The 51,961-nt window shown below is 72.9% G+C and carries 52 protein-coding genes, 1 tRNA gene and 1 pseudogene (1 of these 54 running past the window's edge); 15 read left to right on the top strand and 39 right to left on the bottom strand.

The window, feature by feature from the left end; genetic code table 11:
* The 5 genes and pseudogenes from ACIBEC_RS32795 to ACIBEC_RS32775 all read right to left on the bottom strand — a co-directional run.
* Nucleotides 1-478, bottom strand: a pseudogene (locus ACIBEC_RS32795) (potassium-transporting ATPase subunit B); the annotation flags it as partial.
* Nucleotides 478-2,142, bottom strand: a complete 1,665-nt coding sequence (kdpA, locus tag ACIBEC_RS32790) for a potassium-transporting ATPase subunit KdpA (protein WP_360495434.1) — start codon at nt 2,140-2,142, stop codon at nt 478-480. The gene kdpA and the pseudogene ACIBEC_RS32795, both read right to left, overlap by 1 nt.
* Before the next feature lies 1 nt (nt 2,143).
* Nucleotides 2,144-2,233 carry a K(+)-transporting ATPase subunit F gene (gene kdpF, locus ACIBEC_RS32785; protein ID WP_045693083.1) on the bottom strand — a complete coding sequence of 30 codons (90 nt, stop codon included), beginning with the start codon at nt 2,231-2,233 and terminating at the stop codon, nt 2,144-2,146.
* A 414-nt stretch (nt 2,234-2,647) separates the two neighbouring features.
* Nucleotides 2,648-4,480 (bottom strand): APC family permease, encoded by a 1,833-nt coding sequence (locus tag ACIBEC_RS32780; RefSeq protein WP_360495437.1) that lies wholly within the window; start codon nt 4,478-4,480, stop codon nt 2,648-2,650.
* Nucleotides 4,481-4,837: 357 nt separating this feature from the next.
* Nucleotides 4,838-4,918, bottom strand: a tRNA-Tyr gene (locus tag ACIBEC_RS32775).
* 240 nt (nt 4,919-5,158) lie between these two features.
* Here ACIBEC_RS32775 and ACIBEC_RS32770 point away from each other — a divergent pair.
* The gene (locus ACIBEC_RS32770) at nt 5,159-5,647 is read left to right on the top strand and encodes a YajQ family cyclic di-GMP-binding protein (RefSeq protein WP_360496056.1); all 489 of its coding nucleotides are present in this window, start codon (nt 5,159-5,161) and stop codon (nt 5,645-5,647) included.
* A 102-nt stretch (nt 5,648-5,749) separates the two neighbouring features.
* Here ACIBEC_RS32770 and ACIBEC_RS32765 read toward each other — a convergent pair whose 3' ends face one another.
* Together ACIBEC_RS32765 and ACIBEC_RS32760 are read right to left on the bottom strand one after the other, a co-directional pair.
* Nucleotides 5,750-6,145 carry a hypothetical protein gene (locus ACIBEC_RS32765; protein ID WP_360495440.1) on the bottom strand — a complete coding sequence of 132 codons (396 nt, stop codon included), beginning with the start codon at nt 6,143-6,145 and terminating at the stop codon, nt 5,750-5,752.
* Between the two features lie 107 nt (nt 6,146-6,252).
* On the bottom strand, nt 6,253-6,744 hold the full coding sequence (locus ACIBEC_RS32760; protein ID WP_360495443.1) for a hypothetical protein: 492 nt from the start codon (nt 6,742-6,744) through the stop codon (nt 6,253-6,255).
* A 438-nt stretch (nt 6,745-7,182) separates the two neighbouring features.
* On the opposite strand from ACIBEC_RS32760, the gene ACIBEC_RS32755 reads away from it, so the two are divergent.
* From ACIBEC_RS32755 to mug, 3 genes are all read left to right on the top strand, one after another.
* A complete protein-coding gene (locus tag ACIBEC_RS32755) occupies nt 7,183-8,262 on the top strand; it encodes an aminopeptidase P family protein (protein ID WP_360496059.1) in 1,080 nt (359 codons plus the stop codon).
* Nucleotides 8,263-8,446: 184 nt separating this feature from the next.
* Nucleotides 8,447-9,445: a phosphatase PAP2 family protein gene (locus ACIBEC_RS32750; RefSeq protein ID WP_360495446.1), complete on the top strand. Its 999-nt coding sequence runs from the start codon at nt 8,447-8,449 to the stop codon at nt 9,443-9,445.
* Between the two features lie 14 nt (nt 9,446-9,459).
* The gene (gene mug, locus ACIBEC_RS32745; protein WP_360496062.1) at nt 9,460-10,047 is read left to right on the top strand and encodes a G/U mismatch-specific DNA glycosylase; all 588 of its coding nucleotides are present in this window, start codon (nt 9,460-9,462) and stop codon (nt 10,045-10,047) included.
* Here the strand turns inward: mug and ACIBEC_RS32740 are convergent.
* Nucleotides 9,942-10,976 carry a LysR family transcriptional regulator gene (locus tag ACIBEC_RS32740; RefSeq protein ID WP_360495449.1) on the bottom strand — a complete coding sequence of 345 codons (1,035 nt, stop codon included), beginning with the start codon at nt 10,974-10,976 and terminating at the stop codon, nt 9,942-9,944. The two genes, mug and ACIBEC_RS32740, sit on opposite strands and share 106 nt — an antisense overlap.
* Before the next feature lie 138 nt (nt 10,977-11,114).
* Here ACIBEC_RS32740 and ACIBEC_RS32735 point away from each other — a divergent pair, with 138 nt between their 5' ends.
* Nucleotides 11,115-12,119: an NADP-dependent oxidoreductase gene (locus tag ACIBEC_RS32735; protein ID WP_360495452.1), complete on the top strand. Its 1,005-nt coding sequence runs from the start codon at nt 11,115-11,117 to the stop codon at nt 12,117-12,119.
* A 99-nt stretch (nt 12,120-12,218) separates the two neighbouring features.
* Here ACIBEC_RS32735 and ACIBEC_RS32730 read toward each other — a convergent pair whose 3' ends face one another.
* The gene (locus tag ACIBEC_RS32730) at nt 12,219-13,190 is read right to left on the bottom strand and encodes a sigma-70 family RNA polymerase sigma factor (RefSeq protein WP_360495454.1); all 972 of its coding nucleotides are present in this window, start codon (nt 13,188-13,190) and stop codon (nt 12,219-12,221) included.
* 74 nt (nt 13,191-13,264) lie between these two features.
* Here ACIBEC_RS32730 and ACIBEC_RS32725 point away from each other — a divergent pair, with 74 nt between their 5' ends.
* Nucleotides 13,265-13,954, top strand: a complete 690-nt coding sequence (locus ACIBEC_RS32725) for an NAD(P)H-dependent oxidoreductase (RefSeq protein WP_360495457.1) — start codon at nt 13,265-13,267, stop codon at nt 13,952-13,954.
* Nucleotides 13,955-13,975: 21 nt separating this feature from the next.
* On the opposite strand, the gene ACIBEC_RS32720 is transcribed toward ACIBEC_RS32725, so the two are convergent.
* From ACIBEC_RS32720 to ACIBEC_RS32710, 3 genes are all read right to left on the bottom strand, one after another.
* Nucleotides 13,976-14,932 carry a M48 family metalloprotease gene (locus tag ACIBEC_RS32720; protein ID WP_360495460.1) on the bottom strand — a complete coding sequence of 319 codons (957 nt, stop codon included), beginning with the start codon at nt 14,930-14,932 and terminating at the stop codon, nt 13,976-13,978.
* 3 nt (nt 14,933-14,935) lie between these two features.
* A complete protein-coding gene (locus ACIBEC_RS32715; RefSeq protein ID WP_360495463.1) occupies nt 14,936-15,361 on the bottom strand; it encodes a BlaI/MecI/CopY family transcriptional regulator in 426 nt (141 codons plus the stop codon).
* 181 nt (nt 15,362-15,542) lie between these two features.
* Entirely contained in the window at nt 15,543-16,451 is a 909-nt protein-coding gene (locus ACIBEC_RS32710) for a DMT family transporter (RefSeq protein ID WP_360495466.1), read from the bottom strand.
* Here ACIBEC_RS32710 and ACIBEC_RS32705 point away from each other — a divergent pair.
* Nucleotides 16,450-17,904, top strand: a complete 1,455-nt coding sequence (locus ACIBEC_RS32705; RefSeq protein WP_360495469.1) for a PLP-dependent aminotransferase family protein — start codon at nt 16,450-16,452, stop codon at nt 17,902-17,904. The genes ACIBEC_RS32710 and ACIBEC_RS32705 overlap by 2 nt on opposite strands.
* 74 nt (nt 17,905-17,978) lie before the next feature.
* Here ACIBEC_RS32705 and htpX read toward each other — a convergent pair whose 3' ends face one another.
* The 11 genes from htpX to ACIBEC_RS32650 all read right to left on the bottom strand — a co-directional run bounded on the left by htpX (nt 17,979) and on the right by ACIBEC_RS32650 (nt 29,164).
* On the bottom strand, nt 17,979-18,842 hold the full coding sequence (htpX, locus tag ACIBEC_RS32700; RefSeq protein ID WP_360495472.1) for a zinc metalloprotease HtpX: 864 nt from the start codon (nt 18,840-18,842) through the stop codon (nt 17,979-17,981).
* A gap of 176 nt (nt 18,843-19,018) precedes the next feature.
* On the bottom strand, nt 19,019-20,581 hold the full coding sequence (locus tag ACIBEC_RS32695; RefSeq protein WP_360495475.1) for an NADH-quinone oxidoreductase subunit N: 1,563 nt from the start codon (nt 20,579-20,581) through the stop codon (nt 19,019-19,021).
* A 56-nt stretch (nt 20,582-20,637) separates the two neighbouring features.
* On the bottom strand, nt 20,638-22,218 hold the full coding sequence (locus tag ACIBEC_RS32690) for an NADH-quinone oxidoreductase subunit M (RefSeq protein ID WP_360495477.1): 1,581 nt from the start codon (nt 22,216-22,218) through the stop codon (nt 20,638-20,640).
* 53 nt (nt 22,219-22,271) lie between these two features.
* On the bottom strand, nt 22,272-24,332 hold the full coding sequence (locus tag ACIBEC_RS32685; protein WP_360495480.1) for an NADH-quinone oxidoreductase subunit L: 2,061 nt from the start codon (nt 24,330-24,332) through the stop codon (nt 22,272-22,274).
* A complete protein-coding gene (gene nuoK, locus ACIBEC_RS32680) occupies nt 24,329-24,703 on the bottom strand; it encodes an NADH-quinone oxidoreductase subunit NuoK (RefSeq protein ID WP_360495483.1) in 375 nt (124 codons plus the stop codon). The genes ACIBEC_RS32685 and nuoK overlap by 4 nt, the downstream gene beginning before the upstream one ends.
* Nucleotides 24,703-25,425, bottom strand: coding sequence for an NADH-quinone oxidoreductase subunit J (locus tag ACIBEC_RS32675; RefSeq protein ID WP_360495485.1), 723 nt, complete (start codon nt 25,423-25,425; stop codon nt 24,703-24,705). The genes nuoK and ACIBEC_RS32675 overlap by 1 nt, the downstream gene beginning before the upstream one ends.
* Nucleotides 25,422-25,976: an NADH-quinone oxidoreductase subunit I gene (locus tag ACIBEC_RS32670; RefSeq protein ID WP_360495488.1), complete on the bottom strand. Its 555-nt coding sequence runs from the start codon at nt 25,974-25,976 to the stop codon at nt 25,422-25,424. Before ACIBEC_RS32670 ends, ACIBEC_RS32675 begins: the two co-directional genes overlap by 4 nt.
* Nucleotides 25,973-26,932: an NADH-quinone oxidoreductase subunit NuoH gene (gene nuoH / locus ACIBEC_RS32665; protein WP_396289546.1), complete on the bottom strand. Its 960-nt coding sequence runs from the start codon at nt 26,930-26,932 to the stop codon at nt 25,973-25,975. Before nuoH ends, ACIBEC_RS32670 begins: the two co-directional genes overlap by 4 nt.
* Complete coding sequence (locus ACIBEC_RS32660; RefSeq protein ID WP_360495491.1) at nt 26,929-28,047, bottom strand: NADH-quinone oxidoreductase subunit C; 1,119 nt, start codon at nt 28,045-28,047, stop codon at nt 26,929-26,931. The genes nuoH and ACIBEC_RS32660 overlap by 4 nt, the downstream gene beginning before the upstream one ends.
* Entirely contained in the window at nt 28,044-28,757 is a 714-nt protein-coding gene (locus ACIBEC_RS32655) for an NADH-quinone oxidoreductase subunit B family protein (protein ID WP_360495494.1), read from the bottom strand. The genes ACIBEC_RS32660 and ACIBEC_RS32655 overlap by 4 nt, the downstream gene beginning before the upstream one ends.
* Nucleotides 28,748-29,164 carry an NADH-quinone oxidoreductase subunit A gene (locus tag ACIBEC_RS32650; RefSeq protein ID WP_360495497.1) on the bottom strand — a complete coding sequence of 139 codons (417 nt, stop codon included), beginning with the start codon at nt 29,162-29,164 and terminating at the stop codon, nt 28,748-28,750. Before ACIBEC_RS32650 ends, ACIBEC_RS32655 begins: the two co-directional genes overlap by 10 nt.
* Before the next feature lie 403 nt (nt 29,165-29,567).
* Here ACIBEC_RS32650 and ACIBEC_RS32645 point away from each other — a divergent pair, with 403 nt between their 5' ends.
* The gene (locus ACIBEC_RS32645) at nt 29,568-30,737 is read left to right on the top strand and encodes a sensor domain-containing protein (protein ID WP_360496067.1); all 1,170 of its coding nucleotides are present in this window, start codon (nt 29,568-29,570) and stop codon (nt 30,735-30,737) included.
* 132 nt (nt 30,738-30,869) lie between these two features.
* Here ACIBEC_RS32645 and ACIBEC_RS32640 read toward each other — a convergent pair whose 3' ends face one another.
* Complete coding sequence (locus tag ACIBEC_RS32640; RefSeq protein ID WP_396289544.1) at nt 30,870-32,030, bottom strand: S1C family serine protease; 1,161 nt, start codon at nt 32,028-32,030, stop codon at nt 30,870-30,872.
* Nucleotides 32,031-32,173: 143 nt separating this feature from the next.
* Here ACIBEC_RS32640 and galE point away from each other — a divergent pair, with 143 nt between their 5' ends.
* The gene (gene galE, locus ACIBEC_RS32635) at nt 32,174-33,160 is read left to right on the top strand and encodes a UDP-glucose 4-epimerase GalE (protein WP_360495500.1); all 987 of its coding nucleotides are present in this window, start codon (nt 32,174-32,176) and stop codon (nt 33,158-33,160) included.
* 93 nt (nt 33,161-33,253) lie between these two features.
* On the opposite strand, the gene ACIBEC_RS32630 is transcribed toward galE, so the two are convergent.
* Nucleotides 33,254-35,671: a serine/threonine-protein kinase gene (locus ACIBEC_RS32630; RefSeq protein ID WP_360495503.1), complete on the bottom strand. Its 2,418-nt coding sequence runs from the start codon at nt 35,669-35,671 to the stop codon at nt 33,254-33,256.
* A 423-nt stretch (nt 35,672-36,094) separates the two neighbouring features.
* On the opposite strand from ACIBEC_RS32630, the gene ACIBEC_RS32625 reads away from it, so the two are divergent.
* Nucleotides 36,095-36,742 (top strand): TetR family transcriptional regulator, encoded by a 648-nt coding sequence (locus ACIBEC_RS32625; protein WP_030055725.1) that lies wholly within the window; start codon nt 36,095-36,097, stop codon nt 36,740-36,742.
* 233 nt (nt 36,743-36,975) lie between these two features.
* On the opposite strand, the gene ACIBEC_RS32620 is transcribed toward ACIBEC_RS32625, so the two are convergent.
* The 6 genes from ACIBEC_RS32620 to ACIBEC_RS32595 form a co-directional block, all read right to left on the bottom strand.
* Entirely contained in the window at nt 36,976-37,920 is a 945-nt protein-coding gene (locus tag ACIBEC_RS32620; RefSeq protein ID WP_360495506.1) for a beta-ketoacyl-ACP synthase III, read from the bottom strand.
* A 138-nt stretch (nt 37,921-38,058) separates the two neighbouring features.
* Nucleotides 38,059-39,405 carry a L,D-transpeptidase family protein gene (locus tag ACIBEC_RS32615; protein ID WP_360495509.1) on the bottom strand — a complete coding sequence of 449 codons (1,347 nt, stop codon included), beginning with the start codon at nt 39,403-39,405 and terminating at the stop codon, nt 38,059-38,061.
* Between the two features lie 127 nt (nt 39,406-39,532).
* On the bottom strand, nt 39,533-40,696 hold the full coding sequence (gene mqnE / locus ACIBEC_RS32610) for an aminofutalosine synthase MqnE (protein WP_360495512.1): 1,164 nt from the start codon (nt 40,694-40,696) through the stop codon (nt 39,533-39,535).
* A gap of 51 nt (nt 40,697-40,747) precedes the next feature.
* Nucleotides 40,748-41,710, bottom strand: coding sequence for a threonine/serine dehydratase (locus tag ACIBEC_RS32605; RefSeq protein WP_360495515.1), 963 nt, complete (start codon nt 41,708-41,710; stop codon nt 40,748-40,750).
* Between the two features lie 3 nt (nt 41,711-41,713).
* Complete coding sequence (locus ACIBEC_RS32600) at nt 41,714-42,172, bottom strand: Lrp/AsnC family transcriptional regulator (protein WP_030055719.1); 459 nt, start codon at nt 42,170-42,172, stop codon at nt 41,714-41,716.
* 119 nt (nt 42,173-42,291) lie between these two features.
* Nucleotides 42,292-42,975, bottom strand: coding sequence for a UbiX family flavin prenyltransferase (locus tag ACIBEC_RS32595; RefSeq protein WP_360495518.1), 684 nt, complete (start codon nt 42,973-42,975; stop codon nt 42,292-42,294).
* Nucleotides 42,976-43,041: 66 nt separating this feature from the next.
* On the opposite strand from ACIBEC_RS32595, the gene ACIBEC_RS32590 reads away from it, so the two are divergent.
* Together ACIBEC_RS32590 and ACIBEC_RS32585 are read left to right on the top strand one after the other, a co-directional pair.
* On the top strand, nt 43,042-43,794 hold the full coding sequence (locus tag ACIBEC_RS32590) for a cyclase family protein (RefSeq protein ID WP_360495521.1): 753 nt from the start codon (nt 43,042-43,044) through the stop codon (nt 43,792-43,794).
* 76 nt (nt 43,795-43,870) lie between these two features.
* Complete coding sequence (locus ACIBEC_RS32585) at nt 43,871-44,587, top strand: MOSC domain-containing protein (protein ID WP_360495524.1); 717 nt, start codon at nt 43,871-43,873, stop codon at nt 44,585-44,587.
* Nucleotides 44,588-44,594: 7 nt separating this feature from the next.
* Here the strand turns inward: ACIBEC_RS32585 and ACIBEC_RS32580 are convergent, their stop codons facing one another.
* Together ACIBEC_RS32580 and ACIBEC_RS32575 are read right to left on the bottom strand one after the other, a co-directional pair.
* Entirely contained in the window at nt 44,595-44,978 is a 384-nt protein-coding gene (locus ACIBEC_RS32580; RefSeq protein ID WP_360495527.1) for a VOC family protein, read from the bottom strand.
* Complete coding sequence (locus ACIBEC_RS32575; protein WP_360495530.1) at nt 44,975-45,109, bottom strand: hypothetical protein; 135 nt, start codon at nt 45,107-45,109, stop codon at nt 44,975-44,977. The genes ACIBEC_RS32580 and ACIBEC_RS32575 overlap by 4 nt, the downstream gene beginning before the upstream one ends.
* 3 nt (nt 45,110-45,112) lie before the next feature.
* Here ACIBEC_RS32575 and ACIBEC_RS32570 point away from each other — a divergent pair, with 3 nt between their 5' ends.
* On the top strand, nt 45,113-45,277 hold the full coding sequence (locus tag ACIBEC_RS32570) for a hypothetical protein (protein ID WP_360495533.1): 165 nt from the start codon (nt 45,113-45,115) through the stop codon (nt 45,275-45,277).
* Between the two features lie 30 nt (nt 45,278-45,307).
* Entirely contained in the window at nt 45,308-46,063 is a 756-nt protein-coding gene (locus ACIBEC_RS32565; RefSeq protein ID WP_360495536.1) for an alpha/beta hydrolase, read from the top strand.
* A 57-nt stretch (nt 46,064-46,120) separates the two neighbouring features.
* On the opposite strand, the gene ACIBEC_RS32560 is transcribed toward ACIBEC_RS32565, so the two are convergent.
* The 3 genes from ACIBEC_RS32560 to ACIBEC_RS32550 form a co-directional block, all read right to left on the bottom strand.
* Nucleotides 46,121-46,501: a PIN domain-containing protein gene (locus ACIBEC_RS32560; RefSeq protein ID WP_360495539.1), complete on the bottom strand. Its 381-nt coding sequence runs from the start codon at nt 46,499-46,501 to the stop codon at nt 46,121-46,123.
* Between the two features lie 189 nt (nt 46,502-46,690).
* Nucleotides 46,691-47,155: a helix-turn-helix domain-containing protein gene (locus tag ACIBEC_RS32555; protein WP_360495542.1), complete on the bottom strand. Its 465-nt coding sequence runs from the start codon at nt 47,153-47,155 to the stop codon at nt 46,691-46,693.
* A 158-nt stretch (nt 47,156-47,313) separates the two neighbouring features.
* On the bottom strand, nt 47,314-48,177 hold the full coding sequence (locus tag ACIBEC_RS32550) for a hypothetical protein (RefSeq protein WP_360495545.1): 864 nt from the start codon (nt 48,175-48,177) through the stop codon (nt 47,314-47,316).
* A gap of 244 nt (nt 48,178-48,421) precedes the next feature.
* On the opposite strand from ACIBEC_RS32550, the gene ACIBEC_RS32545 reads away from it, so the two are divergent.
* Nucleotides 48,422-49,216, top strand: coding sequence for a nucleoside-diphosphate sugar epimerase (locus ACIBEC_RS32545; protein ID WP_360495548.1), 795 nt, complete (start codon nt 48,422-48,424; stop codon nt 49,214-49,216).
* 40 nt (nt 49,217-49,256) lie between these two features.
* Here ACIBEC_RS32545 and ACIBEC_RS32540 read toward each other — a convergent pair whose 3' ends face one another.
* The 3 genes in view from ACIBEC_RS32540 to ACIBEC_RS32530 are tightly spaced (at most 3 nt apart) and all read right to left on the bottom strand, a layout consistent with a single transcriptional unit that may run on beyond the window.
* A complete protein-coding gene (locus ACIBEC_RS32540; protein WP_360495551.1) occupies nt 49,257-49,802 on the bottom strand; it encodes a diadenosine tetraphosphate hydrolase in 546 nt (181 codons plus the stop codon).
* A gap of 3 nt (nt 49,803-49,805) precedes the next feature.
* The gene (gene mqnP / locus ACIBEC_RS32535; RefSeq protein ID WP_360495554.1) at nt 49,806-50,702 is read right to left on the bottom strand and encodes a menaquinone biosynthesis prenyltransferase MqnP; all 897 of its coding nucleotides are present in this window, start codon (nt 50,700-50,702) and stop codon (nt 49,806-49,808) included.
* On the bottom strand, nt 50,699-51,961 hold the 3' portion of the coding sequence (locus ACIBEC_RS32530; RefSeq protein ID WP_360495557.1) for a menaquinone biosynthesis decarboxylase. The gene runs 195 nt beyond the window's last position; 1,263 of the gene's 1,458 nt are visible here — the last part of the coding sequence; the start codon falls outside the window, past its right edge — the gene reads right to left on this strand; its stop codon occupies nt 50,699-50,701. Before ACIBEC_RS32530 ends, mqnP begins: the two co-directional genes overlap by 4 nt.

Here is a 51,961-nt window from a genome sequence, read left to right as displayed (position 1 = left end):
CCTCGACGACGTCACCGTCGCCGGGGATGACCTGTCCGGCCTCGACCACCACGTGGTCGCCGAGCTGGAGCGCGGTGCCGGGGACTTCTTCCTCGGCGTCATTGGTCGGCCAGTTGGTGAGCCGGCGGGCGACGCTCTCGGTCTTGGTCTTGCGCAGGGTGTCGGCCTGGGCTTTCCCGCGACCCTCGGCGACGGCTTCCGCCAGGTTGGCGAAGACCGTGGTGAGCCAGAGCCAGACCGTGATGGTCCAGGCGAACACGGACGGGTCGGCGATCGCGGAGATCGTGGTGACGACCGAGCCCACCTCGACCACGAACATCACCGGGTTCTTGACCATCACCCGGGGGTCGAGCTTCCTCACCGCGTCCGGCAGGGACGCGACGATCAGCTTCGGGTCGAGGAGGCCGCTCTGCACTCTGTGCGGCGCGGCGGGCACGGCCTTGTCGGCCGGTACGGGGTTGAGCGTGGGGGTGGACATCAGGAGGTGAGACCTTCCGCGATCGGCCCGAGAGCCAGGGCCGGGAAGTAGGTGAGGCCGACGACGATCAGGATCACGCCCGACAGCAGGCCCACGAACAGCGGCTTGTGGGTGGGCAGGGTGCCCGGGGTGGCCGGGACCGGCTGCTGCTGCGCGAGCGAGCCGGCCAGTGCCAGGACGAAGACGATCGGCAGCAGCCGACCGAAGATCATCGCCAGGCCGAGCGCGGTGTCGTACCAGTCGGTGCTGACGGTGATGCCGCCGAAGGCCGAGCCGTTGTTGTTACTCGCGGAGGTGAACGCGTACAGCACCTCGGAGAAACCGTGCGCACCGGAGTTGAGCATCCCGGCCCGCTCGCCCGGCAGCGCCATCGCCACACCCGTGCCGATCAGCACGATCGTCGGCGTGGTGAGGATGTACAGCGAGGCGAACTTCATCTCCCGGCCGCCGAGCTTCTTGCCCAGGTACTCCGGGGTGCGCCCGACCATCAGGCCCGCGACGAACACCGCCACGATCGCCAGCACGAGCATGCCGTACAGGCCGGAGCCGGTGCCGCCGGGCGCGATCTCGCCCAGCATCATGTCGAAGACCGTCAACCCGCCGCCGAACGGCGTGTACGAGTCGTGGAAGGAGTTCACCGCACCGGTCGAGGTCAGCGTGGTCGACGCGGCGAACAGCGAGCTGGCGGCGATACCGAACCGCTGCTCCTTGCCCTCCATCGCACCGCCCGCGGCCTGTAGGGCGCTGCCCTGGTGCTGCGACTCTGCGAGGGTCAGTAGGGCGGTCGAGGCCACCCAGAAGAGACCCATCACCGCGACGATCGCGTAGCCCTGGCGGTTGTCGCCGACCATCCGGCCGAAGGTCCGCGGCAGCGCGAACGGGATCACCAGCAGCAGGAAGACCTCGACCAGGTTGGAGAAGCCGTTGGGGTTCTCGAACGGGTGCGCCGAGTTGGCGTTGAAGAAACCGCCACCGTTGGTGCCGAGCAGCTTGATGGCCTCCTGGGAGGCCACCGGGCCGCCGGGGATCTTCTGCACCTCGCCGCTGAGCGTGGTCACCTCGTGGAAGCCGTGGAAGTTCTGGATCACCCCGGAGGCGGCCAGGACCAGGGCGAACACGATCGAGATCGGCAGCAGCAGCCGCAGGTTGATCCGGACCAGGTCCACCCAGAAGTTGCCGACCCGGTCGGTGCGGTTGCGGGTGAAGCCCCGGATCAGCGCCGCCACGATCGCGATGCCGACGGCCGCCGAAACGAAGTTCTGCACCGCCAGGCCCGCCATCTGCACCAGGTGGCCCATCGCGGACTCACCCGCGTAGGACTGCCAGTTGGTGTTGGTGACGAAGGAGATCGCGGTGTTCCAGGCCTGGTGGCCCTCCATCTGCGGCACGCCCAGGCTCAGCAGCAGGTGGCCCTGCAGCCGGATCAGGCCGTACAGGAAGAGGACGGAGACGGCCGAGAAGGCCAGCACCGAACGCAGGTACACCGGCCACCGCTGATCGGCGTCACCGTCGACCCCGATCACCCTGTAGATGCCACGCTCGACTCCGAGGTGCTTGGAGGTGGTGAGCAGTTTGGCGATGTAGTCGCCCAGGGGGCGGTAGCACAGGGCCAGCGCGCCGACGAGGGCGAGGGCCTGCAGCCAGCCCGCGAGAGTGGATCCCATGTCAGAACTTCTCCGGGAAGATCAGCGCCACGACGAGATAGCCGACGAGCGCGACAGCCACGACCAGACCAGCGATGTTCTCGGCACTCACAGCTTCTCCACCCCCCGCGCGATCAGGGCGATGACGGCGAACACGGCGACCGTGACACCGACGTAGATGAGATCGGACATGGGCTCCACCAGCGTGGTTCGGGAGATGCCGCGACCTGGCCGTACGGCTCGCGCGACGCCGGCGGACGACCGGCAGATGCAGCAAACCAGCCGTCAGAGGCGCGTTATCGAGCCCTGACGCCCTCCATACGGGTGACCGCGCCACGTTGACGGGACCTTGACGCGAACAGGTGGTGGGACGGCGAACGGGTGGTGGGACGGCAAACGGGTGGAGGGGCGGTGTGCAGGTGGTGGGACGGCGAACAGGTGGTGGGACGGCGAACAGGTGGTGGGACGGCGAACGGCCCCGGGCGGCAGCCTGCCGTCCGGGGCCGTTCACGCGGGTCTCCCCCGGTCACATCCGCATGCGCAGCCGGCAGACCACCGCGTCGGTGTGCCGGCGCAGGGCACGGTCGATCACGGCACCGCGCCGGTTCTGCAGCGCCCGCTGGAACCAGCGGGCGGGCTCGACCTCGGGGATCAGCACGGTCAGCCGGTCGTAGACGTGCTCCGCCCCGAGCTCGTTGACGAAGTCGGCGATCGGCCGGCCCAGCCGCCGGCGGCCGTCCGGGATCTCCACCAGCGGCACGCCCGGCTGCCACAGCTCCCAGTCCCGGCGCAGCGCCTCGGCCGCGGTCGGCTCGTGCACGACGGTCACCGCCATCACCTCGTCGCCGAGCGAGAGCGCCGCCGACAGGCCGTCCCGGGTGAGCCGGGTGATCGCGGTCACCGGGACGATGACCAGGCTGCGCTGTCGGGTCACCGGGCCGGGTACGCGGCCCAGCTCCAGCCGTTCGCCGATCCGCGCATAGCTGCGGTGGATCGCCTCGAACAGCACCACCAGCAGCGGCAGGGCCACCACGATGCCCCAGGCGCCCTCGGTGAACTTGGTGCCGGTGACGACCAGGGCGGCGACGCCGGTGAGCAGCGCGCCGAAGCCGTTGAGCGCGGCCTTGCCCCGCCAGCCCGCCGGGCGGTGCAGCAGCCAGTGCCGGACCATGCCGACCTGGCAGACGGTGAAGCCGACGAACACGCCGATCGAGAACAGCGGCACCAGGCTGTTGACGTCCCCGCCGGAGCCGACCAGCAGCGCCGCCGACACCGCGGCCAGGAACAGCACGCCGTACCGGTACACCTGGCGGTCGGCGCGCAGCGCGAACACGTGCGGCAGGTGGTTGTCCCGGGCCAGCAGGTCCATCAGCACCGGCAGCCCGCCGAAGGAGGTGTTGGCGGCCAGCCCGAGCAGGACCACGGTGGCGAACTGGACGACGTAGAAGCCGGCGCCGTGGCCGAGCGAGGCGTCGGCGAGTTGGGCGAGCACGGTGACGCCCTCGACCGGCTGGAGGTGGAAGCGCCCGATCAGCACGGCCAGGCCGATCAGCATCACGCCGAGCAGGGCGCCGAGCACGACCTCGGTGTGCTGCGCCCGCTTCACTCGCGGGGCGCGGAAGGAGGGGACGGCGTTGGCCACCGCCTCCACTCCGGTCAGCGCCGAACAGCCCGCCGCGAAGGCCTTGAGCAGCAGCAGCGCACCGACCGTGGTGGCGTTCCCGGCCAGCGCCGAGGCGTGCCCGGCGGCCGCCGCGGTGCTCGCCGGGCCGTCCCGGAACAGACCGACCACGATGATCGCCAGGATCGCGAGGACGAAGACCGCCGTCGGCGCCATGAACCAGCGCGCCGACTCGGCGATCCCCCGCAGGTTCACCGCGGTCACCAGGGCCAGCACACCCAGACAGAGCCAGACCCGCTGGCCGTACAGGCCCGGTACGGCCGAGGTCAGTGCGGCCACGCCCGCGGTCACCGAGACCGCGACGTTCAGGATGTAGTCGATCACCAGCGAGGCGGCCGCGGTCAGCGCCGTCCGGCGGCCCAGGTGCGCCTTGGCCACCGCGTAGGAGCCGCCGCCGTCCGGGAACGCCGCGATCACCTGCCGGTAGGAGGCGACCAGCACCGCCAGCAGGACGGCGATCGCCGCGGTGACCGGCAGCGTGAAGCCCAGCCCGTACGCGCCGGCGGCCGCCAGCACCAGCACGATCGACTCCGGCCCGTACGCCACCGAGGCCATCGCGTCCAACGAGAGCGCCGCCAGTCCGCCGAGCGCGCTGAGCCGGTGCCGCTCGTCGCCCGCGCCGGTATCCGGCGGCTCGGGTTCGGCCGTGACGGCCGGGGTGGTGGTGGCGCTGGACATCGGACGGAACCTCCGCGGTCGGCAGTTGCTCCGATCCTGCGATCCATGCCGCCCGGCGCTCCCCCGGCCCTACGTGTTCCTGACGCGGCCACGAGCAGCTTTGACGGGCCCTTGACGCACGCCTGCCGTCCTGCGTGGTGGGGCTGTTGGCGGGGGTGGGCGAGCCGTTTGTCCCGGCGGGCGCCGGTTGGGAAGACGATCAGCTCAGTCGAAGGACTCCCACCCCCGGGCCCCCACTCTGCTGCCTGATGCACGTAATTGCAAGCAATGTGCAAGAGCTGGGCCCGTCGGCATCCGGGCACGACAAAACAGCCCCTGATCTGCGTTTCCGCAGATCAGGGGCTGTTCTCTATCCTGTGGCTGGTGCAGGGTTCGAACCTGCGTAGCTTACGCGGCAGATTTACAGTCTGCTCCCTTTGGCCGCTCGGGCAACCAGCCAGGATTTTGCCTTCCGGGGTGTTCGCCCCGTTCGACTTGGTAAACCATACCCGATGCCAGGGGGTGGTTCGCCACTCGATAGGCCTCGCGATGAGGCACGCGATGAGGCACGTGATGATCAAGGATCGCCACGTGCTCGCCGCGGGCGAGGGCGGGGCGGCGCTGGATAGGCTGGGGCGGCGGGCGTCCGGTGGGGCAGCCCTTGTCAGTGCAGCCAGAGCATCAAGGAGACCAACACCCATGGCCGACTCCAGTTTCGACATCGTCTCGAAGGTCGAGTGGCAGGAGGTCGACAACGCGATCAACCAGACCTCCCGTGAGATCGCGACGCGCTTCGACTTCAAGGGCGTGGGCGGCGAGATCAGCCGCTCCGGCGAAAAGATCGAGATGAAGGCCAACGGCGAGGAGCGCGTGCGCGCCATCCTCGACGTGCTGCAGACGAAGTTCGTCAAGCGTGGCCTGTCGCTGAAGGCTCTGGACGCCGCCGAGCCTCAGCTCTCCGGCAAGGAGTACAAGATCTTCGCCAACATCAAGGAAGGCATCACCACGGAGGACGCGAAGAAGGTCGCGAAGATCATCCGTGACGAAGGCCCGAAGGGCGTCAAGGCGCAGGTTCAGGGCGACGAACTGCGCGTCAGCTCGAAGAGCCGCGACGACCTCCAGGCCGTGCAGAACCTGCTCAAGAGCAAGGACCTGGACTTCGCGATCCAGTACGTGAACTACCGCTGATCGCGGACCGCCGCCAGCCACTGGCCTCCGGTCGGCGGGACGAACGGCACGGCCCCGCTCCCCGGTTCTTGGGAGCGGGGCCGTTCGTGTCGTCGGGAGGGGTCAGCCGGTGGCGGGGTGGGTGCGGGCCGCCGCTGTCAGGGCGTGGACCCGGACGCGGAGGGCGTCGAGCTGTTGTTGCGGGGTGGCGGCAGCGGTTGAGGTCGCGGTGCCGGGGAGTTTGGGCGGCGCCGGGGTGGTCACCGGGGGAAGGGCCGGGAGCTGCCCGATCAGCCCCTGCAGGACGGCCTGTAGGCAGGCGATGAGCTGTTGGAGGGCCCCGAGGTCGGGGACGGCGGAGGTCACCGTCGGGAGCAGGCCGGTGACCGGCTTGACGATGTCGTCGACGGCGGTACGGGAGGCCGCGGCTTCTCGGCCGGCGGCGGTGGCGGACGCCGTGGCGACCGTGGTCAGCGCGAACGCTGCGGTCAGCACGACGGCCATCCGGGTGGCACCCATAGGTACTGCTTCCTCTCGCTTTGGATCAGGCGAGATCGGCTGCCTCACACGGTCGGGCAGTCGCCCGAATGCAGCCACCGCACGTACGCCGAACCGCGCGCGCCGGCTCAGTCGGCCCCGGCCCAGCTCCCGGTGCTGCGGTGCGCGCCCAGGCCGACCGAGTCGAACTCGTCGACCCGGCCCTCGTCGGTGCGCGCGCCGATCCGCCGCAGGGCTCGGGAGATCGGGAGGCCCTCGGGCGGCTCGGGCTCGAACTCGCCGACTGTGAGCGGGCCGAGGACGATCCGGCCGTTCTCCCAGACCGCGGCGCACTGGGTGCCGCTGCCGCCGAAGTACTCGGCCTCGACGCAGGCGATCGGGCCGGCCTTCGACCAGGCGGCGAGCCGGAGTTCGAAGCCGTCCGCGTACCGGCCGAACCCGGCCCAGCCGGCGGGCTTCCGCACGCTGCCGTCGCCCTGGAGCGCGGCGAGGACGGCGGAGGTGACCGGGATCAGGGCCAGCCCCTGTGCCAACGGCACCACCCGGGCCGCCGGGACCTCCGCCGCCGCCACCCTCAGCAGCTCCAATGTTCCTATCAGCGCTTGGAGTTCGTAGGCCATGCCGGCCATGGTGTCCCACCGCACTGACAGTCGGCCCGGAATTTATGATTCCGTGCCCGGTCGGAGACCGTAGAGCAGACTGAGCACCGTCAAGCACCGGGCCTCGGCCGCGAACACCCCGGCGCCGGCGGCCGGTCACCCACTCGGGTGCGTGCCGCATGCGGCGGCCCCGGCACCCGGGTGGACTGGCCGGGTACGGCCCGCCCCGGGGCCCTCCCCGACTCCCGCGCCGCCGGCCGGCACCGGGTGCCGGATGCCCGCCGAGCGGGTCGCGGTCGCCTTCGCCGCGGCCGGCCTGCGCGACGTCCGCCTGGAGCTTCGCCAACTCGGGGAGGTCCTGAGGGAATTCGAGGAGTATGGAGTTCCGGTAGAGCCCGTCCGCCCCCAGAGGGAGAATCCGTGCCCCGACCCTTCACCGTCGAGGACTACACCGCCCGGATGGCTCGGGCCGGCGCCGAGGCGACCGCCGCCGGGCTGGCCGGCCTGGTCGTCGCCGCCGGCCCCGACCTGGCCTACCTGTGCGGCTACACGCCGACCGCGATCACCGAGCGGCTGACCACCCTCGTCCTCACCGTCGGGCGCGAACCCACCCTGGTCGTCCCCACGTTGGAGCGCCCGGACGCCGAGAAGGCGGTCGGCGCCAAGGCCGTCCGGCTGCTTGACTGGTCCGACGGCGAGGACCCGTTCGCCACCGCCGGTCCACTGCTCGACCCGGCCGGGCGCTACGGCGTCTCCGACAACGCCTGGGCCATGCACCTGCTCGGCTTCCAGGCCGCGCTGCCCGGCGCCTCGTTCACCTCGCTCACCGAGACCCTGCCGATGCTGCGCGCGGTCAAGGACACCGAGGAGCTGGAGCGCCTGGCTTCGGCCGGCGGCGCGGCGGACGCCGCCTACCGCAGGATCCTGGAGGCCGCCTTCGCCGGCCGCCGGGAGACCGACGTGGCCGCCGACCTCGGCGCGCTGCTCATCCAGTACGGGCACAGCCAGGTCGACTTCACGGTGGTCGGCTCCGGCCCCAACGGCGCCGATCCGCACCACGAGGCCGGCGACCGGGTCATCCGAACGGGTGACACCGTGGTGTTGGACTTCGGCGGCCTCAAGGACGGCTACGGCTCCGACACCACTCGGACGGTGCACGTCGGCACGGACGTCCCGGCGGAGGTGCGGAAGGTCCACGACCTGGTCCGGCTCGCCCAGCAGACCGCCTTCGAGGCGGTCCGCCCCGGGGTGAGCTGCCAGGAGATCGACCGGATCGCCCGCCGGGTGATCACCGACGGCGGCTACGGCGAGTACTTCATCCACCGCACCGGCCACGGCATCGGTACGACCACGCACGAACCGCCGTACCTGGTCGAAGGCGAGGAGCAGCCGCTGGTGCCCGGGATGTGCTTCTCGATCGAGCCCGGGGTCTACCTGCCCGGCCGGTTCGGGGTGCGGATCGAGGACATCGTCACCGTCACCCCGACCGGCGGCCGGCGTTTCAACAACACCCCGCACGAGCTGGGCATCGTGGCATGAGCGCGATGCCCGGCACGGCGCCGACCGCGAGGTGGGCCGCGGTATCGACCGCGGCACCGACCGCGAGCTCGGCAGCGAGGCGGGCGGCGAGGCCGGTGGCGGCGCTGACCGGATCCGACGTTCTTACGATCCGGTCATACTTCATCCAGAGTCCTCCAAGTTTCGATTGCTAGTTTCGGTGCGCATGACCAAGACCCTCCGCCCCGCCCCGCCCCCCGTGCGGGCCGAACAACCGCGCCCGGTGCCTCCACCCCGCCCCCGCGTGACGGGCTGGTCGAGACTCCGGTTCCTGGCGTGGCCGCTCTACCTGACCGGCCTCCTCTGGTTCCTGAGCGCCGAGGGCATCCCGGCCGCCAACGACGTGCTGTTCCTCTGGCTGATCGGCGCCCTGCTGACCGCCGCCGTGCACAGCGGGCACGGCTCCCGCGGCTTCCTCCTGGTGCTGCGCGACTGGGTGCCGGTGATGGCCGTGGTCTGGGCGTACTCGCTGCTGCGCGGCTACGGCGCGCACACCCCGTGGGCCCCGCACTGGCTGCCACAACTGCGCTTCGACGAGGCCCTCGGCTTCGGCGAGACCTGGACGGTCCGGCTCCAGCACGCCCTCTACACCCCCGGTTCGCCGCACTGGTACGACTACGCGGCGGTCGGCGTCTACCTCTCGCACTTCTTCGTCGTCTTCCTGCTGCTCGCCGCGCTCTGGCGACGCGCGCACCACCGGTTCCGACAGCTGCTCGCCTGCTACCTGACGCTCACCTTCGCGGGCTTCGCCACCTACCTGCTCTTCCCGGCCGACCCGCCGTGGCTGGTCGCCCAGGACGGCAACCTGCCGCACGTGACCCGGGTGGTCTGGGAGGTCATCTCGGTGAGCGGGCTGCCGCAGGCCGACTCGCTGCTGGAGAACGGCAGCCAGTTCGCCAACGACGTCGCCGCGATGCCCTCGCTGCACTCCGCCTACCCGGCGATGCTGCTGTTCTTCTTCTGGCCCACCGTCCGGCCCTGGCTGCGGGGGGTGCTGGTCGCCTATCCGCTCGCGATGACGTTCACCCTGGTCTACGGCGCGGAGCACTTCATCATCGACGTCTTCGTCGGCTGGGCGTACGCGGCCGCGGTGGTCTTCGGCCTGCGGTGGCTGCGCTGCCGCCGTACGGCGCCGGCGGAGGGCCCGGCACACTTGGCCGGGTGAAGCCGCACACGCCGATGAAGCCCACCGCCGAACAGCTGCTGGCCGCCAAGGACACCACCATCCCGGACATCACCGGGCCGGGGCTGCGGGTGCTGTTCTGCGGCATCAACCCGGGCCTGTGGTCCGGCGCCACCGGACACCACTTCGCCCGGCCCGGCAACCGCTTCTGGCCCGCCCTGCACCGCTCCGGCTTCACCGAGCGCCAGTACCGGCCGGACGAGCAGGAGCAGCTGCTCGCGCTCGGCCTGGGGATCACCAACGTCGCCCCGCGCACCACCGCCAAGGCGGACGAGCTGACCGCCGAGGAACTGCGCGAGGGCGGTGCCGCGCTCCGCGACCGGGTGCTGCGGCTGCGCCCGCGGGCCCTGGCCGTCCTCGGCATCGGCGCCTACCGGACGGCCTTCGGGCAGCGACGGGCCGCGATCGGCCGCCAGTCGGAGGGCATCGGCGACACCGAGGTGTGGGTACTGCCCAACCCCAGCGGCCTCAACGCGCACTACACCCTGGACGCGTTGGCCGGGGAGTTCCGCAAGCTCAGGGAGGCCGTCGAGGCCATCGAGGGCGGCGGGGGCGAAGGGGACGCGGCAGCCGTCGCGGGCTGAGCCGCCGTCGCGGGCTGGGCGGCTGCCGAGGGCTGGGCGGAGGTGAGGCCCGCCGGCAGCGGGACCTCGCGCAGCTCGCGGATCAGCGCCCGGACGGCGGCCGTCCCGGCCAGCTCGGGCGTGGTGACATACCCGACGAAGCGGCTGGGCGGGCGCGGCCCGAGGTCGGTCACGGCGAGGCCGGCCGGGGCGCCGAGCAGCGCCGTCCGGGGCATGATCGCCATGCCGATGCCCTGGGCGACCAGCGAGAGGGCGACCGTGTCGTCCTCCACGTCAACGGTCGCGGGCGGGATCCAGTCCTGCCGCTGCCACCAGTCCCGGGTGTAAGAGCCGCAGTTCTCGTCCCAGTCGACCAGCGGGAGCTCGCGCGGCGCCGGGTGGCCCTGTGGATGCGCGAGCGCGTACGTCTCCTCGTACAGGCGCGCCGCGACCAGGCCCGGGACGGGCGGCGGGCCGCTTGCGTCCAGGGTGGCGAGCCCGAGGTCGGCGCGGCCGTCGGCGACCTCCCCGGCGGTGCCGCGGCCGATCTCCCGGACGATCCGGACGTGCGTGCCGAGCCCGGGGTGGCGCTCGGCGAGCCGGGCCAGGACGGGCGGCAGCAGGTGGGCGGCGGCGCTGCGGAAGGCGGCGATCCGCAGCGTGCCGGTCAGCGGCCCCTCCGTTCCGGCACCGCGCACCTCGGGACCCATGGCGTCCAGCAGCCGCAGGATCCGGCGGGCGTACGCCAGGGCCCGGAGGCCGGCGTCGGTGGGGCGCGCGCCGTGGCGGCCGCGGTCGAACAGCACCGCGCCGAGCTTCCGCTCGCAGGCCCGCACGGCGTGCGAGACGGCGGACTGGGTGGTGTCCAGGCGGCCGGCGGCCGCCGTGAAGCTCCGCTCCTCGTCGACGGCGACGAGGGTCCGCAGCTCGTGCGGGGCGAGATCGGTCATGCGCCCGAATCTAGTCCCCGATCCATCGATCCCGTTCATGGAAGCCGCCGTTCCATCGACGTGAGCCCCTGCCCGGCCGCTCCCCCGCTTCCTACGGTGATCACGTCCCGCCCGTCCTCACCCGTCCGGAGCGCCCCGATGTCCCGCCCCACCGCCCACGCCGTCCATCTGGTCTCCCGCCCCGACGGCGCGCCGACCGCCGAGAACTTCGCCTTCGTCGAGGAGGCCGTCCCGGCGCTCGCGGCGGGCGAGGCCCTCGTCGAGAACCTCTACCAGTCCGTCGACCCGTACATGCGGGAGGAGATGAACGAGGGCGGCTGGGAGCTGCACGCCCCGCTGGAGGGCCGCACCCTCGGCCGGGTGGTGGAGTCCCGGGCCGACGCCCTGCCCGTCGGGGCGCTCGTCCACCACCGCCAGGCCTGGCGCACCCACTCGGTGGTCACCGCCGAGCGGGCGAGCCTGCTGCCCGGCTTCCCCGGGGTCCCGCTCAGCGCCCACCTGTCGGTGCTCGGCGGCACCGGCCTGTCCGCCTGGGTCGGCCTGACCCGGATCGCCCGGCTCCAGCCCGGCGAGACGGTGTTCGTCTCGGCGGCCGCCGGCGGCGTCGGCACCGCCGCCGGACAGCTCGCCCGCCTGCTCGGTGCCGGACGGATCGTCGGCAGCACCGGCTCCGCCGCCAAGGCCGCCCGCCTCACCGCGCACCTCGGCTTCGACGCCGCCTTCGACTACCACGACGGCCCGATCGCGGAGCGCCTGCGCGAGGCCGCCCCCGAGGGGCTGCACGTCTACCTGGACAACGTCGGCGGCGACCACCTGGAAGCCGCCATCGGCGCCCTGCGCGACCACGGCCGGATCGCCTGGTGCGGCGCCGTCGCCCAGTACGACCGCCCGCAGGACCCGCCGGCCGCGCCGCGCAACCTCTACGACGTGGTCGGCAAGAGCCTGCGGCTGGAGGGCTTCCTGGTCCGTAACCACCTCGACGCCCGGCCCGAGCTGTACGACTTCCTCGTCCCGCACCTGCGGTCGGGCGCCGTCGTCCCGGACGAGACGATCGTGGACGGCTTCGACCGCGTGGTGGACGCCTTCCTCGGCATGCTGCGCGGCGCCAACACCGGCAAGATGCTGGTCCGGATCGCCGACTGAGCCCTTCCCCGGCTGAGTCCTTCGGCCGGCGCGGCGGGCAGGCGGCAGGGCGGAGCGGCCAGGCGGCGGGGCGGACGGGCGGCGGGGCGGGCCTCGGAATCACCCCGGCAGTACGGCCAGCTCGAGGGCGGCGAGCCGGGCCGGGTCGGCGACCACCTCGTAGCCGGCCACCCGGCCGTCCGCGACCGCCACCCGCAGCACCAGCCGCAGCCGCCCGGCCGGCGCGATCAGGATGCCCGGCACCCCGTCCACCAGGGCCACCGCGCCGTGGCGGGCCCGGCGGCCGAAGACCGTGGTCTCCCGGGCGACCGTCGCCGCGCCGCGGGCCACCAGGGCGCGGCCGGGCGGCAGCGCGGCCGGGTCGGCCCGGCGCACCACGTCCGGGGCCAGGACGGCCAGCAGCCCGGCCAGGTCCCCGTCCCGGGCGGCGGCCAGGAAGGCCTCCACCACCCGCCGGTGCCCGGCCAGCGGCTCCGGGGGCAGCGCGGCCGTGCCCCGCACCCGCTGCCGGGCTCGGCTGGCCAGCTTCTTGGCGGCCACCGGGGTCCGTCCGACGATCGGCGCGATCTCCTCGAAGGGCACCGCGAAGCCGTCGTGCAGCACGAAGGCGACCCGCTCGGCCGGGCCCAGCCGGTCCAGCACCACGAGCAGCGCCCGGCCCACCGACTCGACCAGCAACGCCTCCCGCTCCGGGTCCGCGCCACCGCCCGCCGCGTCCGGCAGCGCCTCGCCGGTCGACTCCTCGCGGCGCGCGGCCCGGGCCCGCAGCAGGTCCAGGCAGATCCGGGAGACCACGGTGGTCAGCCAGCCGGGCAGGTTGTCGATCTCCGCCGGGTCGGTCCGGGCCAGCCGCAGCCAGGCCTCCTGCACGGCGTCCTCGGCCTCGCCGGTCGACCCGAGCATCCGCTGGGCGATCGCCCGCAGCCGCCCGCGCTCGGCCTCGAACCGCGCCGCCGCGCCTGCGGCCGCCGCTCCGCCGGTGATCGCGTCCCCGGCCGGCGCTCCGCTGGTAATCGCGTCCCCGGCCGGCGCTCCCTCGGTGATCGCTCCCGAAATCCCGTCCCGGTCCATCGGTCACCTTTCCTCGGCCCGGCTCGTCACCGCTATGACGATCCGTCCTCCCCCGAGGTGACCAGGAGACCACCATGACCTCCACCACGCTGCTCCACCTGGACTCCAGCATCAGCCCGGCGGGCTCGGTCAGCCGCGCCCTGACCGGCCGCTTTGCCGCCGCATGGCGCGCCCGGCACGGCAGCGCCGCCCGGCACCGCTACCGCGACCTCGCCGCCGACCCGGTGCCCGCGGTGCGCGTCGGTTACGACAGTCTCGGCCGACGGACCGAACGCAAGGGCCCGCTCCCGCCGGCGGACGTCGCCGCGCTGGTCGAGAACCCGGACGAGGCGCGCGAGTGGGCGCTCAGCCGGCCGCTGATCGAGGAGCTGCGGGCCGCCGGCACCCTGCTGCTCGGCAGCCCGATGTACAACTTCACCGTCTCGACCGGCCTCAAGGCGTGGATCGACCGGGTCTCCTTCCCCGGCGCCTTCCTCGACCCGGACACCGGCGAGCGGCTGCTGCGCGGCACCCGCGTGGTGGTCGTCGCGGTCCGCGGCGGCGGCTACGGGCCGGGCACCCCGCGCGAGCACTTCGACTTCCAGCTCCCGTACCTGCGGGCGTACTTCGGCAACCTCGGAATCGCCGAGGAGAACCTGCACGTCGTCACCGCCGAGCTCACCCGGGCCGCGGACGTTCCCGCGCTGAACGGCCTGGAGCCGCTCGCCGCCGAGTCGCTGGCGGCGGCCGAGGCCGCCGTCGACGAACTGGCCGCGACGCTCTGAGCCCGGCGGCAGGTTCGTCCACTACAGCGGGGTGACGGCCTTCAGCACCAGCAGCAGGGCCACGGCGGCGTTGAGCGCGCACAGCGCCGACGCCGCCGTCCCGATCGCGGCGACCATCGCCGCCAGGCCCGCCGGAGTCTTGGCCGGCGGCCAGTTGCGGGAGGTCGGCACCGGGCCGAGCAGCGCGGCGACCCGGCGCGGCACCGGACCGGCCGCCGCGGTCGGGGCGGCGAAGGCCGCGAAGCCGGGCGCCGGGGCGGCGTGCGAGACCAGGGCCGCCCGGGCCACCGCCCGCGCGGTGATCCGGCGGTCCCCCACGGCCTGTGCCGAGTCCTCGTCCGCCCACCGCTCCGCGCTGTACGCCACCGCGTCCTGCAGTGGCCGCAGGAAGGGGTTGACGCAGGCGGCGAGCTGGGTGGTCAGCAGGTACCGGTGGTGACGGTGGCGCAGGTGTGCCCGCTCGTGGGCGAGCAGGGCCTCCCGCTCGTCCGCCGCCAGGCCGTCCAGCATCCCGGTGGACACCACCACCCGCCCGGGCGAGCCGGGCAGCGCGTAGGCGTACGGGCTGCGGTCCGGCAGCACCGCGAGGTCACCGGTCGGCCCCGGCCGCGCGGGCAGTCCGGACAGCGCCCGCCGGGCCCGGGCGCGCACCCGCAGGTGCCGGACGAGCGTCCGGGCGCAGGCGAGGCCCACCAGCGCCAGCAGCCACATCGCGGCCGTGCCGACCGTCTCGTGGTACGGCAGCGCGGCCCGCACCTCCGGGTCTGACCAGCTGTCCGGCAGCGGGTTGCCGGGGATCTGCGCGGTGCCCACCACGCCGATCAGCCCGAGGCAGAGCACGCTGCACACCGCCATCACCGCGCTGATCACGGTCATCAGCCGGGCCGCGCCGCGCGGGTGCAGGTGCTGCTCGGTCAGGCGCGCGATCGGAACCGCGGTGAGCGGCAGGATGAGCGGGAGGAAGACGAAGAAGCCCACGGGTCAGCTCTCGCGGTCGGTCGCCGCCGGATCGGCGGAGGCGGCGTCGAGCAGCGCCCGCAGCAGTTCCTCGTCGTGCGGCAGCAGCGCAGTGACGAAACTGGCCAGGACGGCGTCCCGGTCGGCCTCCCCGTCGAGCATCCGGCGCATCCGCAGCGCCGCCAGCCCGGCGGCGTCGGAGGAGGCCAGCCACAGGTAGGAGCGGCCGGAGCGGGACCGGGAGACGGCGTTCTTGGCGTGCAGCCGGGACAGGATGGTCATCACCGTGGTGTACGCCAGGTCGCCCTCCAGGCGTTCCTGGACCCACCCCGCGCTGGCCGGGCCGGGCGCCTGCTGGAGCACCGCCAGCACCTGCGCCTCCAGCTCGCCCTGGCCGCGTCGTCGGGCCGGCGCTTCCCCGGCCGCCGGGGCGTGCCTCTCGTCTGCCATGACGGCCCACTCCCTCCGGATGCCGCGCCCGGACCGACGGGCACGGCTTCATCCTAACGAGCGGAGGGCTGCTCCGAAGCGGTCAGTGCGCGGCTCCGGGGCCGTACGGGCGGCGGCGTTCGCGGCGGCGTTCGCGGCGGCGTCAGCTGTGGCGTTCGGCGTCCCCCGCGCCGCTGCCCGCTCAGGTCCGGGCCCGCTGGGTCACCGCGATGCAGACCAGCACCACCACCGCCGTGACCGCCGCGGCGGCCGGCAGGTGCTCGCCGAGCAGGAGCACCGACCAGACCAGCGTCAGCAGCGGCTGCCCGAGCTGCAGCTGACTGGCCCTCGGCACGCCGATCCCGGCCATCCCCCGGTACCAGAGCACGAACCCGCCGAACTGCGACACCGCCGCGACGTACGCCAGCCCGGCCAGCGCCTTCGGCCCGAGCTGCACCGGCTCGGTGGCCAGCCCGAACGCCGAGGTCAGCAGCGTCACCGGCAGTGCGGCCAGCACCGCCCAGGCGATCACCTGGGCGCCCGGGAGGTCCCGGGAGAGCCGCCCGCCCTCCGCGTACCCGGCCGCGCAGATCACCAGCCCGACGAACAGGTAGAGGTCGGCGACGGTCGGCCGGCCGTGGCTCTGCAGCAGGGTGAAGGCCAGGACGGCCACCGCCCCCGCCAGCGCGGCCGCCCAGAACGCCCGGGACGGCCGGCGGCCGGTGCGCAGCGCCGCGACCACCGCGGTGGCCAGCGGCAGGACGCCGATCACCACCGCCGAATGGGCGGTCGAGGAGGTGCGCAGGGCGAGCGTGGTCAGCAGCGGGAAGCCGAGGACGCAGCCGACCGAGACCACCAGCAGGGCGGGCCAGTGCCGCCGCTGCGGCAGCGGGGCGGCGGCGGCCGACAGGTAGAGCGCGGCCAGCGCCGCGGCCAGGACCCCGCGCAGGCCGGTCGAGGTCCACGGGCCGAAGCCGGTCAGGGACCACGCGGTGGCCGGGAAGCTGAGCGAGAAGGAGGCCACCCCGAGGGCGGCGAGAGCGGTGCCGGAGGCCGCGCCGCGCTGCGGTGCTATCGCCCCGAGCTGGGTAGCGCTATCCTGTGCCGTCATGAACGAGCGTAGCAGTGTGACCGAACTCGCCGACACCCTGCGGCGGGAGGTCGAGCGCTACCCGGAAGGACGGAAGCTGCCCGCCAGCCGGGCGCTGATGGAACGCCACCAGGTCAGCCCGGTGACGGTTTCCCGGGCCATCGCGGTCCTCGTCGCCGAGGGACTGGTGGTCTCCAGGCCCGGCGCCGGGGTCTTCCGGGCGGCGGCCTTCGCCGCGGCCCCGACCGCCCCCGCCGCACCGCCCGGCCGCACCGGCGACCTCTCCTGGCAGGAGATCGCGCTCAGCGCCGACTCCGGCCCCCGCGACCTGATCGCCGCCCCGGTCCTCGCCACCCTCCGGGTGCCGCCGCCCCACGTCATCGACCTCAACAGCGGCTACCCGCACGCCTCACTGCTGCCCGAACGCCTGCTGGCCACCGCCCTCGCCCGGGCCGGCCGCCGCCCCGGCGCCTGGGACCGCCCACCCGTCGACGGCCTCACCGAGCTGCGCGGCTGGTTCGCCCGCGACATCGGCGGCCACGGCGGGCCGATCGGCGCCGGAGACGTCCTGATCACCTCCGGCGGGCAGGGCGGCCTCACCGTCGCCATGCGCTCGCTGGCCGCGCCCGGCGCGCCGGTCCTGGTGGAATCGCCGACGTACCCGGGCATCCTGGCGGTCATCCGGGCCGCCGGGCTGCGGCCCGTCCCCGTCCCGATCGACGCCGACGGCGTCCGCACCGACCTGCTGGCGGACGCGTTCGCGGCCACCCGGGCCCGGGTCTTCGTCTGCCAGCCGCTGTTCCAGAACCCCACCGGCGCGGTGCTCTCACTCTCTCGGCGGGAGGAGGTCCTGCGGATCGCCCGGGCGGCCGGGGCCTTCGTCGTCGAGGACGACTTCGCCCGGCTCCTGGTCCACGCGGACGCCCCCGCGCTGCCGCGCCCGCTCGCCGCCGACGACCGGGACGGGGTCGTGGTGCACCTGCGCTCGCTCACCAAGGCCGCCTCCCCCAACCTGCGGATCGGCGCCCTCACCGCCCGCGGCCCCGCCCTGGCCCGGCTGCGGGCCACCCAGGTGGTGGACAGCTTCTTCGTGCCCCGGCCGCTCCAGGAAGCGACGCTGGAACTGGTCGCCGACCCCGCCTGGGCCCGCCACCTGCGCACCCTCGGCACCGAACTGCGCGACCGCCGCACCGCCGCCGTCGCCGCCCTGCATCGCGAGCTGCCCGGCCTCCTCACCATCCACCGCCCCGGCGGCTACCACCTGTGGCTGCGCCTCCCGGACGGCACCGACGACGGCGCCCTCACCGCCGCCGCCCTGCGCGCCGGCGTCCAGGTCACCCCCGGCCGCCCCTACCACCCCGCCGAACCCCAGGCGCCCCACGTCCGCCTCAGTTACGCCGCCGCGGAGAGCCCCGCCCGGGTGGCCGAGGGCATCCACCGCCTCCGACTGGCCTACGAGGAGACCGCCGGCTGACCCGGGTTGGCGCCGGGGGCCCGCCCAGGCCTCGCCGCGCCCCCTTGACCACCGCAACCGCGGGTGGCGGTCGGCTACCGCCCGAACCCCGCCATCCGCTCCAGGCGGGCGATGCGCTGCGCCATCGGAGGGTGGGTGGAGAAGAGCCTGGCGCCGGCCTCGCCGGGGCGGAAGGGGCTGGCGATCATCATGTGGCTCGCCGTCTGGAGCTGCGGCTCGGGCGGCAGGGGGAGCCGGCGGGTGCCCTCGTCGAGCTTCCGGAGGGCGCCGGCGAGGGCGAGCGGGTCGCCGGTGATCCGGGCGCCGTCGGCGTCGGCCTGGTACTCGCGGGAGCGGCTGACCGCCATCTGGATCAGTCCGGCCGCGAGCGGTCCGAGGATCATGATGGCGAGCACCCCGAACAGCCCGGGCCCGTCGTCGTCCTCGTCGCGCCCGAACGGGATCAGCCAGGCGAAGTTCACCAGGAACATCACCACCGAGGCGAGCGCCCCGGCGACCGAGGAGATCAGGATGTCCCGGTTGTAGACGTGGCTCAGCTCGTGCCCGAGTACGCCCCGCAGCTCGCGCTCGTCCAGGAGCCGCAGGATGCCCTCCGTGCAGCAGACCGCCGCGTTGCGCGGGTTGCGGCCGGTGGCGAAGGCGTTGGGGGCCGGGGTCGGGGAGATGTAGAGGCGGGGCATCGGCTGGCGGGCGGCCGTGGAGAGCTCGCGCACGATCCGGTACAGCTGCGGCGCCTCGAACTCGCTGACCGGCCGGGCCCGCATGGCGCGCAGCGCGATCCTGTCGCTGTTCCAGTAGGCGTAGGCGTTGGTCCCGAGGGCGATCAGCAGGGCGATCACGAAGCCGGTGCGGCCGAAGAAGCTTCCGATCACCAGGATCAGCGCGGAGAGGCCACCGAGCAGGACGGCGGTCCTCAGTCCGTTGTGCCGGCGGTGCACGTCAGGCCCTCCATTGGTGCGGTGGGGAAGCCCTTGCCTCGTCCCTCTTGCCCGGTCAACGGGCGGGGCCTGGGACCTTGTTCCCTTGTGACCGACGCGACACCGCCGCACCGGCCCGTCGCACCGTCGTACCGCCGCACCGGAACGGGCACCGCACCGCCGGGGCGGGCACCGGCTCAGAACAGCGAGCCGCCCGCGACCTGCAGGACCAGCTGGGGCGCCACCGACAGGACCACCGCGACCGAGGCGGTGAGCCCCAGGGTCGCGGTCAGGCTCGCCGGCAGGCGCTGCTCGGCCTCGACCTCGGCCTCGACCACGGCGCCGCCCGCCGGCCGGTCCGCCGCCGGGGCGAACAGCCGGGCCGTCCACAGCAGGTAGTAGTACAGGGCGACGACCACGTTGGCGGCCATCACCACGGCCAGCCAGCCCAGCCCTGCGTCGACGGCCGCGCGGAACACCACGACCTTGCCGAACAGGCCGATCACGCCCGGCGGCAGTCCGGCCAGGCAGAGCAGGAAGAAGGCGAGTGCCAGCGCCGTCCAGCGGCGGCGGGCGAACAGGCCGCGGAAGTCGTCCACGCTGGTCCCGGCCCGGCGGCCGACCGCCGCGACCACCGCGAAGGCGCCGAGGTTCACCACGCCGTAGATCAGCGCGTACGCGGCGGTGGCGCCGAGCTGGTCGCTCCCGGTGGGCGCGTAGCCGGCCGCAGCGAGCGGCACCAGCAGGTACCCGGCCTGGCCGACCGAGGACCAGGCCAGCAGCCGCACCGCGCTGTACCGGGTGTCGAAGCGCTGCCGCAGCGCGCCGACGTTGCCCACGGTCATGGTGACGGCGGCCAGCACCGCGAGCGCCGCCCCCCAGGTGTGCGCGTACGGCCGGAAGGCGATGGTGGTGGCGAGGGCGAGCCCGGAGAGCCCGGCCGCCTTGCCGACCACCGACAGGTAGCCGGCCACCGGCAGCGGCGCGCCGGTGTAGGTGTCGGGCACCCAGAAGTGGAACGGGACGGCGGCGACCTTGAACGCGAAGCCGACCAGGGTCAGCACCGCGCCCGCCTCGGCCAGCGGCTTGAGCTGCGCGGGGGCGTGCTCCAGGCCTTGGGCGACGGCGGCGAGGTGCAGGCTGCCGCTCGCCGCGTAGACGAAGCCGATGCCGAGCAGCATCACGGCGGTCGCGGTCACGGAGGAGACGAAGAACTTGAGCGCGGCCTCCGCGCCCCGGCCGTCCCGGCGCAGCGCGACCAGGGCGAAGGCGGGCAGCGAGGCGACCTCCAGGGCGATCACCAGGGTGGCGAGGTCGCGGGAGGCGGGCAGCAGGGCGGCGCCGGTGGCGCTGGAGAGCAGCAGGAACCAGTACTCGCCGCGGGGCAGCTTCTCGTTCTCGACGGTGTGGGCCGAGAGCAGCGCCGCGATCAGCGCGCCGCCGAGGACGAGCAGCTGGAACACCAAGGCGAAATGGTCGGCGACGTAGGAGCAGCCGGCGTTGTCAGTGGCGCCTGCTACGTTCTGCACACAGAAGGTCGCTCGGGGTGACCCACCGGTGAGGGGAAGGAGCGCGATGAGGGCGAGGGCGAGTCCGGCCACGGTGAGGCGGCCGAGCCACTTCTTGTGCCGCTCGGGCAGGAACAGGTCCGTGACCAGCACGGCGAGGGCGGCCACGGCGGCGATCAGCGGGGGCGCGATCGCCACCCAGTCCACGGACTGGATCAGGCTGCCCGGGTTGGCTACGGCGAGGGAGGTCACAGTGTGCTGCCCCGTGGAGTGAGGTCCGAGTGCGGCGGTCTGGGCTGCGAGCACGGTCAGCCACCCCCGAGGAGGTGCTTGACGGCGGGGTTCGAGAGGCCGAGCAGCAGCGCGGGCCAGAGGCCGGCGAGCAGGGTGAGCGCGGCCAGCGGCGTCCAGCTGACGGCCTCGTACGGGCGCAGGTCGGCCACCTCGGCCACCGGCGCGGGCTGCTCGGGGTCACCCATGCAGACGCGCTTGACGACGATCAGCAGGTAGGCGGCGGTGAGGAGGGTGCCGAGGCCGGCCAGGACCATGTAGGTGACGAAGGCGGGGCGCGACAGGGCGTCGGCCGGGTCGAACGCGCCGAACATGGCGAGCAGCTCGCCCCAGAAGCCGGCCAGGCCGGGCAGGCCGAGGCTGGCGACGGCGGCGAAGGCGAGCAGCGCGCCGAGTCGCGGCGCCCGGCCGTACAGGGCGGCGCCGGTGGCGCCGGAGAGGGTGTCGAGGTCGGCAGTGCCGTAGCGGTCCTTGAGCGCGCCGACGACGAAGAACAGCAGGCCGGTGATCAGGCCGTGGGCGATGTTGGCGAACAGTGCGCCGTTGACGCCCACCGGGGTGAGGGAGGCGATGCCGAGCAGCACGAAGCCCATGTGGCCGACGGAGGAGTACGCGATCAGGCGCTTGAGGTCGCCCTTGGATCCGGGGCGGGCCAGCGCCAGGCAGGCGAGTGATCCGTAGACGATGCCGACGGCCGCGAAGGCGCCCAGGTAGGGGGCGAGCGTGGCGGTGCCGTCCGGCACGACCGGGAGGAGGACGCGGACCAGACCGTACGTGCCCATCTTCAGCAGCACGCCGGCGAGCAGCACCGAGCCCACCGTCGGGGCGGCGGTGTGCGCGTCGGGGAGCCAGCTGTGCAGCGGCCAGGCGGGGGCCTTGACGGCGAGCCCGACCAGGATCGCCAGCGCGGCGATCACCTGGGTGGTGTGGCTCAGTCCGCTGCCGTGCGCGGCGGCCAGGGCCTGCATGTCGAAGGTGCCGGCCTTGCTGCCGATCAGCAGGAAGCCGAGCAGCATCACGGCCGAGCCGAGCAGCGTGTAGAGGATGAACCGGTTGGCGGCCGGGGCCTTCGCGCCGCTCCCCCAGCGGGCGATCAGGAAGTACATCGGGATCAGCACGATCTCGAAGGCCAGGAAGAAGAGCAGGAGGTCCAGCACCGCGAAGGTGGCGAGCATGCCGACTTCGAGGAGGAGGAACAGCCCGACGAAGGCCTGCGCGGACGGACGGGGCTCATCGGGGACTCCGCCCCGGGCCTCCCCGTTCGGCAGCCGCTTCTCCGAGTACAGCGCGCAGAGGAAGGTGAGCAGCGCGGTCAGCACGATCAGCGGCAGCGAGATGCCGTCCACGCCGAGGTGGAGGCGCACGTGCAGGGCCGGGATCCAGGACACGTCGGTGGTGGCCTGCATCCGGGCGGGTTCGTCGTGGTCGAAGCCGGCCGCGAGAGCGACGGTGAGCAGGAGCACCGCGCCGGTGACGACAGTGTTCAGCCGCAGCGCCCGCCGGTCGGCGGCGGCCCGGTCCGGCCCGAACACCGGCGCCAGGGTGAGCGCGGCGCCGAGCAGCGGCAGCACCAGGAGGGCGATGAGGACTGCGTTCATCGGGGGCTCCTACGTGCGGCGGTCGAGGGGACGGAGGTGAAGGACAGCACCGGCTACACCGCCACCAGGACGGCCAGCAGGACGACGGCGGCCAGCAGGGCGCTGAGGTAGGTCTGCGCGTTGCCGGTCTGCGCGAGCCGGACGGCCCGGCCGAGCAGGTTGGCGCCGATCCCGCTGCCCTGCACGTAGCCCTCGACGACCTCGCGGTCGAGGAAGCGGACCAGCCGGGCGGCGGCGACCACCGGTCGGACGAACAGCGCCTGGTACAGCCGGTCGACGCCGAAGCCGTGCCGGGCCGGGCCGAACAGCGGGCCGAGCAGGGTGCGCCCGGGGTCGGCGACGATCACCTCGGCGGCCGGCGCTCCGGCCTGGCCGGGCACCCGGCCGGCGGCGGCCGGAGCCGGCCTGCCGGTGCCCAGCCGGGCGGTCGCCGAGCGCCAGGCGCCGTACGCCGCGAGCACGCCGACCACGGCGAGCCCGGTGCCGGTGACGGCGGTGACCCCGGTGGGTCGCAGCGAGCCGCCGTCCAGCAGCGCGGGCAGCCAGTCCGAGCGCAGGCCGGCGATGCCGAAGCCCATGGTCGGGACGGCGAGCACCCAGAGCGGCCAGCGCATTGCGGGCGGCTCGGTGCTGCCCGGGTCGGCCTCGTCCAGCTCGGGCGAGTACGGCGCGTCGGCCTCGTGGTCGGCCACGACAGTGGCCCGGTCGGCGGCGGGCAGCACCTGCGGTGCGGCAGCGGCGGCACCGGCCGGGCTGTGGAACGCCACCAGGAAGAGCCGGGTCGCGTACGCGGCGGTGAGCAGCGCGGTGAGCGCGGCGGAGATCAGCACGATCCACCCGGCGGCCTGCGGCACCGCCGAGGCCGGGCCGAGCCCGTTGGTGAGCGCCTCGCCCTTGGCGGCGTGCTCGGCGGCGGTCAGCACCGCCTCCTTGCTGAAGAAGCCGGAGAACGGCGGCAGCCCGATCAGGGCGATCAGCGCGATCCCCATCGTCCAGTAGGCGTCCGGGACGCGCTTGCGCAGCCCCGGGATCCGGGACATCGCGGAGATCGAGTTGGTGTGCGCGGCGTGGATCACCACACCGGCGGCCAGGAACAGCAGTGCCTTGAACGCGCCGTGGCTGACCAGGTGGAAGACGGAGGCCTCGCGGTCGCCGCTGGCCAGCGCGCCGGCCATGTAGCCGAGCTGGCCGACGGTGGAGTAGGCGAGCACCCGCTTGAGGTCGTCCTGGGCGAGCGCGCACAGCGCCGAGCCGATCATCGTCACGGCGGCCATCACCGCGAGCACGACCAGCGCCGCGCCGGACAGCAGGAAGACCGGCATCAGCCGGGCGACCAGGTAGATGCCGGCCGCGACCATGGTGGCGGCGTGGATCAGCGCGGAGACCGGCGTCGGGCCGGCCATGGCGTCCGGGAGCCAGGTGTGCAGCGGGAACTGCGCGCTCTTGCCGGCGACCCCGGCGAGCAGCAGCAGCGCGATCAGCGTCGGATGCCCGAGCTTGCCCTCGCCCGCGGCAGCCAGCACGTCCGTGATCCGGAAGCTGCCGGCGTCCGCGCCCAGCAGGAAGATCCCGAACAGGAAGGGCACGTCGCCGAGCTTGGTGACCAGGAAGGCCTTGAGCGAGGCCGAGCGGGCGTCCGCGCTCTCCCAGTGGTGGCCGATCAGGAAGTACGAGCAGAGGCCCATGACCTCCCAGCCGACCAGCAGCACGATCAGGTCGCCCGAGTAGACCACCAGGAACATCGCCGCGGTGAACAGCGAGACCAGCGCCGCGTACGAGGGGTAGCGCGGGTCCTGCTTCAGGTACGCGGTCGAGTAGACCTGGACGCAGGTGGCGACCAGGCCGACGAGCACCGAGATCAGCGAGCTGAAGCCGTCCAGGTGGAGGGCGAGCGTGATGTCCGGGCCGCCGGTCGGGGTGAGCCGGGTGGCCGCGTCGAGGGTCTGGCCGGTGCCGAGCTGGAGGGCGACCACCAGGGCGAGCACGGCCGAGACGGCGACCGGGACGATCGCCAGCGGCCGGGCCAGCCCGGGCGCCTTCTTGCCGGTGGCCAGGGTCGCGGCCGCGCCGAGCGCGGGCAGCACGGGGACGAGTACGGGCAGGGCGAGGTTCATGCGGCGGCCTGGCCCTTCAGCGCCTCGGCTCCGGTCGGCGTCTCCTCGGCGGCGAGCGACTCGGCCGGGTCGCCGAGCGCGGTGGCCCGGTCGATGTCCGCCGTGCCCCGGGCCCGGAACAGCAGCAGGACGATGGCGAGCCCCAGCCCGATCTCGGCGGCGGCGACGGTGATGGTGAACAGGGTGAGCGCCTGTCCGGCGTGCAGCGAGTCGCGCAGCCAGGCGTCGAAGGCGACCAGGTTGAGGTTGACGGCGTTGAGCATCAGCTCGACCGACATCAGTACCAGGACGGCGTTGCGCCGGGCGAGCACGCCGTACACGCCGACGCTGAACAGCAGCGCGGCGAGGACGACGGGGTAGGCGAGGTGCATCAGCTCTTCTCCTCCGGCTCGGCGGAGGCCGACTCGGCGGCGGCCGGCTCGGCGGCGGCCGGCGCGGCCGGCTTGGGCGCGGTCGCGGCGACCGTCCCGTTGGACCCGACCGGCCGTCCGGCGCGCAGCTTGCCCGCCCGGGGCACCGGCACCCGCCGCTTGTCCCCGCGCGACAGCACGATCGCGCCGACCAGCGCCGCCAGCAGCAGGACGGACAGTGCCTCGAAGGGCAGCACCCAGTTCCGGAACAGGCTCGCCCCGGTGACGGCGGCGGAGCCGCCGCCCGCGCCGAGGTCGATCCAGGAGGTCCGGAAGGCGTCGACGACCAGCGTGACCAGCGTCCCGGCCGAGGCCAGCGCCACGACCAGGGCCACCCAGCGGTTCTTGGAGTCGGCGTCCGGCGAGCGCCCGATCGGCGCCTTGGTGAGCATCAGCCCGAACAGCACCAGGACGACCACCGAGCCGAGGTAGATCAGCACCTGCACCCAGGCGATGAACTCGGCCGTGAGCAGCAGGAACTCCACCGCCAGCCCGCCGAGCGCGACGACCAGCCAGAGCGCGGCGTGCACCAGCTGCTTGGTGGTGACGGCGACCACGGCCGAGCCGAGCACGGCGATGCCGACCAGCAGGAAGACGATCTCCTGCCCGGTCGGGGACAGGAACGAACGGGCGGCCGGCTCCAACGAGCCGGTCGCCGCGAGAAGCGTGGCGGCGGCACTCATACGTCGTCACCCTTCTCTTCCAGCACCGCGGCGGCTGCGGCCAGCTTGTCCGCGGCCTTGCGCGCGGTGGCGATCTCCTTGGGGTCCTCGGCCGCCGGGTCCAGCGCCGGCGGCGCCGGGACGGTCCACATCCACTCGCGGAGCTTGTCCCGCTCGTGGGTCAGCTCGTGGATGTCCGTCTCGGCGTACTCGAACTCCGGCGACCAGAACAGCGCGTCGAAGGGGCAGACCTCGATGCAGATCCCGCAGTACATGCAGAGCGAGAAGTCGATGGCGAACCGGTCCAGCACGTTGCGGGTGCGGGCCCGGGCGTTCGGCTCGGCGGCCGGCAGCGTCTCCTTGTGGGAGTCGATGTAGATGCACCAGTCCGGGCACTCGCGCGCGCAGAGCATGCACACCGTGCAGTTCTCCTCCAGCAGCGCGATGACGCCGCGCGAACGCGGCGGCAGCACCGGCTGCACGTCGGGGTACTGCGCGGTGACGCTCTTCTTCGTCATCGTCCGCAGCGTCACGGCCAGCCCCTTGGCGAGGCCGACACCGGGAAAACTCATGAGATCGCCACCTTGATGATGCCGGTGAGGGCCAGCTGGACCAGGGCGAGCGGGATCAGCACCGTCCACGCGAAGCGCATCAGCTGGTCCTCGCGCAGCCGCGGGTAGGTGACCCGCAGCCAGATGACCACGAAGGCCAGCGCGAAGGTCTTGAGGACCATCCAGAGCCAGCCGAGCTGGTCCGCCATCGGCCCGTGCCAGCCGCCCAGGAAGAGCACCGCGGTCAGCGCGGACACCACGAGGATGCCCACGTACTCGGACAGCAGGAACAGCGCGAACCGCAGACCGGTGTACTCGGTGTACGCGCCGAAGATGATCTCCGAGTCGGCGACCGGCATGTCGAACGGCGGGCGCTGCAGCTCGGCCAGACCGGCCGTGAAGAACACGAACGCGCCGATGACCTGCCAGGGCAGCCAGTACCACTGCCAGGAGTCCACGATCCCGGGCAGCGAGAGGGTGCCCGCGGCCATCGCCACCGAGGCCGCCGCCAGCACCATCGGCAGCTCGTACGACATCAGCTGCGCGGCCGTGCGCAGACCGCCGAGCAGCGAGAACTTGTTCGCCGAGGCCCAGCCGGCCATCAGCTTGCCGATCACGCCGACGCCCATCACGGCCAGCACGAAGAACAGCCCGGCGTCGATCGCCTGGCCGACGAAGCCGTTCGGGCCGACCGGGATCGCCAGGAGTACGAAGAGGTACGGCAGCAGCGAGACGGCGGGCGCCAGCTGGAAGATCCGGCGGTCCGCCCCGGCCGGGACGATGTCCTCCTTCTGCGCGAACTTCACGCCGTCCGCGACGAGCTGTGCCCAGCCGTGGAAGCCACCCGCGTACATCGGGCCGAGCCGGCCCTGCATGTGCGCCATGACCTTGTGCTCGGTCTGGCCGATGACCAGCGGGATGACCAGGAAGACCACGAGGGTGGCGACGCAGCGCAGCACGGTGTCGAGCAGGTTCACGCGCCGTCTCCGTCCCGGTCGGCCGGGGCGGCCGCCGTCTCGTCCTTCTGCTCCGGCTCGCCGGGCTGCTCCGCGGGCTCGTCGCCCGACGGCGCCGGGGGCCGGTCGCCCGACGGCTTCTCATCGTGGGCCGGCACCGGGTTGTGCCAGGGCGCGTCGGAGGACGAGGATCGCGCGGGGGCCGGACGCTCCGGCGCGGCCTCGTCGGCGGTTTGGCTGACCGACCCGTCGGAGACCGACCGGGCTCGCCGCGGCCGGTCCGCCCGCACCGCGGGCGTCTCCTCGGCGGGAGCGGCGGGAGCACCGGAAGCGGGAGCAGGAGCACCGGAAGCAGCGGGAGCGGCGTCGGAAGCGGCCTGGCTCGCCGAGCCCTCCGCCACCGAGCGCGTCCGCCGCGGCCGGTCGGCCCGTACGGGCGCGCCCTCGGCGGCGCCACCGGCGGCACCGGCAGCAGGGGCGGCGCCACCGGCGGCAGCGGCCGCCCGGGGCGTGCGCGCCGCCGCGCCCGCCGCCCGCGCACCGCGCGCAGGCCGCTCGGCGACCGGCGGCAGGGTGCCCTTGAGCGGCCCCCACTCGTTCGGGTCCGGCACACCGGCCGGCTGCATCTTGCGCCGGGCCGGGCCGCCGCCGTGGTCCGACTCGCCCGGTTCCTTGGCGCCCGGCCAGTCCTTGGCGACCCGGGCGGCGAGCACGAACTCCTTGCGCAGTGGGTGCCCCTCGAAGCCGTCCGGCAGCAGCAGGGTGGCCAGGTAGGGGTGCCCGGGGAAGTCGATGCCGAACATCTCGTGCGTCTCGCGCTCGTGCCAGCCGGCACCGGCGTAGACGGAGACGGCGGTCGGCAGTGCCGCCTTGTCGCGCGGCACCTTGGTGCGCAGCGCGAGGTGCCGCACGCCCGGTGCCTCGACGGCGGCCAGGTGCGCGACCACGGAGAAGCCCTCGGCGAGTTCGTCGACGGCGCTCAGCCAGTCGAAGAAGCCCAGGCCCAGGACGTCCCGGGCGTTGGTGAGCGCCTCGATCCAGTTCTCGGCCGGGACGTCGACGGTGATCAGCCCGTACGCCTCGGCGCCGGTCGCCCACTCCCCGACCGACGCCGCGTACTGCTCGGCCGTGGTCACGAGGCCCCTCCCTCACTCGAAGGCCCGGCCTCGCTCGAAGACCCGGCCGAAGACCCGGCCTCGGAACCGTTCCCGGCCTCGGAACCGGCCGCAGCCGTGGGCCCCGCCACCAGCGGGCGGCGCAGCGCCGCCGCGGGCGCGGTGTACCGCTCGGGCAGGGACTCCTCGGCGATCTTCTCCTGCAGCTTGAGGATGCCCTGGAGCAGCGCCTCGGGCCGGGGCGGGCAGCCGGGCACGTAGACGTCGACCGGGATGATCTGGTCCACGCCCTTGGTGACCGAGTACGAGTCCCAGTAGGGCCCGCCGGAGTTGGAGCAGGCGCCGAAGGAGATGACGTACTTCGGCTCGGGCATCTGCTCGTAGAGCCGCTTGACGGCCGGGGCCATCTTGTCGGTGACCGTCCCCGAGACGATCATCAGGTCCGCCTGACGGGGACCCGGCGCGAACGGGATGACGCCCATCCGGATGAAGTCGTGCTTGGCCATGGACGCGGCGATGAACTCGATCGCGCAGCAGGCCAGGCCGAAGTTGAAGCACCAGAGGCTGTAGCGGCGGCCCCAGTTGAGCACCACCTTGACCGGGTCCGGCGCGAGCCGGGCCAGCGGTCCGATGCCGCGGCGCTCGACGGCGCCGGGGCGGGCGGGGTCCGGCAGTCCGAGCGGGACGGGACCGCCCTGGGCGCCGTGCGAGTGGGAGTGCGTCACGTCCATTCCAGAACGCCCTTCTTCCAGGCGTAGAGCAGCCCGACTGCGAGGAAGCCGATGAAGAGGAACATCTCGATCAGCGTTCCGGCGCCGTACCCGGCGGTGGCGAAGACGGTCGCCCACGGGAACAGGTAGATCGCGTCGACCGCGAAGATCACGTACAGGAAGGCGTACACGTAGTAGCGGATCTGGGTGTGCGCCCAGTCCTCGCCCACCGGGTCCACGCCGCACTCGTAGGCGAGGAGCTTCTCGGGCGAGTAGACCACCGGCCGCAGCAGGCGGTTGGCGGTGAACGCCACGGCGACGAACAGCACCCCGACGACGGCCAGCAGGCCCATCGCGGCGTACGCGTCGAAGTAGCCGCTGCCGACCGCCGGGTCGGCCGCGACGACAGCCGCGTGCTGCCCCTCCATGCCTTCGCCTCCACCTCGGCCGTGAATCCGCCCCTCAAGGCAGTTCTACGACGTTTCCTCGCACGGTCATAACCACGGTCACCACCACGGTCGTCACCGCGGTCCTGACCACGGTCTCAACCGGGATCACAACCATGGCCAATGCGTGAGTCTAAGGGGACGGCTCGGCTCCACCCGAACCCTGCCCGTTCCGCAAGACGGCCCATGGACACCCCGGTGAACGCCCGGCGTCCGGGACGGGGGGTGGGGATAACCCCCGGCCGGGAAGATGTATCACCCCCATGGCACCCACCGCCCCCGGTTGGAGAAGCTTGGTCCAGTCGCACGATCAAGAGGACGGTAGATCCGGATGAAGCCGCTGCACCGCCGCGCCGAGGACACCATCGATGAGCAGGACGCTCGGATGGAGCGCCCATCGCTGTACGGCGCACGGATGTGGCGCCAGGCGGGGCACCTGCTGCTCAACCTGCCGCTGGGCATCGTCGGCTTCGTCCTCGCCGTGGTCACGCTCTCGGTCGGCCTGGGGCTGTCCGTCACCGTGGTCGGCCTGCCGCTGCTGGCCGCCGGGCTGGCCGCCCAGCGTTCCCTGGGCGCCCTGGGCCGGCGCCGGGCGCGGACGGCGTACGGCTCCGCGATCGACGAGCCGGAGCCGGTGCAGCCGCGCCGCCCGGGCGTGGTCGGCTACACCATCGCGCACGTCACCGACCTGCTGAACTGGCGCACCGCGCTCTACAACGTGCTGATGCTGCCCTGGGGCATCCTCAGCTTCACCCTGACCCTGGTCTCGGTCCTGGTGCTGTGGCCGGTGCTGCCCTGGGTGATCCGCGGCATGGCCGCGATCGACCGGATCCTGATCGAGTCGCTGCTCTTCCCGGGCGCCCTGGCCGAGCGGGTGCGCGAGCTGGAGGACGACCGCGGCACAGTGGTCGACACCGCCGCCGCCGACCTGCGCCGGATCGAGCGCGACCTGCACGACGGGGCCCAGGCCCGGCTGGTGGCGCTGGCGATGGATCTCGGCATGGCCAAGGAGCGGCTGCGCGAGGTGGAGTCCGAGGAGGACGTGGTGGCCGCCACGCGGATGGTCGACAACGCGCACGGCGAGGTGAAGCTGGCCTTGCAGGAGCTGCGGGACCTGGCCCGCGGCATCCACCCGGCGGTGCTCACCGACCGCGGTCTGGACGCCGCGCTGTCCGCGGTCGCGGCCCGCTGCACCGTCCCCGGCGGGGTCAAGGTGAACGTCGACCTGACCGGCCGGGACGGTGAGCCGGAGCGCCCGGACTCGGCGGTCGAGGGCATCGCCTACTTCACCGTCAGCGAGCTGCTGACCAATGTCTCCAAGCACGCCGGAGCCCGCACCGCCTCGGTCGACGTCTGGCGCTCGGACCACCAGCTGATGGTGCTGGTCCAGGACGACGGCAAGGGCGGCGCGGCCCCGTACCCGGGCAGCGGTCTGGCGGGGCTGGCCGAGCGGGTCCGCGCGGTGGACGGGGTCTTCCTGGTGGAGAGCCCGAAGGACGGCCCGACCTCCGTCACCGTCGAGCTGCCCTGGCACACCCGCACTGCCCGCCGCTGACCCCACCGCTGACTGTCCGGACAAGCGCCGGGCCCCCGTCGAGGCAGTGACGGGGGCCCGGCGCCGGTCCGGTACGGCGGGCGGGCCGCGGAACCCTTGCGCGGCGTGCGGCCCGGCGGCGCCGTACCGGGGTTACGGGGTTGCCAGCTGGCCGAGGGTGACGTCGGCGGTCTGGGTGTTGCCGTCCCGGGTGTAGGTGACGGTGACCTTGCTGCCGGGGGTGAGCGAGGCGAGTGTGGTGGTGAGCGCGTTCAGGGAGTCGACCGGGGTGTCGCCGATCTTGGTGATGACGTCCCCGGCCTGCAGCCCCGCCGAGGCGGCCGCGCCGCCCGGGCTGACCGCAACGATCACCGCGCCGGCCGGCTGGAACTGCTGGTTGAAGCTGGTCCGGGCGGTGATGCCGAGCGCGGCCCGGCCGGAGTTGGTGACCTTGCCCTGCTTGATCAGCTGGTCGGTGATGTTGGTGATGGTGGACGCCGGGATGGCGAAGCCGATGCCGGGGGCGGCCGCGCCGTTGGCCTCGGGTTCGGTCGCGGCGAGCGTGTTGATGCCGATCACCTGGCTGTCCAGGTTGACCAGCGCGCCGCCGCTGTTGCCCGGGTTGATCGCGGCCGAGGTCTGCACCATGTTGCCGATGGTGGCGCCCGGCGAGCTGCCCCCCTGGGGCTCGGAGACGGTCCGTCCGGTGGCCGAGACGATGCCCTGGGTGACGCTGCTGGAGAGCCCGAGCGGGCTGCCCATGGCGAGGGTGATCTGGCCGAGCTCGACCTTGCCGGAGTCGCCGAAGGTCGCGGGCTTGAGGCCGCTCGGCGGGCTGGCCAGCCGGATCACCGCGAGGTCGGAGTCGGGGTAGCTGGCGACCAGGCTCGCGTCCAGCGACTTGCTGGTGTTGGCGAGAGTCACGGTGAAGGTGGTCGCGGTACCGACCACGTGGGCGTTGGTGACGATGTCGCCCTTGTTGTCGTAGACGATCCCGGAGCCGAGGCTGTCGCCGGTGGTGATCTGCACCACCGAGGGCAGCACGTCGGCGATCACCTTCTGGTACGCGTCCTGCAGCTGGTTCCCGCTCGACGTGGGGGGCGAGGAGGCCTGCTTGGTGCCGGATCCGGACGCGCCGGACGCGGGCGAGGACGACGAGGAGGAGGCGGAGGAGGACGAGCCGCTGCTACACCCGGCCAGGGCCAGCGCGGCGGTCACCGCGACCGGTGCCAGCAGCCGCGCCTGCGCCGTCCTGGGCCCGGTGGGCCGGGGCCCGGTCGGCCGGGGGCGGGTGTGTTCCTGCTTACGGCTCACCTGGCTGCCTCCGATTCGTCACCACGCCGAGGGCGCGGGCATGAGAGCACGGAAATCTTTGTCAGCATTTCACCGGTTTATCCGGTTCACTGGCCGGACTCGCCCGGAAAGCCGACCTAAACCGAACACCTAGGATTCGCCGCATGACTTGGTTGATCACCGGCGGTGCCGGATACATCGGCGGGCACGTCGTCCGCCAGCTGCTCGACGCCGGTGAGCGCGTCGTGGTCCTGGACGACCTGAGCACCGGCGACGCGTCCCGCCTCCCGGCCGGGGTCCCCCTGGTCGAGGGCTCCACCCTGGACCGCGCCGTCCTTGACGCCGCGATCCGCGAGCACGGCGTCCAGGGCGTCCTGCACTTCGCCGCCAAGAAGCAGGTCGGCGAGTCGGTCGAGCAGCCGTTCCTGTACTACCGCGAGAACGTGATCGGCCTGCAGACCGTCCTGGAGGCCGCCGCCGAGGGCGGGGTCAAGCGCTTCCTGTTCTCCTCCTCCGCCGCGGTCTACGGCATGCCGGACGTCGACCTGGTCACCGAGTCCACCCCCTGCGCCCCGATGAGCCCGTACGGCGAGACCAAGCTCGCCGGCGAGTGGCTGGTCGCCGCGGCCGGGAAGGCCCACGGCATGTCCACCGTGGCCCTGCGCTACTTCAACGTGGCCGGCGCCGCCTCCCCCGAGCTCTCCGACGCCGGGGTGTTCAACCTGATCCCGATGGTCTTCGAGCGGCTCACCGCCGGCGAGGCCCCGCGGATCTTCGGCGCCGACTACCCGACGCCGGACGGCACCTGCGTGCGCGACTTCATCCACGTCTCCGACATCGCCTCGGCCCACGTGGCGGCCGCCAAGCGGCTGGCCGCGGACCCGGCCGGGACCACCACGCTGGTGCTCAACATCGGCCGCGGCGAGGGCGTCAGCGTCCAGGAGATGCTGGCGGTGATCGGCGAGGTCACCGGCTACGACACCACCGCCGAGGTGACGCCGCGCCGCCCCGGCGACCCCGCCCGGGTGGTGGCCTCCGCCGACCTGATCCACCGCGAGCTGGGCTGGAGCGCGCGCCACGGCGTGGCGGAGATGGTCGCCTCCGCGTGGGACGGCTGGTGCGGCCGCCACCCCGAGGCGCGCAAGGCCTGACGGCACCCGGGTCCGACGGCCCGGTGGGGCGGCGGGGCCGGTGCCCCGCCGCCGGCCCGCCCCAGCCGGCCCACCCCAGCGGGCGGGCACGGCTCAGCGGGCAGGCACCGCCGTGCCGTAGAAGGCGTCCAGCGCGTACACGCAGCGGTCCTTGGAGCCGACGAAGACCCGGCCGCCGACCGCCACCGGTGAGCCGGTGAGCTCGCCCTTGGTGCCGAGTTCCCAGCGCAGCTGACCGCTCGCCAGGTCCAGGGTGTGCAGCGAGTGGTCCCGGCTGCCCAGGTGCACCAGCCCGTCGGCCACCGCCGGGGAGCCGACGATCTCGCCGCGCGCGGTGTAGCGCCAGCGCTCCCGGCCGGTCGCCGCCTCGAAGGCGTACAGCACCTCGCCGCTGCCGACCAGCACCATGCCGTCCCCGACGACCACCGGCTCGGCGCCCTGGCGGCTGCCGGTGACCCCGCGCCAGCGGTCCAGGCCGGTGGCCGCGTCCAGCGCGTAGACGGTGCCCAGGTAGTCGGCCACGTAGACGGCGTCGGCGTCCAGGGCGGGCGGGGTGAACAGCACCACCGGGGCCTCGAAGCGCCAGCGCTCGACCCCGCTGGCCGCGTCCAGCGCGTACACCCGGGTGCCGGCCGTGACGTACAGCACGCCGCCGCGCTCGACCGGGTGCGAGGGCACGTCCTCGCCGACCTGGAAGGACCAGCGCAGGCCCGCGCCGCGCGGGTCGACGCAGCGCAGCCGTCCGGCGCCGTAGTAGTAGGCCGCGCCGCCCAGCAGGACCGGGCCGGACTGCGGGTTCTCGTAGTCCTGCTGGGCGTCGTCGGCGCGCCACAGTTCGGCGCCGTTGGCCGCCGAGCGCAGCTGGACGCCGCCGCCCCTGATGCCGCAGCAGAGCACGCCGTCGGCGGCGGAGAGCGAGTAGACCCAGCCGTCCAGCGAGGTGCGCCAGCGCTCGGTGCCGTCCGCGGCGTCCACGGTGTACAGGTGCGGGCCGTCCGCGGCGTGCGCCCGGCCGGCGTCCACCGCGAGCGCCCAGGCGACGTCGCGGGTCTTGTAGCGGCGCTCGCCGGAGCCAATGTCCAGCGCGTGCACCTCGAAGCTGGAGACGAAGAGCATGCCGTCGGCGACCACCGGGGTACCCCAGACGTCGTTGGACATCCGGAACCGCCAGGGGCGCCAGCGGGCGGCCGGGGCCGGCGGGGTGGGGGCCTGGACCGGCTGCGGCGGCGCGGTGGGGGCCGCCCGGCGGACCCAGTCGGTCGCGGCCGGGGCGGTGTTCGGACCGGGCTGCTCGTGCTCGGCCCGCGGCCCCGGGCCTATCCGTACCGAGGCGCCGGACAGCTGCACCTCGACGGCGCCGCCGCCGGTCGGCGCGCGGTGCTTGTTCGGGGAGGCGATCTTCGCGGTCGGGATCTCGGCGTCGGAGGCCTGGCCCGGCCGCGGCGCGGTGTGCACCGGCCCGGCCGGCGGCTGCCCGTGCCGGACGCCCGGGTCGGTGCGCGGGTCGGCGGCCCCGTGGGACTGCGGCGGGAGCAGCGGCGGCGGGGGCGTGTACGACGGCGCAGGCGCCTGCGGCGCCTGCGGCGGCTCGGCCTGGACCGGCCGGGGCGGGGCCGGCTGGCGACGGCCGCGCTTGCGCTCGATCAGCTCCAGCGCGTTGGCCGGCAGCCAGTCCCCGGCCTCGCCGGAGGCGTCGTCCCGGGAGAAGAGGTGCGGGGCCAGTTCGGCCTGGATCTGCGCCGGCGTGGGCCGGTGCTCGGCCGCCTGCTGCATGCAGGCCCGGACCAGGTCCATCAGCTCGGGCGGCATGCCGGTCAGGTCCGGCTCCTCGCGCAGCAGCTGGAACACCGTCTCGACCGGGTTGGAGCCGCGGAAGGGCGGGTGCCCGGTGGCGCAGAAGACCATCAGCGAGCCGAGCGAGAAGACGTCGCTGGCGCCCCGGACGGTCCGGCTGTCCCGGGCCTGCTCGGGGGACATGTAGGCGGGGGTGCCCACCGCGACGTTGGTCATGGTGAGCCGGGTGCTGGAGACCCCGGCCGCGATGCCGAAGTCGATCACCTTCGGGCCGTCCTCGACCACCAGGACGTTGGAGGGCTTGAGGTCGCGGTGGATCAGCCCGGCCGCGTGGATGGACTGCAGGGCCTCCGCGATGCCGGCGACCAGCCAGCGGGTCGCGTCCACCGGCAGCGGGCCGCAGTCCTCGACCAGGTCCTCGAGCGAGGGCGCCGGGATGTACGCCGTGGCGAGCCAGGGCACCCGGGCGTCCGCGTCGGCGTCCACCACGGCCGCCGTGTAGAAACCGCCGACCGTCTTGGCGGCCGCGATCTCCCGCGCGAAGCGAACCCGGAACAGCTCGTCCTCGGCCAGCTCCCCCCGGACGGTCTTGATGGCCACTCGTCGCCCGGACGCGGACCGCGCCAGGTAGACCAGCCCCATCCCACCCGCGCCGAGCCGCCCCAGCACCTCGAAGGGCCCGATCCTCCTCGGATCGTGCGCCGTCAGCTGGTCCACTCCGCTGCCACCTCCCCGTTGTCCGCACCCGCCGCGTGGTGCCGGACCCGATTCTCCAACGCCGCCCGGCGCATCTCCAACCTCCCCCGCCCGGAGAGCACCGCCGGGCACCCCCGCCGCCGGGAACGGAACGGCTGGATTCTGACGCCCGCTCCGGCTGCGGCTTGCACCCGGAGCTCCGGACCGTCCACTTCGGGACGACTCCGGACCCCCCACCAATCGTCACTTTCTGTCACCCGACCACCCCTCAGCGGACTCGCCGTCACGCTGTGAGATCAAAAGCACACGGGGGGGCTTCAACAGGGGCTTCGAGGCCCCGTGAATATCCGTCCGAAGTGGTTGATGCCGCTATACCAACCCCCGTGCGGAGTAATAGTCGCATCACCGAATCGCGCCAAGATCGTGCCACGGTAAGCTGACGGCATGACAGGACAAGTTCGCACCGTCGACGGTCGCGTCGCCGGGCGACGCGGACAGGAGACGCGGCAGAAGCTGCTCGACTGCCTCCGCGAGATGCTCAGCACGTCGCCCTATCGGGACGTCAAGGTCATCGACGTCGCCCGTATGGCGGGTACCTCCCCCGCGACCTTCTACCAGTACTTCCCGGATGTCGAGGGCGCAGTCCTCGAAATCGCCGAGGAAATGGCCAAGGACGCCGACACCCTCAAAGAGCTGGTGGCCGGAAAGTCCTGGGCAGGGAAGTCCGGACCGACCACTTCGGAAGAACTGGTCGACGGATTCCTCGCCTTCTGGCGCAAGAACGACGCCATTCTCCGAGTGGTCACGCTCGGTGCCGCCGAAGGGGACAAGCGGTTCTTCAAGATCCGCATGACCGTCCTCAACGCGGTCGCCAAGCCGCTCGCAGAGGCCGTCAAGGAACTCCAGGCGAAGGGTCAGGCCGACAAGTCGCTCGACCCGAACGCCGTCGCCGGGGCCCTGGTCTCGCTGCTCGCTTCGGCGGCCGAGCACCAGAAGGCCTTCACCTCCTGGGGCGTCAAGGTCAAGGACCTCAAGCCCAACCTCGCTCCCCTGGTGTACCTGGGCGTCACCGGCAAGAAGCCGCCCAAGTAGACCGACCAACCGACCCACCATCCGCTCCGCGCGCAGCCCCGGCCTCCTGTCCGGGGAACGACGGACGGCGGCCGTGTCCTCGGGGGAGGTCCGCCGACGTACCGCACGCGCGCCAGACATGCCGGTGGGCGGGCACCCCCTCGTACGGGGTGCCCGCCCACCGGCATTCGTCGTTCGGGCAGCTTTCAGGCCCTCAGCGGAGCCTTCACGCCCTCAGTGGAGCTTTCGGGCCCTCACGGGCAGCGCACGACCTGGCCGGCGTACGCCAGGCCGCCGCCGAAGCCGAAGAGCAGGACCGGGTCGCCGGGCGAGAGCTCGCCGCGCTCGACCAGCTTGGAGAAGGCCAGCGGGATGGAGGCGGCCGAGGTGTTCCCGGAGTCGACCACGTCCCGGGCCACCACCGCGTCGCCGAGGCCCAGCTTGCGGGCGATGGCGTCGATGATCCGCAGGTTGGCCTGGTGCGGGACGAAGCCCTTCAGCTCGGCCGGGTCGATCCCGGCCCGCTCGCAGGCCTGCCGGGCGAGCGGGGCGAGCTGGGTGGTGGCCCAGCGGAAGACCGACTGGCCTTGCTGGCTGATCACCGGGTCCCAGCCGGTGATCACCACGGCGTCGCCCTTCTCCGGCTCGGAGCCCCAGACCACCGGCCCGATACCGGGCTCGGCGCCCTCCTCCTGGGCCTCGACCACCGCGGCACCCGCGCCGTCGCCGAAGATCACGCAGGTGGAGCGGTCGGTCCAGTCGAGCGTGTCGGACATCCGCTCGGCGCCGATCACCAGCGCGCGGCGGGACGCGCCGGCCCGGATCGCGTGGTCGGCGGTGGCCAGGGCGTACGAGAAGCCGGAGCAGACCGTGTTGATGTCGTACGCGGCGGGCGAGCGCACGCCCAGCCGGGCGGCCACCGCGGCGGCGGTGTTGGGACTGCGCTCGATCGCGGTGCAGGTGGCGACGACGACGAGGTCGATCTCCTCAGCCGTCCGGCCGCTGTTGGCGAGCGCCTTCTGGGCGGCCTCGGCGGCGAGGTCGACCAGGGTCTCGCCTTCGGCGATGTGCCGGGTGCGGATGCCCACCCGGCTGCGGATCCACTCGTCGTCGGTGGCGACGAGCGCCGCCAGGTCGTCGTTGGTGAGGACCTTGGGGGGCTGGTAGTGCCCGAGTGCCACAATGCGAGAACCGCTCATGCTGCCATGGAACCGGGTTACCCGCTGGTCAGCGGGGCACGACCGGCGACAGGATCCGCACCGGCGATCTGTAGGGGATCAACAACGGCCGTTGGGGCGCTTGGGGTCGCGCGTGTGCCGAGGTCGCGCGTGCCGAGGTCAGGCGGCCAGCGTCGCCGTGTCCCCCATCACGATGACCGGGTGGGCGGCGGGGTCCAGGGTTCGTATCAGCTCGGCCATCTTGTCCTCGGGGATCGACACGCAGCCGTGGGTGGGGCCGTCGTGGTCCACGTGGAGCCAGATGCCGCCGCCCTTCTTGGAGCCCATCGGGCGGCGCATGTCGAGCGGAGTGCTGCCGGCGACGCGGTTGTAGTTGATCGCGACCACGTAGTCGAAGGAGCCGGCCAGCTGGTCGCCGAAGAAGCCCGTGCCGGAGACCACGAAGCTCGGGTCCTTGTCGTACGGGATCTTGCTGCCCGGGTCGTCCTTGCGGCCGCCCGCGTCGGTGAGGCTGAAGACGCCGATCGGGCTGCGCAGGTCGCCCTCGTTGTGGTCGGCGGTCCAGCCGTTCTTGCCGTTGTGGCCCTGCCAGGTATCGCCGGCCAGCCAGCGGCCCTCGGGGGTGCGGGTCCAGAGGACGACGGTGTTCTTGTCGGTGTTCTTGTCCGTGCCGGAGGCGACCAGGACCTGGGCGGTCTCGGGGGGGATCTTCGCGGTGAACGTGGCACCGAGGCCGGGTATCGCGGCCACCGAGGCGTCCGGGCGGGCCTGGCTGCGGCCGGCGGCCTGGGGGGCGGCCTGCCGGTCGGAGGCGGCCTGGACGGCCGCGGGGGCCGGGGCGGGCTGGTCGGGCTTGCTGACGCCGTCGGGGCCGGGGCCGTCGGCGGCGGTGAGGCCGGGCTTGGCCTCGTCCTGGCCGACGGTGTACCAGCCGGCGGCGGCCGCGACCAGCAGGGCGGTGCCGGCCATCACGGCCTTGCCGTGACGTTTCTGCTTCGCCTTGCGCCGTCGGCCCCGGTTGGCCGCCCGGCCGCCCGCGACGGGCGTGGCCGCGACGGGGGTGGCAGCGGGCACGACGGGGGCGAGGGGCTCGGGGGTCGGCTCGTAGGCGGCGGGCTCCGACGCGGGGACGGCCGGTTCCGGCGCGGGCTCGTACGACGGGAACGGCTGGTCGTACGCCTCGAAGTACCCGTCAGGGGCCGGCTCGTACGACTGCTCGTACGACTGCTGGTGCGGCTGGTCGTAGGGCTGCTGGTCGTAGGGCTGCTGGTCGTAGGGCTGCTGACAAGGCTGCTCGTACGGCTGGTACACGCCGTAGCCGTACTCCTGCCCGGCGGGCTCCTGGTACGGCTGCTGCGCCGGCTCCTGGTAGGGCTGCTGAACCGGCTGCGCGTACGGCTGGTACGTGCCGTACGGCGCCTCGTGCGACTGCTGCGGCACCCCGTACACCGGCTCTTGCATCGGCTCGTACGGTGGGTACTCGGTGGCGCGATGGGAACCGGACATGCGGTCGATCCTGCCAAACGTCCTACCCGTTGGTAAACCCGGGTCGCGTGCGGAGGCCGTGAAGGCACCGCCGCCCGGGCCGGAGTGCGGCCCGGGCGGCGGGAGAGTGCGCTGGTCGGAGGGCAGGTCAGAGGCGCATCGCCTGCGGGGTCTCACGGCGCGTCAGGTCCGGGCCCTCGTACTCGCGGATGATCTCGTAGCGGGTGTTGCGCTCGACCGGGCGGAAGCCGGCGTCGCGGATCAGGCCGAGCAGGTCGTCGCGGCCGAGCTTGTTCGGGGTGCCGAAGTTGTCCGCGTCGTGGGTGATCTTGTACTCGACGACCGAGCCGTCCATGTCGTCCGCGCCGTGGCTGAGCGCCAGCTGGGCGGTGGTGACGCCGTGCATCACCCAGAAGACCTTGACGTGCGGGACGTTGTCGAAGAGCAGCCGGGAGACCGCGAAGGTCTTCAGCGCCTCGGCGCCGGTGGCCATCTCGGTGCGGGCCATCAGCTTGTTGCGCACGACGCCGTCCTTGGAGTCGTGGAAGTCGTGCTGGTAGCGCAGCGGGATGAAGACCTGGAAGCCGCCGGTCTCGTCCTGCAGCTCGCGCAGCCGCAGCACGTGGTCCACCCGGTGACGGGGCTCCTCGATGTGGCCGTACAGCATGGTGGCCGGCGTCTTGAGGCCCTTGCTGTGCGCGAGGCGGTGGATCCGAGACCAGTCCTCCCAGTGGGTGTCGTGGTCGACGATGTGCTGGCGGACCTCCCAGTCGAAGATCTCCGCGCCGCCGCCGGTCAGCGACTCCAGGCCGGCGTCGATCAGCTCGTCCAGGATCTCGTCGGCGGACAGGCCGCTGATCTTCTCGAACCAGTGGATCTCGGTGGCGGTGAAGGCCTTCAGCGAGACGGTCGGCAGGGCCGCCTTCAGCTCCCGCAGCGAGCGCGGGTAGTAGCGCCACGGCAGGGTCGGGTGCAGACCGTTGACGATGTGCAGCTCGGTGAGGGAGTCGACCTCCATCGCCTTGGCGAGGCGGACGGCCTCCTCGATGCGCATCGTGTAGGCGTCCTTCTCGCCCGGCTTGCGCTGGAACGAGCAGTACGCGCAGGACGCGTTGCACACGTTGGTCATGTTGAGGTGGCGGTTGACGTTGAAGTGGACGACGTCGCCGTTCTTCCGCGTCCGCACGTGGTGGGCCAGACCACCCAGCCAGGCCAGGTCGTCGCTCTCGTAGAGCGCGATCCCGTCCTCGCGGGTCAGCCGCTCACCCGCGTAGACCTTCGCCTCCAGCTCGCGCTTGAGCCCTGCGTCCATGCGGTGACCCGCCTCCTCCGACTTCGATTCCTTGCCGGAACGAGCGTACGCCTATGCGGAGAGCAGCTCGGCGAGCAGTGCGGGTTCGATGTTCCCGCCGCTGACCACGGCCGCCACCGACTGGCCCCCGGTCTCGGCGGCGCGGTGGAAGTACGCGGCCGGGGCGACCGCCCCGGAGGGCTCGGCGACCAGCCGGCCGCGGCGGGCCAGCAGGGCGACGGTGGCCCGGATCTCGTCCTCGGTGACGGTGACGATGTCGTCCACGTAGGCGGTGATGTGCTCGTACGGCAGCACGCCGACGGACGGGGTGCGCAGGCCGTCCGCGATGGTGCGGTAGGTGTCGGCGACCGGCCAGGAGAGCCGGCGCCCGGCCCGCAGGCTGGCCTGGGCGTCGGCCGCCAGCTCGGGCTCCACGCCGATCACCCGGATGCCCGGGCGGGTGAGCTTGAGCGCGGCCGCCGTCCCGCCGATCAGCCCGCCGCCGCTGACCGGCACCAGGACGGTGTCCAGCTCCGCCGGGGCGTCCTCGGCGATCTCCAGACCGACCGTGCCCTGGCCCGCGATGATGAACGGGTCGTCGTACGGCGGCACCCAGACGTAGCCGTGCTTCTCGGCGAGCTCGCCGGGCAGGGTGTCCCGGTCCGCCGGGGACACCAGCACCACCTCGGCGCCGAACCCCCGGGTGGCCTCCACCTTCACCGCCGGCGACGTGTCCGGCATCACGATCACGGCCTTGATGCCGAGCAGCTGCGCCGCGTACGCCACCGCCTGCGCGTGGTTGCCGCTGGACTGGGCGACCACGCCGCGGGCCCGCTCGTCCGCCGTCAGCGCGGCCAGCCGGTTGTAGGCGCCGCGGGTCTTGAAGGCCCCGGTCGGCTGGAGGTTCTCCGGCTTCAGCCAGAGCCGCCGCTCCCCCTCGGCCGCCCAAGGGGCGGGAACCAGCGGGGTGCGCACGGCGACCCCCGCGATCCGCTGCCGAGCTGCGCGCAGCTCCTCCAGACCGACCAGTGCCATGCGTCACTCTCCTACAGGAGGAAGTTCACTCACCCGGTTTTCCCACTTCGTGGAGAGTACGACGGTGGTGCGGGTCCGGGCCACGCCCTTGGTGCCCGAGATCCGCTTCACCACCGACTCCAGGCCGGCCACGTCGGCCACCCGGACCTTGAGCATGTAGGAGTCGTCGCCGGCGATGAACCAGCAGTCCTCGACCTCGTTGAGGTCCTTCAGCCGGAACGCCACGTCCTCGTGGTCCGCCGCGTCCGTGAGCTGAAGGCCGATCAGGGCCGTGACGCCGAAACCGAGCGAGGCCGGGTTGACCGTCGCGCGGTACCCCGTGATGACCCCGGCCTGCTCCAGGCGGTTGATCCGGTCCGTGACGCTCGGGCCGGAGAGTCCGACCAACCGGCCCAGCTCGGCGTAGGACGCACGGCCGTTCTCCCGGAGCGCCTGGATGAGCTGTCTGTCCACCGTGTCCATATACCGTCCGCGTCCTTCCGAACCTCTCCAGACCCACAGATCATTATCCGGATTCAAAGGCGCCGTGCGCCGACCGACCCGGATATCGCAGAGAAGATACTCTCCCGCCCTCGGTCTCCTTACTCCCCCTCAGCCGAAGCGCCCCCATTCCCGTCCGCTCGGCGGGCGGCCGCGCCCAACTCGCCCTCCCAGCGCAGGTACAGGGAATGCGGCACGCCGACGGCGTCCAACACCCGTCCGGCCACGAAATCCACGAGTTCGCGCACGGTGGAGCCGCCGGCGTAAAAACCGGGCGAAGCGGGCAGGACGACCGCGCCCTGCGCGTCGAGCTCCACCAGGTGCTTCAACGTCACCCCGTTGAGTGGCGTCTCGCGCAGGCACACGACGAGCGGGCGGCGCTCCTTGAGGGTGACACTGGCGACCCGCTGCAGCAGGTCCTTGCTCAGGCCCAGCGCGATCCCGGCGACCGCGCCGGTGGTCGCGGGCACCACCAGCATGCCCTTGGCCGGGTACGAGCCGCTGGACGGGCCGGCCGCGAAGTCCCCGGCGGGCCAGTAGCGGACGTCGTCCAGGCCGTCCTCGGGGCCCTCCACGCCCAGCCAGGCGGCCAGGTCGGCGCGCCAGTGGGCGTCCCGGAAGGAGATGCCGGTCTCGTCCAGGATCGTCAGCCGGGCGGCCCGGCTGACGATCAGGTCCACCGCCTCACCGGCCGCCAGCAACCCCCGGATCACCGAGGCCGCGTACGGCGTCCCCGACGCGCCCGAGACCCCGACCACCCACGGCTGACGCTTCGCATGTCCCATGGGGCATTTCTATCCGGCTTCACCCGGCGGAGCCGCATCCGCGGTCGCCCCTGGAAGGATGGGGGCATGGCAGCGACCCTCGTCGACCTCACCCATCAGGTGACCACCGCGATGCCGGTCTACCCCGGCGATCCGGCCGTCCTGCTGGAGCCCGCACTCACCACCGCCACCGCCGGGGTGAACGTGCTGGCCCTGCACCTCGGCTCGCAGTCCGGGACCCACGTGGACGCGCCGTACCACGTGGACGTCACCTGGCCGACCCTGGACGGCCTGCCGCTGGAGCGGTTCACCGGGCCCGCCGTACTCGCCGACCTGCGCGGGCTGGAGCCCCGGACGGCCGTCACCCCCGACCTGCTGGCGCCCGCGCTGGAACGGGCCGCGGACTCCGGCGAGGGCACCGTCCTGCTGCTGGCCACCGGCTGGGCCCGGCACTGGGGCACCGACGCCTACCTCGCCCACCCCAGCCTGACCCCGGCCGCCGCCGAGGCGATCGTGGCCGCCGGGGTGCGGACGGTCGGGGTGGACGCGCTCAGCGTCGACCCGACGCCCGACCCGGGCCCCGGGGACCCCGCGGTGGCCGCCCTGCTGGCCGACCTCACCGACGAGCACGACCAGGACACCGCCGCCGAACCGTCGCTCGCCGCGCACCGGGTGCTGCTGGGGGCGCCCGGCGGCGGGGTGATCGCCGAGAACCTGACCGACCTGCGGGCGCTGCTGGAGGCGCAGGAGGCCGGCCGGCCGGTGGCGGTCTCGCTGTTCCCGCTGCGGCTGGTCGCGGCGGACGGCGCCCCGGTTCGGGCGGTGGCCCGGCTGGGCTGAGCCGCAGCCGGTCGCCGCCGCGTGCACCTCACTTGGTCTAGACCATCTCCCGGGGGCGCCGGTACGCTGTCCGCCCATGGCTGAGATCATCGGAGTGATCGAGCGACTCTGGCGCTACCCCGTGAAATCCACCGGCGGCGAGCGGCTCGACTCCGTCCAGGTGGACGAGCGCGGCCTGGCCGGCGACCGCCTCTACGCCGTCCGCGACGCGACCGGGAAGCTCGGCTCCGGCAAGAACACCCGCCGCTTCCGCCGAATGGACGGCCTGCTCCGCCTCTCCGCCCGCCTCGGCCATCGGATCGACGGGCCCGAACTGTTCGACCCGCTCGGCCGCCCGGTCGACCGGCCGACCGCCTTCCTGCGCGCCTACCTCCAACGCGAGGACGTCGAACTCGCCCGCGAGGACGCCGTCTCGCACTTCGACCGGCTGCCGGTCAGCATGCTCAGCACCGCCACCCTGGACTGGGTGCGCGAGACCGTCCCCTTCGCCGCCGTCGACGAACGCCGCTTCCGGCCCAACATCGTGCTGCGCACCCCGCCCGGCACCCCGCCCTTCGTCGAGGACGCCTGGCTCGGCCGCCAGGCCCACGGCGGGGCCCCGGACAGCGCCCGGCTCGCCTTCGTCACCTCCAGCGAACGCTGCCCGATGACCGGCGCCCCGCAGCCGGGACTGCCGCACGCACCCGAGATCCTCAAGGCCGTCGTGCACGCCCACGACGGCCGCCTCGACGCCCTCGCCGAGGTCGCCGCCCCGGGCCGACTCCGCGTGGGCGATCGACTGACACTGAACTGATGGACCGTCAACTCGTGCTGCGCGGCGGGCCGATCAGGCAGAAGGGGTGCCCGGCGGGGTCGGCGTAGATGCGCCAGCGGCCGGCGTCGTGGAGGTGGGTGGCACCGAGGGCGAGGATGTCGCGGTGGGCGGCCGCCAGGTCCTCGACGTCGATGTCGAGGTGGGCCTGGGCGGGGTGCTCCGGGTCGGGCCAGCGCGGCGGGCGGTGGTCGGCGACGCCCTGGAAGCAGAGCACCGCGCCGCCGTCGAGGTGCAGGGTGGACCAGTCCGTGCCCAGCGACCAGCGCGGGTCCGGGCGGTCCACCTCGCCGCCGAGCAGGGCGGCGTAGAAGCGGGCGAGGATCGCCGGGTCCGGGCAGTCGAGCACGAGGCACTGCAGTTTGCCGATCACGGTTCTCCTCGGGTCTGGTTGCGGCCCTCGGATTCTGCCCCGGGGAGGGCGACCGCCCGCAGGTAGGAGTCGGCGAAGAGGTCGATGGACTCCGCCGGCGAGTCATGCAGCGCCTGCAGCGGGTACTGCACCGCGTGATGTTCGAGCCCGTCCTCACCGGCCGCCGGGTCGGCCCGCCCACCCAACTGGTGCTGCTCGCCCGCTACGTCCCCGGCTTCCCGCTGCTGCTGTCCCGCATGGTCGCCTTCGACCCGCTGCCCGAGCACGCCCCGGCCTTCGCCCGGCGACCGGCGGCGTGAGCCGGCGGGCCGCCGGGAATGACCGATGGCATGACGATCCCTCACCGCTCGACCGGCACCGGCGACCACCACGTCCTGGTCCTGCACGACTGGTTCGGCACCAGCGCGGGCTGGGGCCCGTTCGTCGACTACCTCGACGGCGGCGCCTTCAGCTACGCCTTCCTCGACTACCGGGGCTACGGCGAACGCAAGGACGTCCCCGGCGACTACACGCTCGCCGAGATCGCCGCCGACGCGCTCGCCCTCGCCGACCAGCTCGGCTGGGACCGCTTCTCGGTGGTCGGCCACTCGATGGGCGGCAAGGCTGCCCAGCAGGTGCTCGCCGAAGCCCCGCTGCGGGTCCGCAAACTGGTCGGCCTGGCCCCGGTGCCCGCGGGGGCCTACCCGCTGGACGAGGCCGGCGAGGCGCTGTTCTACGGCGCCGCCGAGGACCGGGAGAAGCGGCTCACGATCCTCGACTTCGTCACCGGCCGACGAGCCGGCCGGGTCTGGCTCGACCGCATGGTCGACCAGTCCCTGTACCTGTCCACGCCCGAGGCCTTCGGCGGCTACGCCCGCGACTGGACCACCGCCGACCTCGAGCACCGGATCAGCGGCCACCCCGTCCCGGTCAAGGTGATCGTCGGCGAACACGACCTCGCCCTCACCGCCGACGTCATGCGCGGCACCTGGCTCAGCCACTACCCCAACGCCGAGTTGGAGGAGCTCGGCGGCACCGGCCACTACCCGATGTACGAGGCACCGGTGGCCCTGGCCGCCTCCCTGGAGGGCTTCCTGCACAACTGAGGCCCCGGCTGCGCAGCGCAGGAAGTCGGCGGGGCCGACTTCCTGCGCAACGGCCCCCTAGCTCTCTGGCGGCACCCCGCCAAGGCGCAGGGCAGCCACCGACTGGCTCAGCCCCGACTTCTCAAGCCGGCCCAGTATGTCGTCGAGGGTCTGTGGCGGATTGCGCCGGCCCAACGCGATCTCCTGGACACACGAGTAGACGACTCGATCGTCCAGACCGAGGAGGTCCATCACGAAGTCATCGGCGCTCTTCCGCTCGATGTCGAAGGAGCCGAGGTAGTCGGAGGGAAAGTCCTTCCGGTTGTTCGTGACGATGACCTGGGCGCCCGCCCTGATGGCCGCAGCCAAGACGTGTCGATCGTCGGGATCGGGGAGCTCAAGGCCTTCGATCAGTGGCTCGAACCCGGTGATGAGGCAGTCACGGACCGCCCGGTTCATGAGTTCCCGACGCCGCTGGAGCTTCTCCGCAGGGATCTGGAAGTCTTGATGAGGTTGCGATCCACCTCATCAAGGATGGCATCCGTCCATCGCGCGCGCACCAGCCCCCTGAGCGAGACACGTACGAGGAGATCCCGAAGGGCGTTCGGGTACAGCACACACGCGTCATAGATGACGACGAAGGCCATGTCAGAGCAGTCCCAGCTCCTGGTCCATGGCCATGAGCTCGTCTGCCGAATCCTTCCGGGCCGCGTCATCCTCGCGGAGGTACTGGCGGAGGTCATCGACACGAATGCGGCGGTGCCGTCCCACGAGCCGGTAAGGGATCTTCTCGGACTCCAGCAGCCCGATGAGGTACGGGCGGGAGACATTCAGCAGGTCGGCGGCTTGCTGAGTGGTCAGCTCGGCATCAACCGGGATGATCTGCACGCCCTGCCCGTTGGCAAGGGCCGCCAACATCGATGCGAACATCTCAGCGACCGGCCGAGGAAGCACCAGTGCCTCGTCCTGCGCTCCGGTTTCGAGGTACACCTGGATGTCTTCGGTGCTCTGAGCTGTACGAGAGAGATAGTCGTTGATCCGGCCGAGGGCACGCCGAGCATCACCTGCGTCGACAATGCCCGGTTCGATCTTCCTGCCTGTGACGGTTCCCATGGCATCCCTCCACTGTCCTACTCGAAGTATTCGCAATAAACGAAGCAAACGCAACCGCTCTTCGGGCTCCGCCTCGAATCCCCACCCCGTGAGGCGGGGATCCACCCAGTCGACCCGAGAGCCCCGATCGGCCCTGCGAGAGTCGCAGCCCGCAGCCCTCAGCAGGCGGGGCGCAGGGTGAGTCTGCGGGCGGCGAGGAGGGCGGTGCGGGCGATGGCGGCACCGGTGCGGGCGGTGGCCGGGTCGGGGACGGGCCGTCGGGGGACGAGGCCGGCGCAGGGGCGGCAGATGCCCGGGCTGGGCACGGGGGCGCGGCACTCGCGGCATTCGGTGCGCGGGGGCGGGGCCGCGGCCGGACGGCCGGGTGGGGGCAGTTTGCGCTCCAGGCGACTGCGGAGGATGCCGACCGGGGAGTGCACGGGCTGCGGGAGGCCGGGGACGAGGGCCTCGGTGAGGTCGGCCTCGGTGGCGCCGCGCGCCAGCCACTCGGCGACGAGGGGTGCGAGGGCGAGGGCCTCGCGCTCGCCGAGGCGCAGGCGGGGCTCTCGGCGGATGACCCGGTAGAGCGCGGCCACCGCCTCCTGGACCTGCGGGTCGGGCGGTGGCGTCAACTCCTCGGCGGGGAGGGTGGGTACTTCTTCCGGGTTCTTTACGGGAGGAGTGTCAGGTGGACCGGAGTCCGGCTCACCGGCTTCCGGAGGGGGGTCGCTCGGTGGCGCGTCGAACCAGGGTTTGTCGAAGACGTGCGACTCGGAGCGGAGCGTGCCGTCGGGCAGCCGGACCGTGTCGACGCGGTAGTACCCGGCATCCGCCAGCTCCTTGAGCGCCCGGCGGACGGCGGTGCGGCCGATCCCCAGCGTGGTGTCCGCGATCTGCCGCGCGTCCTCGCGCCAGCCGTCGGGGCGGGACAGGAGGTCCTGGAGGATGACCCGGGCGTTGACCGTGAGGAAGCTGCGTCCCTGGACGATCTCGTTCGGAAGAACGGTGAAGCTGCGCGTCCGGACGCTACGATGAATGTGCATGGGGAGTGCTGCTCCTGATGCCGGGCCCCGGGGTGTTCCAGCACCGCCGGGGTCAACTCTTTTCTGCGTACGCCACGGAACGTAACACGTCGATCGCGCCCCGTGTTAACCGGATTGACGAATAGTCAGCGCTCGAAGCGCCAGGGGGCGCACGGGATTTGGGCGCGCGCCGGGTAGACGATGGCGCATGGACTCTGGACCCGTACGCATGGGGTGTCTCATGTTCCTCGCTTACGTTCGATACATGACAGATAAGCGAGTTGACGACACGTCGCCCGTGCTGGTGGTCGGCGCCTCCGGGACGGTCGGACGGCACGTCGGGCTGCAGCTCGTGGCCGCCGGGGTGCGGGCGCGGACCCTGACACAGCGGGCCCTGCTCGACCCGACGTCCCTGGAGGCGGCAGCGCAGGGCGTCGGCGCGGTCCTGCTGGGGTGGCCGTTCCCGACCACGGAGGGGGCGGCGGAGGCCGTCGGGGTGCTCGCCCGGGAGGTCGGGCGGGTGGTGTTCCTGTCACCGGCCGTCCCCGGCCGACCGGACGGCACGATCGAGACGCTGCTCGCCGGGAGCGGGGTACGGCACACCGTGCTGCGGGCGCACGGCTTCGCCACCGCGCTGCAGTGGTCGGAGGAGATCAGGGCCGACGGTGCGGTGCGGGGCTACGGCGGTACGGCCGGGCTGAACCCCGTGGACGAGCGGGACATCGCGGCCGTCGCCGTCCGGGCCCTGGTCGAGGACGGCCACGACGGCGCCCGGTACGTCCTCACCGGCCCCGACTCGCCCACGCAGGCGGAACAGGTGAGCATCATCGGCAAGGCCGCAGGCCGCCCGGCACGCTGGCAGGAGATCCCCCGCGAAGCCGCCCGCCACCGCATGCTCTGCACCGGTCGGCCCCCGGCCATCGCCGACGGCGCACTGGATTTCATCCACGCCCGCATCACCGCCCCCGAGCCGGTGACGACAACCGTCCAGGACCTCACCGGCCACCCGGCCCGCAGCTTCCACACCTGGGCAACGGACCACGCCGCCCTGTTCCGCTGAACGCGGCGGGACGTCACGCAGGCCGCAGCCTTCGCCGGCGTCACGGTGAAGACCATCCGGGCTGGGGGGAGCCGCACTCATCCTCGACCGGTACGTCGAGTTCGGCGGTGACGGCGGTGCGGAGCGCGTCGTGTGTGGGGCCGAGGGCGTGCTGCGGGTCCTGCCAGTGCGTGGGCGGGTAGAGCCACACCGGGCGCTGGACGAGGTGGGCGGGCTCCCAGTCGTAGCGGGGCCAGACGTGGGCGTGCAGGAACGGGTCCTTGTTGCCCAGGATTTCGAGGTTGACCCGGCGGAAGGCCGGATCGGCGGCGCGGCACGCCCGTTCGACGGCCTCGCCGAGGCGGTCGAGGTCGGCGAGGTACGCGAGGCGGCGTGGGCGGGGCAGGTCGCTGAGACGTTCCGCGCCCGGCGTATCGGTCAGCAGGACCGAGTAGCCGGGCAGGAACTGGACGTCTCCGATGACGGCGAAGCCGGCGTCCAAGCGCCGCAGCACGGTGGGGTTCTCGCCCCGGAGCGCACTGCCGATGCGGTCGGCGCGCCAGTCGGCCGCCCGTAGCTCGACGCCTTGCGCATCATCTCGAAGCAAGGATCAGATTCCGAGGCCGCGAATGATCAGGTCCAGCAGGGCGAAGACGAACAGCGAGATGCCCACGAACCCGTTGGTCTGGAAGAACGCCCGGTTGAGCTTCGACAGGTCGTTCGGCTTGACGATGGTGTGCTCGTACAGGAAGGCGCCCGCGACGACCACGAGGCCGACCCAGAACGCCACTCCGGCGTCCGTCAACAGCGCGAACCAGCCCAACAGAAGCGTTGTCAGGACGTGGCACACCCGCGCGCCCCGGATCGCCGCCGGGATGCCGAAGCGGGCCGGTACGGACCGCACGTCTCCCTGCCGGTCGGATTCGACGTCCTGGCAGGCGTAGATGAGGTCGAAGCCGCCGATCCAGATGCCGACGGCCACGCCGAGGACGACGGCCTCCCAGGACCACGTGCCCGTCACCGCGAGCCAGGCGCCGACCGGCCCCATGGCCTGGGCGAGGCCGAGGATCGCCTGGGGGAAGTCGGTGAACCGCTTGCCGTACGGGTAGACGACCATCGGCACGACGGCGACCGGGGCGAGGGCCAGGCAGAGCGGGTTGAGCATGGCGGCCGCGCCGAGGAAGACCACCAGCGCGACGGCGGACCCGGCGTACGCGGTCTTCAACGACACTGCGCCGGTGACGAGTTCGCGCGAGGCGGTGCGCGGGTTGCGGGCGTCGATCTCGCGGTCGATGATCCGGTTGGCGGCCATGGCGAAGGTCCGCAGCCCGACCATGCACACGGTGACGACGAACAGCTGCCCCCAGTGCACCCGCTTGTCAGCGAGGAACATGGCCGTCAGTGCGGCGATGTACGCGAAGGGCAGGGCGAAGACCGAGTGCTCGATCATCACCAACCGCAGGAACGCCTTCGTACGCCCCGGGGTTTCGACAGCGGCCGTGCTCACAGCCCGTACTCCTTCCAGCGACGCGAGACCAGCGCGGCGGTGGCCGGGTCCGAGGAGACCATCTCCGGCCAGCCTCCGTCGCGGGTGTAGCCCTCTTCGGGCAGTTTGCGGGTCGCGTCGATGCCGGCCTTGCCGCCCCAGAACTGCTGGTAGGAGGCGTGGTCGAGGTGGTCGACCGGGCCTTCGACGACGGTGAGGTCCCGGCTGTAGTCGACGTTGCCGAAGGCCCGCCAGGCGACTTCCTGGTAGTCGTGCACGTCGCAGTCGGCGTCCACCACGATGATCAGCTTGGTCAGCGACATCATGTGGGCGCCCCAGATCGCGTGCATCGTCTTCTGGGCGTGCTTGGGGTACTTCTTGTCGATCGAGACGATCACGCAGTTGTGGAAGCCGCCGGCCTCGGGCAGGTCGTAGTCGACGATGTCCGGGATGATGATCTTCAGCAGCGGCAGGAAGAACCGTTCGGTGAACTTGCCCAGCGGGCCGTCCTCCGTCGGGGGGCGGCCGACCACGATGGACTGCAGGATCGGGCGGCGGCGCATCGTCACGCAGTCGATCGTGAGCGCCGGGAACGGCTCCTGCGGGGTGTAGAAGCCGGTGTGGTCGCCGAACGGGCCCTCGGGCAGCATCTCGCCGGGCTCCAGCCAGCCTTCCAGCACGACCTCGGCGTCGGCGGGCACCTGCAACGGGACGGTCTTGCAGTCGACCATCCGGACCCGCTCGCCCGCGATGAAGCCGGCGAAGAGGTACTCGTCGATGTCGCCCGGCAGTGGCGCGGTGGCCGCGTAGGTGACGGCCGGCGGGCAGCCGAAGGCGATCGCGACCGGGAGGCGCTCCCCCCGACGGGCGGCCACCGCGTAGTGGTTGCGGCTGTCCTTGTGGATCTGCCAGTGCATGCCGATGGTGCGGCGGTCGTGCCGCTGGAGCCGGTAGAGGCCCAGGTTGCGGATGCCGCTGTCCGGGTCCTTGGTGTGGGTGAGGCCCAGGTTGAAGAAGGAGCCGCCGTCCAGCGGCCAGGTGAAGAGGGCGGGCAGCTCGTCCAGGTTGACGTCGTCGCCGGTGAGGACGACTTCCTGCACCGGGGCGTCGCCGGACTTCACGTTCCGGGGCGGGACGTGCGCCATGGAGGCGAGCTTGCCGAAGGCGTCACGGAAGCCGGTGAAGCCTTGCGGCAGTTCGGGCTTGAGCAGGCCGGCGATCTTCTCGGAGATGTCGTCGGGGCCCTTGAGGCCGAGCGCCTTGGCCAGGCGCTGCTCGGT

The sequence above is a fragment of the Kitasatospora sp. NPDC051164 genome, from assembly GCF_044455625.1.
GTDB lineage: Bacteria > Actinomycetota > Actinomycetes > Streptomycetales > Streptomycetaceae > Kitasatospora.
Note: the sequence above shows the minus strand (reverse complement) of the source record. Positions and strands in the feature narration are given on the sequence as shown.

What these genes read in the sequence shown, in the direction of transcription:
- kdpA (WP_360495434.1), bottom strand. Translation starts at nt 2,142, where the DNA reads ATGGGATCCACTCTCGCGGGCTGGCTGCAGGCCCTCGCCCTCGTCGGC.
- ACIBEC_RS32780 (WP_360495437.1), bottom strand. Translation starts at nt 4,480, where the DNA reads ATGTCCAGCGCCACCACCACCCCGGCCGTCACGGCCGAACCCGAGCCG.
- ACIBEC_RS32770 (WP_360496056.1), top strand. Translation starts at nt 5,159, where the DNA reads ATGGCCGACTCCAGTTTCGACATCGTCTCGAAGGTCGAGTGGCAGGAG.
- ACIBEC_RS32765 (WP_360495440.1), bottom strand. Translation starts at nt 6,145, where the DNA reads ATGGGTGCCACCCGGATGGCCGTCGTGCTGACCGCAGCGTTCGCGCTG.
- ACIBEC_RS32760 (WP_360495443.1), bottom strand. Translation starts at nt 6,744, where the DNA reads ATGGCCTACGAACTCCAAGCGCTGATAGGAACATTGGAGCTGCTGAGG.
- ACIBEC_RS32755 (WP_360496059.1), top strand. Translation starts at nt 7,183, where the DNA reads ATGGCTCGGGCCGGCGCCGAGGCGACCGCCGCCGGGCTGGCCGGCCTG.
- ACIBEC_RS32750 (WP_360495446.1), top strand. Translation starts at nt 8,447, where the DNA reads ATGACCAAGACCCTCCGCCCCGCCCCGCCCCCCGTGCGGGCCGAACAA.
- mug (WP_360496062.1), top strand. Translation starts at nt 9,460, where the DNA reads ATGAAGCCCACCGCCGAACAGCTGCTGGCCGCCAAGGACACCACCATC.
- ACIBEC_RS32740 (WP_360495449.1), bottom strand. Translation starts at nt 10,976, where the DNA reads ATGACCGATCTCGCCCCGCACGAGCTGCGGACCCTCGTCGCCGTCGAC.
- ACIBEC_RS32735 (WP_360495452.1), top strand. Translation starts at nt 11,115, where the DNA reads ATGTCCCGCCCCACCGCCCACGCCGTCCATCTGGTCTCCCGCCCCGAC.
- ACIBEC_RS32730 (WP_360495454.1), bottom strand. Translation starts at nt 13,190, where the DNA reads ATGGACCGGGACGGGATTTCGGGAGCGATCACCGAGGGAGCGCCGGCC.
- ACIBEC_RS32725 (WP_360495457.1), top strand. Translation starts at nt 13,265, where the DNA reads ATGACCTCCACCACGCTGCTCCACCTGGACTCCAGCATCAGCCCGGCG.
- ACIBEC_RS32715 (WP_360495463.1), bottom strand. Translation starts at nt 15,361, where the DNA reads ATGGCAGACGAGAGGCACGCCCCGGCGGCCGGGGAAGCGCCGGCCCGA.
- ACIBEC_RS32705 (WP_360495469.1), top strand. Translation starts at nt 16,450, where the DNA reads ATGAACGAGCGTAGCAGTGTGACCGAACTCGCCGACACCCTGCGGCGG.
- ACIBEC_RS32710 (WP_360495466.1), bottom strand. Translation starts at nt 16,451, where the DNA reads ATGACGGCACAGGATAGCGCTACCCAGCTCGGGGCGATAGCACCGCAG.
- ACIBEC_RS32690 (WP_360495477.1), bottom strand. Translation starts at nt 22,218, where the DNA reads ATGAACGCAGTCCTCATCGCCCTCCTGGTGCTGCCGCTGCTCGGCGCC.
- ACIBEC_RS32685 (WP_360495480.1), bottom strand. Translation starts at nt 24,332, where the DNA reads ATGAACCTCGCCCTGCCCGTACTCGTCCCCGTGCTGCCCGCGCTCGGC.
- nuoK (WP_360495483.1), bottom strand. Translation starts at nt 24,703, where the DNA reads ATGCACCTCGCCTACCCCGTCGTCCTCGCCGCGCTGCTGTTCAGCGTC.
- ACIBEC_RS32675 (WP_360495485.1), bottom strand. Translation starts at nt 25,425, where the DNA reads ATGAGTGCCGCCGCCACGCTTCTCGCGGCGACCGGCTCGTTGGAGCCG.
- ACIBEC_RS32670 (WP_360495488.1), bottom strand. Translation starts at nt 25,976, where the DNA reads ATGAGTTTTCCCGGTGTCGGCCTCGCCAAGGGGCTGGCCGTGACGCTG.
- ACIBEC_RS32655 (WP_360495494.1), bottom strand. Translation starts at nt 28,757, where the DNA reads ATGGACGTGACGCACTCCCACTCGCACGGCGCCCAGGGCGGTCCCGTC.
- ACIBEC_RS32650 (WP_360495497.1), bottom strand. Translation starts at nt 29,164, where the DNA reads ATGGAGGGGCAGCACGCGGCTGTCGTCGCGGCCGACCCGGCGGTCGGC.
- ACIBEC_RS32645 (WP_360496067.1), top strand. Translation starts at nt 29,568, where the DNA reads ATGGAGCGCCCATCGCTGTACGGCGCACGGATGTGGCGCCAGGCGGGG.
- galE (WP_360495500.1), top strand. Translation starts at nt 32,174, where the DNA reads ATGACTTGGTTGATCACCGGCGGTGCCGGATACATCGGCGGGCACGTC.
- ACIBEC_RS32625 (WP_030055725.1), top strand. Translation starts at nt 36,095, where the DNA reads ATGACAGGACAAGTTCGCACCGTCGACGGTCGCGTCGCCGGGCGACGC.
- ACIBEC_RS32620 (WP_360495506.1), bottom strand. Translation starts at nt 37,920, where the DNA reads ATGAGCGGTTCTCGCATTGTGGCACTCGGGCACTACCAGCCCCCCAAG.
- ACIBEC_RS32615 (WP_360495509.1), bottom strand. Translation starts at nt 39,405, where the DNA reads ATGTCCGGTTCCCATCGCGCCACCGAGTACCCACCGTACGAGCCGATG.
- mqnE (WP_360495512.1), bottom strand. Translation starts at nt 40,696, where the DNA reads ATGGACGCAGGGCTCAAGCGCGAGCTGGAGGCGAAGGTCTACGCGGGT.
- ACIBEC_RS32605 (WP_360495515.1), bottom strand. Translation starts at nt 41,710, where the DNA reads ATGGCACTGGTCGGTCTGGAGGAGCTGCGCGCAGCTCGGCAGCGGATC.
- ACIBEC_RS32600 (WP_030055719.1), bottom strand. Translation starts at nt 42,172, where the DNA reads ATGGACACGGTGGACAGACAGCTCATCCAGGCGCTCCGGGAGAACGGC.
- ACIBEC_RS32595 (WP_360495518.1), bottom strand. Translation starts at nt 42,975, where the DNA reads ATGGGACATGCGAAGCGTCAGCCGTGGGTGGTCGGGGTCTCGGGCGCG.
- ACIBEC_RS32590 (WP_360495521.1), top strand. Translation starts at nt 43,042, where the DNA reads ATGGCAGCGACCCTCGTCGACCTCACCCATCAGGTGACCACCGCGATG.
- ACIBEC_RS32585 (WP_360495524.1), top strand. Translation starts at nt 43,871, where the DNA reads ATGGCTGAGATCATCGGAGTGATCGAGCGACTCTGGCGCTACCCCGTG.
- ACIBEC_RS32565 (WP_360495536.1), top strand. Translation starts at nt 45,308, where the DNA reads ATGACGATCCCTCACCGCTCGACCGGCACCGGCGACCACCACGTCCTG.
- ACIBEC_RS32560 (WP_360495539.1), bottom strand. Translation starts at nt 46,501, where the DNA reads ATGAACCGGGCGGTCCGTGACTGCCTCATCACCGGGTTCGAGCCACTG.
- ACIBEC_RS32555 (WP_360495542.1), bottom strand. Translation starts at nt 47,155, where the DNA reads ATGGGAACCGTCACAGGCAGGAAGATCGAACCGGGCATTGTCGACGCA.
- ACIBEC_RS32550 (WP_360495545.1), bottom strand. Translation starts at nt 48,177, where the DNA reads ATGCACATTCATCGTAGCGTCCGGACGCGCAGCTTCACCGTTCTTCCG.
- ACIBEC_RS32545 (WP_360495548.1), top strand. Translation starts at nt 48,422, where the DNA reads ATGACAGATAAGCGAGTTGACGACACGTCGCCCGTGCTGGTGGTCGGC.